This window comes from Paraburkholderia franconis, from assembly GCF_009362735.1.
Classification (GTDB): domain Bacteria; phylum Pseudomonadota; class Gammaproteobacteria; order Burkholderiales; family Burkholderiaceae; genus Paraburkholderia; species Paraburkholderia franconis.
Genome location: NZ_WHNP01000014.1, coordinates 55,943 through 113,613, shown reverse-complemented (window position 1 = coordinate 113,613; position 57,671 = coordinate 55,943). Strand labels below are relative to the sequence as shown.

The 57,671-nt window shown below is 63.9% G+C and carries 56 protein-coding genes (2 of these 56 running past the window's edge); 40 read left to right on the top strand and 16 right to left on the bottom strand.

Annotation, left to right across the window (positions count from 1 at the left end; translation table 11 throughout):
* Positions 1–226 carry the start of a glycosyltransferase family protein gene (locus tag GCT13_RS17310; RefSeq protein ID WP_227746881.1) on the bottom strand. 563 nt of this gene lie to the left of the window's left edge, so the window shows 226 of its 789 coding nt (coding positions 1–226); its start codon is at positions 224–226; its stop codon lies off the left edge, out of view.
* A 33-nt stretch (positions 227–259) separates the two neighbouring features.
* On the opposite strand from GCT13_RS17310, the gene GCT13_RS17305 reads away from it, so the two are divergent.
* From GCT13_RS17305 to GCT13_RS17290, 4 genes are all read left to right on the top strand, one after another.
* Complete coding sequence (locus GCT13_RS17305; protein ID WP_152760147.1) at positions 260–1,078, top strand: class I SAM-dependent methyltransferase; 819 nt, start codon at positions 260–262, stop codon at positions 1,076–1,078.
* A 73-nt stretch (positions 1,079–1,151) separates the two neighbouring features.
* A complete protein-coding gene (locus tag GCT13_RS17300; RefSeq protein ID WP_152760145.1) occupies positions 1,152–1,970 on the top strand; it encodes a hypothetical protein in 819 nt (272 codons plus the stop codon).
* 206 nt (positions 1,971–2,176) lie between these two features.
* Positions 2,177–3,997, top strand: coding sequence for an O-linked N-acetylglucosamine transferase, SPINDLY family protein (locus GCT13_RS17295; protein ID WP_152760143.1), 1,821 nt, complete (start codon positions 2,177–2,179; stop codon positions 3,995–3,997).
* A gap of 2 nt (positions 3,998–3,999) precedes the next feature.
* On the top strand, positions 4,000–6,495 hold the full coding sequence (locus tag GCT13_RS17290; protein ID WP_152760141.1) for a tetratricopeptide repeat protein: 2,496 nt from the start codon (positions 4,000–4,002) through the stop codon (positions 6,493–6,495).
* Between the two features lie 91 nt (positions 6,496–6,586).
* Here GCT13_RS17290 and fliD read toward each other — a convergent pair whose 3' ends face one another.
* The 3 genes from fliD to GCT13_RS17275 all read right to left on the bottom strand — a co-directional run bounded on the left by fliD (position 6,587) and on the right by GCT13_RS17275 (position 9,980).
* Positions 6,587–8,020, bottom strand: coding sequence for a flagellar filament capping protein FliD (gene fliD / locus GCT13_RS17285; protein ID WP_152760138.1), 1,434 nt, complete (start codon positions 8,018–8,020; stop codon positions 6,587–6,589).
* A gap of 136 nt (positions 8,021–8,156) precedes the next feature.
* Complete coding sequence (locus GCT13_RS17280; protein ID WP_152760136.1) at positions 8,157–8,975, bottom strand: flagellin domain-containing protein; 819 nt, start codon at positions 8,973–8,975, stop codon at positions 8,157–8,159.
* A gap of 708 nt (positions 8,976–9,683) precedes the next feature.
* Positions 9,684–9,980: a flagellar protein FliT gene (locus GCT13_RS17275; RefSeq protein WP_152760135.1), complete on the bottom strand. Its 297-nt coding sequence runs from the start codon at positions 9,978–9,980 to the stop codon at positions 9,684–9,686.
* Positions 9,981–10,640: 660 nt separating this feature from the next.
* Between GCT13_RS17275 and rpsU the strand changes: the two genes are divergently transcribed.
* Positions 10,641–10,853 carry a 30S ribosomal protein S21 gene (gene rpsU, locus GCT13_RS17270; protein WP_006050883.1) on the top strand — a complete coding sequence of 71 codons (213 nt, stop codon included), beginning with the start codon at positions 10,641–10,643 and terminating at the stop codon, positions 10,851–10,853.
* A 222-nt stretch (positions 10,854–11,075) separates the two neighbouring features.
* On the opposite strand, the gene GCT13_RS17265 is transcribed toward rpsU, so the two are convergent.
* Positions 11,076–11,675: a DNA-3-methyladenine glycosylase I gene (locus GCT13_RS17265; RefSeq protein WP_321574419.1), complete on the bottom strand. Its 600-nt coding sequence runs from the start codon at positions 11,673–11,675 to the stop codon at positions 11,076–11,078.
* A gap of 163 nt (positions 11,676–11,838) precedes the next feature.
* On the opposite strand from GCT13_RS17265, the gene GCT13_RS17260 reads away from it, so the two are divergent.
* Complete coding sequence (locus tag GCT13_RS17260) at positions 11,839–12,723, top strand: BadF/BadG/BcrA/BcrD ATPase family protein (RefSeq protein ID WP_152760131.1); 885 nt, start codon at positions 11,839–11,841, stop codon at positions 12,721–12,723.
* A gap of 107 nt (positions 12,724–12,830) precedes the next feature.
* Positions 12,831–13,652, top strand: a complete 822-nt coding sequence (locus tag GCT13_RS17255) for a Cof-type HAD-IIB family hydrolase (protein ID WP_152760129.1) — start codon at positions 12,831–12,833, stop codon at positions 13,650–13,652.
* A gap of 169 nt (positions 13,653–13,821) precedes the next feature.
* Here GCT13_RS17255 and GCT13_RS17250 read toward each other — a convergent pair whose 3' ends face one another.
* Positions 13,822–14,142 (bottom strand): hypothetical protein, encoded by a 321-nt coding sequence (locus GCT13_RS17250; RefSeq protein ID WP_152760127.1) that lies wholly within the window; start codon positions 14,140–14,142, stop codon positions 13,822–13,824.
* Positions 14,143–14,498: 356 nt separating this feature from the next.
* Positions 14,499–15,248, bottom strand: a complete 750-nt coding sequence (gene aqpZ / locus GCT13_RS17245) for an aquaporin Z (RefSeq protein WP_152760125.1) — start codon at positions 15,246–15,248, stop codon at positions 14,499–14,501.
* Positions 15,249–15,535: 287 nt separating this feature from the next.
* Here aqpZ and GCT13_RS17240 point away from each other — a divergent pair, with 287 nt between their 5' ends.
* A complete protein-coding gene (locus tag GCT13_RS17240; protein WP_090870554.1) occupies positions 15,536–15,838 on the top strand; it encodes an H-NS histone family protein in 303 nt (100 codons plus the stop codon).
* On the opposite strand, the gene GCT13_RS17235 is transcribed toward GCT13_RS17240, so the two are convergent.
* Together GCT13_RS17235 and GCT13_RS17230 are read right to left on the bottom strand one after the other, a co-directional pair.
* A complete protein-coding gene (locus GCT13_RS17235; RefSeq protein WP_152760123.1) occupies positions 15,839–16,072 on the bottom strand; it encodes a hypothetical protein in 234 nt (77 codons plus the stop codon).
* 61 nt (positions 16,073–16,133) lie between these two features.
* A complete protein-coding gene (locus GCT13_RS17230) occupies positions 16,134–17,198 on the bottom strand; it encodes a glycosyltransferase family 4 protein (RefSeq protein ID WP_152760120.1) in 1,065 nt (354 codons plus the stop codon).
* Positions 17,199–17,864: 666 nt separating this feature from the next.
* Between GCT13_RS17230 and flhD the strand changes: the two genes are divergently transcribed.
* From flhD to flhA, 17 genes are all read left to right on the top strand, one after another.
* Positions 17,865–18,185 carry a flagellar transcriptional regulator FlhD gene (flhD, locus tag GCT13_RS17225; RefSeq protein ID WP_152760118.1) on the top strand — a complete coding sequence of 107 codons (321 nt, stop codon included), beginning with the start codon at positions 17,865–17,867 and terminating at the stop codon, positions 18,183–18,185.
* A 148-nt stretch (positions 18,186–18,333) separates the two neighbouring features.
* The gene (gene flhC, locus GCT13_RS17220) at positions 18,334–18,945 is read left to right on the top strand and encodes a flagellar transcriptional regulator FlhC (protein ID WP_152760116.1); all 612 of its coding nucleotides are present in this window, start codon (positions 18,334–18,336) and stop codon (positions 18,943–18,945) included.
* Positions 18,946–19,113: 168 nt separating this feature from the next.
* Entirely contained in the window at positions 19,114–19,974 is an 861-nt protein-coding gene (gene motA, locus GCT13_RS17215) for a flagellar motor stator protein MotA (RefSeq protein WP_321574418.1), read from the top strand.
* 27 nt (positions 19,975–20,001) lie between these two features.
* Positions 20,002–21,171, top strand: coding sequence for a flagellar motor protein MotB (motB, locus tag GCT13_RS17210; protein ID WP_227746880.1), 1,170 nt, complete (start codon positions 20,002–20,004; stop codon positions 21,169–21,171).
* 69 nt (positions 21,172–21,240) lie between these two features.
* Positions 21,241–21,603, top strand: a complete 363-nt coding sequence (locus GCT13_RS17205) for a response regulator (protein ID WP_090870542.1) — start codon at positions 21,241–21,243, stop codon at positions 21,601–21,603.
* Between the two features lie 78 nt (positions 21,604–21,681).
* A complete protein-coding gene (cheA, locus tag GCT13_RS17200; protein WP_152760114.1) occupies positions 21,682–23,994 on the top strand; it encodes a chemotaxis protein CheA in 2,313 nt (770 codons plus the stop codon).
* A gap of 34 nt (positions 23,995–24,028) precedes the next feature.
* Positions 24,029–24,553, top strand: a complete 525-nt coding sequence (locus GCT13_RS17195; RefSeq protein WP_321574417.1) for a chemotaxis protein CheW — start codon at positions 24,029–24,031, stop codon at positions 24,551–24,553.
* Between the two features lie 151 nt (positions 24,554–24,704).
* Positions 24,705–26,501, top strand: a complete 1,797-nt coding sequence (locus GCT13_RS17190) for a methyl-accepting chemotaxis protein (protein ID WP_152760110.1) — start codon at positions 24,705–24,707, stop codon at positions 26,499–26,501.
* Between the two features lie 136 nt (positions 26,502–26,637).
* Entirely contained in the window at positions 26,638–27,579 is a 942-nt protein-coding gene (locus tag GCT13_RS17185) for a CheR family methyltransferase (protein WP_152760108.1), read from the top strand.
* The gene (cheD, locus tag GCT13_RS17180; protein ID WP_152760106.1) at positions 27,576–28,400 is read left to right on the top strand and encodes a chemoreceptor glutamine deamidase CheD; all 825 of its coding nucleotides are present in this window, start codon (positions 27,576–27,578) and stop codon (positions 28,398–28,400) included. Before GCT13_RS17185 ends, cheD begins: the two co-directional genes overlap by 4 nt.
* A 5-nt stretch (positions 28,401–28,405) precedes the next feature.
* Positions 28,406–29,500, top strand: a complete 1,095-nt coding sequence (locus tag GCT13_RS17175; protein ID WP_321574428.1) for a protein-glutamate methylesterase/protein-glutamine glutaminase — start codon at positions 28,406–28,408, stop codon at positions 29,498–29,500.
* A 69-nt stretch (positions 29,501–29,569) separates the two neighbouring features.
* Entirely contained in the window at positions 29,570–29,965 is a 396-nt protein-coding gene (gene cheY / locus GCT13_RS17170) for a chemotaxis response regulator CheY (RefSeq protein WP_087736316.1), read from the top strand.
* A gap of 1 nt (position 29,966) precedes the next feature.
* Positions 29,967–30,686 (top strand): protein phosphatase CheZ, encoded by a 720-nt coding sequence (cheZ, locus tag GCT13_RS17165; protein ID WP_321574416.1) that lies wholly within the window; start codon positions 29,967–29,969, stop codon positions 30,684–30,686.
* A 481-nt stretch (positions 30,687–31,167) separates the two neighbouring features.
* Complete coding sequence (locus tag GCT13_RS17160) at positions 31,168–31,725, top strand: DUF2844 domain-containing protein (protein WP_152760104.1); 558 nt, start codon at positions 31,168–31,170, stop codon at positions 31,723–31,725.
* A 16-nt stretch (positions 31,726–31,741) separates the two neighbouring features.
* Positions 31,742–33,019 (top strand): DUF3443 domain-containing protein, encoded by a 1,278-nt coding sequence (locus GCT13_RS17155; protein WP_152760102.1) that lies wholly within the window; start codon positions 31,742–31,744, stop codon positions 33,017–33,019.
* A 213-nt stretch (positions 33,020–33,232) separates the two neighbouring features.
* Positions 33,233–34,441, top strand: coding sequence for a flagellar biosynthesis protein FlhB (gene flhB / locus GCT13_RS17150; RefSeq protein WP_152760100.1), 1,209 nt, complete (start codon positions 33,233–33,235; stop codon positions 34,439–34,441).
* A complete protein-coding gene (gene flhA / locus GCT13_RS17145) occupies positions 34,438–36,540 on the top strand; it encodes a flagellar biosynthesis protein FlhA (protein ID WP_152760098.1) in 2,103 nt (700 codons plus the stop codon). The genes flhB and flhA overlap by 4 nt, the downstream gene beginning before the upstream one ends.
* A gap of 17 nt (positions 36,541–36,557) precedes the next feature.
* On the opposite strand, the gene GCT13_RS17140 is transcribed toward flhA, so the two are convergent.
* Positions 36,558–36,788 (bottom strand): hypothetical protein, encoded by a 231-nt coding sequence (locus tag GCT13_RS17140; protein WP_152760095.1) that lies wholly within the window; start codon positions 36,786–36,788, stop codon positions 36,558–36,560.
* Between the two features lie 139 nt (positions 36,789–36,927).
* On the opposite strand from GCT13_RS17140, the gene flhF reads away from it, so the two are divergent.
* Genes flhF through GCT13_RS17125 form a run of 3 tightly spaced genes read left to right on the top strand, consistent with a single transcriptional unit; the run spans position 36,928 to position 40,475 of the window.
* Positions 36,928–38,853, top strand: a complete 1,926-nt coding sequence (gene flhF / locus GCT13_RS17135; protein WP_152760093.1) for a flagellar biosynthesis protein FlhF — start codon at positions 36,928–36,930, stop codon at positions 38,851–38,853.
* Positions 38,846–39,715 (top strand): MinD/ParA family ATP-binding protein, encoded by an 870-nt coding sequence (locus GCT13_RS17130; RefSeq protein WP_152760091.1) that lies wholly within the window; start codon positions 38,846–38,848, stop codon positions 39,713–39,715. Before flhF ends, GCT13_RS17130 begins: the two co-directional genes overlap by 8 nt.
* A 25-nt stretch (positions 39,716–39,740) precedes the next feature.
* Positions 39,741–40,475 carry an RNA polymerase sigma factor FliA gene (locus GCT13_RS17125; RefSeq protein ID WP_090870519.1) on the top strand — a complete coding sequence of 245 codons (735 nt, stop codon included), beginning with the start codon at positions 39,741–39,743 and terminating at the stop codon, positions 40,473–40,475.
* 551 nt (positions 40,476–41,026) lie between these two features.
* On the opposite strand, the gene GCT13_RS17120 is transcribed toward GCT13_RS17125, so the two are convergent.
* The 4 genes from GCT13_RS17120 to flgA form a co-directional block, all read right to left on the bottom strand.
* A complete protein-coding gene (locus tag GCT13_RS17120; protein WP_152760089.1) occupies positions 41,027–41,347 on the bottom strand; it encodes a hypothetical protein in 321 nt (106 codons plus the stop codon).
* 67 nt (positions 41,348–41,414) lie between these two features.
* On the bottom strand, positions 41,415–41,864 hold the full coding sequence (locus GCT13_RS17115) for a flagella synthesis protein FlgN (RefSeq protein WP_152760087.1): 450 nt from the start codon (positions 41,862–41,864) through the stop codon (positions 41,415–41,417).
* A gap of 96 nt (positions 41,865–41,960) precedes the next feature.
* Positions 41,961–42,311: a flagellar biosynthesis anti-sigma factor FlgM gene (gene flgM, locus GCT13_RS17110; RefSeq protein WP_321574415.1), complete on the bottom strand. Its 351-nt coding sequence runs from the start codon at positions 42,309–42,311 to the stop codon at positions 41,961–41,963.
* A 107-nt stretch (positions 42,312–42,418) separates the two neighbouring features.
* Positions 42,419–43,750 carry a flagellar basal body P-ring formation chaperone FlgA gene (gene flgA, locus GCT13_RS17105; RefSeq protein ID WP_152760085.1) on the bottom strand — a complete coding sequence of 444 codons (1,332 nt, stop codon included), beginning with the start codon at positions 43,748–43,750 and terminating at the stop codon, positions 42,419–42,421.
* 239 nt (positions 43,751–43,989) lie between these two features.
* On the opposite strand from flgA, the gene GCT13_RS17100 reads away from it, so the two are divergent.
* The 12 genes from GCT13_RS17100 to flgL all read left to right on the top strand — a co-directional run bounded on the left by GCT13_RS17100 (position 43,990) and on the right by flgL (position 56,571).
* Positions 43,990–44,481, top strand: coding sequence for a flagellar basal body rod protein FlgB (locus tag GCT13_RS17100; protein WP_152760083.1), 492 nt, complete (start codon positions 43,990–43,992; stop codon positions 44,479–44,481).
* A gap of 108 nt (positions 44,482–44,589) precedes the next feature.
* Complete coding sequence (gene flgC / locus GCT13_RS17095) at positions 44,590–45,015, top strand: flagellar basal body rod protein FlgC (protein ID WP_152760081.1); 426 nt, start codon at positions 44,590–44,592, stop codon at positions 45,013–45,015.
* 11 nt (positions 45,016–45,026) lie between these two features.
* The gene (locus GCT13_RS17090; protein WP_152760079.1) at positions 45,027–45,740 is read left to right on the top strand and encodes a flagellar hook assembly protein FlgD; all 714 of its coding nucleotides are present in this window, start codon (positions 45,027–45,029) and stop codon (positions 45,738–45,740) included.
* Between the two features lie 33 nt (positions 45,741–45,773).
* The gene (locus GCT13_RS17085) at positions 45,774–47,273 is read left to right on the top strand and encodes a flagellar hook protein FlgE (protein ID WP_152760077.1); all 1,500 of its coding nucleotides are present in this window, start codon (positions 45,774–45,776) and stop codon (positions 47,271–47,273) included.
* Between the two features lie 21 nt (positions 47,274–47,294).
* Positions 47,295–48,053 (top strand): flagellar basal-body rod protein FlgF, encoded by a 759-nt coding sequence (gene flgF / locus GCT13_RS17080; RefSeq protein ID WP_152760075.1) that lies wholly within the window; start codon positions 47,295–47,297, stop codon positions 48,051–48,053.
* Between the two features lie 261 nt (positions 48,054–48,314).
* Positions 48,315–49,103 (top strand): flagellar basal-body rod protein FlgG, encoded by a 789-nt coding sequence (flgG, locus tag GCT13_RS17075; protein ID WP_321574414.1) that lies wholly within the window; start codon positions 48,315–48,317, stop codon positions 49,101–49,103.
* Between the two features lie 46 nt (positions 49,104–49,149).
* Positions 49,150–49,860, top strand: coding sequence for a flagellar basal body L-ring protein FlgH (flgH, locus tag GCT13_RS17070; RefSeq protein WP_152760073.1), 711 nt, complete (start codon positions 49,150–49,152; stop codon positions 49,858–49,860).
* Positions 49,861–49,862: 2 nt separating this feature from the next.
* Positions 49,863–51,047 (top strand): flagellar basal body P-ring protein FlgI, encoded by a 1,185-nt coding sequence (locus GCT13_RS17065; RefSeq protein ID WP_152760072.1) that lies wholly within the window; start codon positions 49,863–49,865, stop codon positions 51,045–51,047.
* A gap of 12 nt (positions 51,048–51,059) precedes the next feature.
* Positions 51,060–51,992 (top strand): flagellar assembly peptidoglycan hydrolase FlgJ, encoded by a 933-nt coding sequence (gene flgJ / locus GCT13_RS17060; RefSeq protein ID WP_152760070.1) that lies wholly within the window; start codon positions 51,060–51,062, stop codon positions 51,990–51,992.
* A gap of 294 nt (positions 51,993–52,286) precedes the next feature.
* Complete coding sequence (locus tag GCT13_RS17055; RefSeq protein ID WP_152760068.1) at positions 52,287–53,036, top strand: flagellar brake protein; 750 nt, start codon at positions 52,287–52,289, stop codon at positions 53,034–53,036.
* Between the two features lie 296 nt (positions 53,037–53,332).
* On the top strand, positions 53,333–55,339 hold the full coding sequence (gene flgK, locus GCT13_RS17050) for a flagellar hook-associated protein FlgK (protein WP_152760066.1): 2,007 nt from the start codon (positions 53,333–53,335) through the stop codon (positions 55,337–55,339).
* A gap of 14 nt (positions 55,340–55,353) precedes the next feature.
* Entirely contained in the window at positions 55,354–56,571 is a 1,218-nt protein-coding gene (flgL, locus tag GCT13_RS17045) for a flagellar hook-associated protein FlgL (protein WP_152760064.1), read from the top strand.
* A 179-nt stretch (positions 56,572–56,750) separates the two neighbouring features.
* Here flgL and fliR read toward each other — a convergent pair whose 3' ends face one another.
* Positions 56,751–57,533 (bottom strand): flagellar biosynthetic protein FliR, encoded by a 783-nt coding sequence (gene fliR / locus GCT13_RS17040; protein ID WP_152760062.1) that lies wholly within the window; start codon positions 57,531–57,533, stop codon positions 56,751–56,753.
* A 31-nt stretch (positions 57,534–57,564) separates the two neighbouring features.
* Positions 57,565–57,671, bottom strand: the 3' portion of a protein-coding gene (fliQ, locus tag GCT13_RS17035) for a flagellar biosynthesis protein FliQ (protein WP_152760060.1). The gene runs 163 nt beyond the window's last position; the window shows 107 of its 270 coding nt (coding positions 164–270); its start codon lies beyond the right edge, outside the window — the gene reads right to left on this strand; the stop codon is at positions 57,565–57,567.

Below are 57,671 nucleotides of genomic sequence, written 5' to 3'. Positions count from 1 at the left end.
CAACCGGTAGTCCACGAGTATTGTTATCGAACAGCAGCACCTCGGGAGCTTGAGGAAAGCGATACAGACTGAGCGAGAGTCCGAGCGCGGTGTGCGTCAAAAACGTTTCTCGTGGCGATCGGGTCGCACAGACAAGCCTGATGGGTTTCACTGTTGTTGTTTCCGCCTCAGTCGGACTAGCGCATATCAATCCGGCGATGATGCGATACCTCGCCGGCCACGGCAAGGGGTGTGGACGGGCGAAAGACTGGACGAAACAATGAAGCGCGCGGATGGGCGGGGCGCAAGCCGTCCGTCAGGAGAAAAAGGTGCAATAGTCCGCTTTGATTGGCGGATTGAACGCGACGGTGGCTGCCTATACTCCGGGCCACCCGTCTCCACATTCTCTTTCTTCGCCATGAAACAGACTCCGGTTCATCACATTCACAACGACGAACTGCTGAAACTAATGCCGACCCATGTCCGCAGGGTTGTCGAGGTGGGATGCAGCTCCGGGGCGCTGGCGAGGGAATACCGGAAGCTGAACCCCGACGTGCATTACGTCGGCATCGAGGTGGTGCCCGAATATGCGGAACTGGCCCGCGCGCATTGCGACGAGGTGACCGTTCTGGACATCGAGACGGTCGACGAGGCGCGTTTCCGGTCCGATCTCGCAGCGGATTGCTACGTGTTTGCCGACGTGCTGGAGCATCTGCGCGATCCGTGGGACGTCCTGCGAAAGATCCACGCCGCGCTGACCGCGAACAACGGCGGCTACGTGGTGGCCTGCATACCGAACATGCAGCACTGGAGCATTCAGGCGCGCCTGAGCTATGGTGATCTGCGCTACGCGGATATGGGACTCCTCGATCGCACGCATCTGCGCTGGTTCACGCTGCAAACGATGATCGAGATGTTCGCGCAGACCGGCTACCGGGTCGAGGACGGTGCGCGCCGCATCTTCCACGAGCCGCAGCGCGAAACGTTCCTCCCCGTCATCAAGGCGATGGCGGCGGCGGCGGGCGGCGATGGCGAGGCGGCTGTGCGCGATGCACTGCCGCTGCAATACGTGATCAAGGCGGTGCCGGCGCAGGCGTGATGCGCGGATGAGTGCAGGTGCCTGAACCCGGCCTCGCCGGGCAGCTAGTCGCGGCCCGTAGATGAGTGATCGAATGAAAGCGAACGTCTATCAGATTTTCTATTCCAGTGAGACGCGCGCGTCTCTCGATGCCGGATTCATTCCGCTCGATAACACAGGCGGGCGCCCGGACTGGTACGAATACTGGCCCATCCGCCAGTTCCTGCTGAATAACCTGCTGAACCCGAACGAGGGGTACGGGTTCCTTTCGCCGAAGTTCGGCAAGAAGATCGGGCTGCATTCCGATGCAGTGTTCCGGTTTCTGGCCGAAACGCCGGACGATGTCGATGTCGTCACGTTTCCGATGTTCTACGACGTGGCCGCGTTTTTCCTGAATGTGTTCGAGCACGCCTGCGTCGCGCACTCGGGTATTGCGCCGACGCTGATGGCGGCGTTGAAGCAGATCATGCCGTCGGTCGACATCGACACGCTGGTGATGACGTCGAAGGAGACAGTGTTCTGCAATTACCTGATCGCCAAGCCGGCTTTCTGGGCCGAATGGATCGGGTTGTGCGACCAACTGTTCGCCATTGCGGAATCCGGTGTGGGCGAACTGGCCGAGGGGCTGAATGCCTCCGTGAGCTACGAGCAGGACTCCGCACCGGCGAAGGTTTTCCTGATCGAGCGGATCGCGTCGCTGGTCTTGTGCACCCAGCCGCAGTGGCGGGTAAGAAGCTATAACCCGCTGACCATGCCGACCTCGGCGAGCCCGATTCGACTTCTCGGGGCCGAATTGCTCATGCTCGATGGCCTGAAGTTCGCGTCTCGTCAGACAGGCTTGCCCGAGTATCTTGCCGTGTTCCGTCAACGCCAGGGCGAGCTGTTTCAGCGGGCCATGGGCGGCGCGCAGTGAGCGGGCGCCGGCTGCACGCGTCGTCATAACCCGGCGAATTGCGGTCATTTGCCGGGTTTAATCCGGGGATCGCAGTCGGTCGACTGTTGCCAGAATCGAAGTATGGCGTGCTGTGTGCACGATCTGGCAGCAGGGTTTTGCAGTTCGGTCATTTTCCGGCGAAGCCCGCTGTTTCCCGCATTGCTTTTCGACGGAAACATCTATTCATGAGCGAATTCAAGTTTGCCGACCTGGGTGGCGAGACGACGGACGAGTTGCTGTCGCGCGCCGATGCGCTGTGCCGTAGCGACCGGCTCGACGAAGCGGACGAGCTGTGCCGCGAGGTGCTCGCCATCGATCCGGCGCACGCCGGCGCGCTGCATCTGCGCGGCATGGTCGCGTATCGCAGCGGCGAGCATGCGCGGGCGGCGGATCTGATCATGGAGGCGATCAGCCGGGACCCCAAGCCGGACTACTACTTCGCGCTCGGCAACGTGATGGCGGCGCATCGCCGGGTGGCTGCCGCTGCCGAATGTTTCCGGCTGGTCACGCAGATGCAGCCGGAGCATGCCGACGCCTACAACAACCTCGGCATCGCGCAGCGTGGGCTGAAGCGGTATCACGATGCGGTGCAGTCGTTCTGCAAGGTACTGGAGCTGCAGCCCGGCAATGGCCGCGCGTACAACAACCTTGCCAATGTGCTGCTCTCGCTGGACGAGCTGCCGGCGGCGCTTGAGGCATGGCAGATCGCGATGGAGTTGGCACCGGCCGAACTGGAGCCGCGCAGCAACCGGCTGACTGCGCTGAACTACGCCGCGGGCACGACGCCCGAGCAATATCTGGATGAGGCGCGCAAGTTTGCCCAGGTCGTGGAAGAGGCGGCCCAGCCGTTCCGGAGCTGGCTGGTGGGCATGGCGCCGCGCACCGAACGGCCGTTGCGGGTCGGCGTCGTGTCGGGCGATCTGCGGCGTCATCCCGTCGCGTATTTTCTCGAGAACGTGGTGAAAAGTCTCGATACGGCCCGCGTTGAACTGGTGGCTTACCAGACCTCCCGGGACGAAGACGAATTGACTGTCCGCCTCAAGCCGTATTTCCACAGCTGGCAGTCGATAGCCGGCATCCGCGACTTCGCCGCCGCCCAGCAGATCCGTAACGACAAGATCGATGTACTAATCGATGCGTCCGGGCATACGACGTACAACCGTCTGGCGCTGTTCGCATGGAAGCCTGCGCCGGTTCAGGTCTGCTGGCCGGGTTATTTCGCAAGCACGGGACTCAAGGCGATTGACTACCTGCTCGGCGACCGTCACGTGCTGCCGCAGGGCGAAGAACATCACTTCGTCGAAAAGCCGTGGCGGCTGCCGGACAGCTACCTGTGCTTCACGCCGCCGGACGTCGCGCCGGCAGTCGGCCCGCTGCCCGTGCTGAAAAACGGCTTCGTCACGTTCGGCTATTTCGGCCGGCTGACCAAAATGACCGATGTCGTCGTTGCGACGTGGGCGGCGATCCTGCGTCGCGTGCCGGGCTCCCGCCTGTTGCTGAAGGCCGCGCAGCTCGACTTCGACGACATCCGCGTGACGACGCTCAAGCGCTTCTTGATGCATGGGATCGGCGCGGAGCAACTGCTGCTCGAAGGGTTCTCGGCGCGCGGCGACTATCTGGATGCGTACAACCGTGTCGATATCGCGCTGAGCCCGTTCCCGTACTCGTCCGGCACGACGGCGGCCGAGAGCCTGTGGATGGGCGTACCCGTGTTCGGCATGCAGGGCGATCGCTTCGTCTCGCACATCGTCGAGAGCATCGTGCATGCGGCGGGGCTCGGCGACACGTGGATCGCGCGGTCCCGCGACGACTACATCGAGCGAGCCGTTGCGTTCGCCGCCAATCCCCAGGCATTGGGCGAATTGCGCGCCGGGCTGCGCGCGCATGTGCTCGCGTCGCCGCTGTGCGATGCGCCGCGCTTCGCGCGCCATCTGGAGGACGCCCTGCATGCGATGTGGGATGAAAACCTCGCGCAGCGGCTGCAGACGAAACACGAGGCGTCGTGAGCATGAGCGAGGTTGAACGCATTGCCGATATCCCGGCGTCGATCGAGCAGGCGCTCGGCCATCACCGCGCTGGCCGGTTCGACGCCGCGCGCTCGCTGTACGAGGACGTGCTCCGGGCAGACCCGCAGCAGCCGGATGCGCTGCATTTTCTCGGACTGCTCGCGTGCCAGCTGCGCAGGACCGACGTCGGCGTGAAGCTGATCGAGCAGTCGCTCGCGGTACAGCCCGACGCGATCTACTACAACAATTTCGGCAACGTGCTGGCGGATCTTGGCCGCTTCGACGAGGCAATCGTCAGCTACAAGAATGCGCTGGGTCTGAGATTCAACTATCCGGAAGCGCACAACAATCTCGGTAACGCGCTGCGTCAGGCGAAGCAGCCGGATGCGTCGATGCGCGCCTGCGCGGAAGCCATTCGCCTGCAACCGGGGTATGCGCAGGCGTACAACAACCTCGGCAACGCGCTGCATGACATGGGCGAACTGGACGAAGCGGTGGCCAGCTATTGCAAGGCGATCGAGCTGAATCCGGAGTATGCGGTTGCGTACAACAACCTCGGCAACGTATTGCGCGAGCAGGACAAGCCGGAACTGGCGATCGAGCTTTTCCGCAAGGCCGTGGCGTTGCAGCCGAACCTGTGGGCCGCGCATCACAGCCTCTGTTTGCTGCTGCGCGAGCGCGGCGAATTGGCCGACGCGCTCGCGAGTCTTCGGCAGGCGCTCAGCCCAGGGGATGTCGAGGCGCGCAACACGCTCGCCAGTGTGCTGCGCGACACCGGCGACCTGGAGGGGGCAGAGAGCGAGTGCCGCGAAGTGCTCCGGATCAATCCGGAATTCGCGGATGCACACTGCACATTGGCCGGCGTGCTGTGCGGTCTTGGACGCTACGAGGATGCGCTGAAGTCCTGCCAGCGGGCGATCGAACTCGATCCGGAGCATCAGCCGTCCTACCGCGGGCTGGGCCTGATCTATTACCACCTCGAGAGGGCGCCGGCCGCGATTCTCAGTCTTCGTCACGCGCTCGAACTGACACCCCGGGACGATCACGCGTGGCTGATGCTCGCGAATGCGCTGCGCGAGGACCGTCAGCTCGACGAAGCGCTGGAGGCGGTCAACAAGTCGCTGTCGATCGGTGAGAAAAGCGCCGCGAAGTATCTGTCGCTCGGTGACATCCTGCAGGCTCGCGGGGCGATCGAAGAAGGCCTCGAGATGCACGTGAAGGCGCTGGAACTCGGATGCGATCCGATCGAGACATATGCGCGCCTGCTGTTTACGATGCCGGGTTCGCCGCGTTATTCCGCGCTCGACATGCGCGAGCACGCAGTACGTTACGGCCAGCTGGCGGCCGCCGGGGCTAAACCGTTCGCGCACGCGCCTTCTTCGTACGACGGCAAGCGGCCGCTGCGGATCGGTTTCGTGTCGGGCGACTTGCGCGGCCATCCCGTCGGCATCTTCCTCGAAAGCATCATGGGGCATCTGGACCGCACGCGTATCGATCCGATCGCGTATGTGACGTTCAACAAGAAGAACGACGCGATCACGGAGCGCCTGAAGCCGCATTTCTCCGCGTGGCATTCGATCGAAAAGCTGTCGACACAGGAGGCTGCCGAGAAGATTCGCGACGACAACCTCGATATTCTGGTCGATCTGTCCGGCCATACGGCGTTCACCGCGCTGCCGGTTTTCGCGTGGCGTCCAGCGCCGCTGCAGGCCAGCTGGCTGGGCTTTTTCGCGACGACCGGCTGCGAGTTCATCGATTACTTTATCGGCGATCCGCATACTTTGCCGCAAAGCGAAGAACATCACTTCGTCGAGAAGGCGTGGCGGTTGCCGGACAGCTATCTGTGCTTCACCCCGCCCGACAATGCGCCGGATGTCGGGCCGCTGCCGATGGAACAGAACGGCTTTGTCACCTTCGGGTACTTCGGCAAGCTCGTCAAAGTGACGGACGATGTCGTGGCGCTGTGGTCTCGCGTGCTGCATCGGGTGCCGGGCTCGAAGCTGTTCCTGAAGGCGATCGGCCTTTGGAGCGACTATCTGCAGATCAAGACGATCGAGCGTTTCGCGCGCCACGGCATCGATGCGAGCCGGCTGATTCTCGAAGGCGAGTCGTCGCGCGTCGAATATCTGGGTGCATACAATCGCGTCGATATCACGCTGAGCCCGTTCCCCTATCCGGGCGGCACGACGACGGCCGAGGGGCTATGGATGGGCTCGCCCGTGTTGGGCTTGAAGGGCGATCGCTTTCTCACGCATATCTGCGAAAGCCTGCTTCATGCGGCCGGGCTTGCCGAATGGGTGGCGGCGGACAAGGACGTGTATGTCGAGAAGGCGGTTGCGTTTGCGTCCGACCCAGGCCGGCTGACAACCTTGCGTGCAGGGCTGCGCGAACAGACGAGGCAATCGCCGATGTGCGATGCGCCGCGCTTTGCGAACAACCTCGTTGACGCGTTTCATCGGATGTGGGAACTGCATCTGAACGCTCAGTCCGCTGTCTGAGCGGTGACGGCGAATACTGCGGCCAGCCGGTTTGACCGGCTGGCCGCAGCTTTTTGCAGCGTCATGCCTGCGCTGCTGCGCGGCCGCCCGATTACTTGTTGGTCGCGAGCGAGCCGGCGCTGTTCTTGCCACCGAACAGCTGCGTCAGGTAATTCGTGTTGTTCTGCATCTGCGCCATTAGCGTGTTCAGTGCGCTGAACTGCGCGGTGTATTGCGCGGTCAGCTCGTTCGAATAATTGGTCAGCTGCGTCGCCTGGTCCTGCAGGTTGCTCAGGTCCTGGTTCAGCGCCTGCGTGCGCTGATCGATGATGCCGCTCGTCTGTATGTACGACGACATGAACGTGTCCAGCTTCGCACCGATCCCGGTGGCGCTGTTGAAGATCGCGTTCACGGCAGTGGGGTTCGACGTCAGCGCGGTTTGCAGCGCGGTGCTGTCCACCTGCAGCGTTCCGTCCGGTTGCAGATTCAGGCCGATCGACGCCAGGCTGTAGGTGGTGGAGCCGCTCTTGACACCCGCGCTGATCAGCGAGGCCAGACCGTTCGTGATGCCGTTCGTCATCGAGTCGCCGAGCAGCGGACCGGCGGTCGAGGTGCTCGAGTCGTACGACGAGAGTTTCCCGGCGGTCGTCACATAGTTGTTGTACGCGGTGACGAAGCTCTGGATTGCGCTGGCCGATGCCGATGTGTCGGCCGACACGGTGAGCGTTTGCGTGCTATTCGCCGCTGCGCCCGAAATATCCAGCGTGACGCCGGTCAGCACATTGGTCAGGGTGTTGCTGGCGCTGGTCGTCGCAATGCCGTTGATGCTGACGTTCGCGTCCACGCCCGTCGTGCTCGACTGGACGGACGCAAGTGCGGCATTGGCGCCGCCCGAATCGGAAATGGAAATCGCGGTGTTCGAGCCGGTCTGCGTCGAGGTGAGCGTGAGGTACTGATTGACGTTGCCTGACGCGTCGGTGGCCGTGATGACGGCTGCGGACACGCCGGCGTTGGCTTTGTTGATCGCGCTGGCCACGTCGGTCAGCGACGCGCCGGCCTTGATCGTGACGCTGGTTGCCGCGCCCGAGCCGACCTGAATGCTGAGCGTGTCGGCGTTGAACGTGGTCCCCGTTGCGATCGGGTTCAGGCGCGCGGTGCTGGACGTCGCCACGTTCGTGACGGCGACCGAATAGGTGCCCGCGACTGCGCCCGTGCTGGTGGTCGCCGTCACGCCGGTGCCGGTGACGGCCGCTTGCATCTGCGCGAGCGCGCTGCCGTTCAGGAAACCCGCCAGCGCCGTGTCGAGAGAAGACAGTGCCGACTTGATCTGACCGACTGCCGAAAGCTCGGTGTTGTCCGAGGTCTGCTTGTTGGTGATGATCGTGCTTTGACCGACCGTCTTGGCTGCCACGAGGGTTTGGACGAGCGAGTTGACGTCCATCGTCGAATTCGTCGCGCCGCTGATGATCGACTGCGCCGCTGCCGCCAGTTGGGAAGACAGATCGGTTGTCGTCGTGGAACTCGTACTCGTGGTGGTGGTGGTCATGTAGGTAGCTCCGCTCGGCTGTGTCGGGCAGGACGGTATCGGCTGAAACACCGACAGGAAGGCGAGCCTTCCTGTCGGTGTCGATGCGTTGAATCAGGCTGCGCGGTGCGATGCTGCACGCGCGCAGCTAACGCGATTACTGCAGGAGCTTCAGGATCTGCTGCGGCATCGAGTTCGCTTGCGACAGCACCGAGATACCAGCTTGCTGCAGCACTTGCGCCTTGCTCAGGTTCGCCGTTTCCTGCGCGAAGTCAGCGTCGGTGATCTGCGAGCGTGCGGCGCTCATGTTGGTCGATTCCGTTTGCGTGCTCGTCACCGTAGCCGACAGCGTGTTCTGCTGTGCGCCGAGTGCTGCCTGATAGGTGTTGATCGCTGCGAGTGCCGCGTCGATCTGCGACAGTGCCGATTGCGCGCCGGCGCTCGTGCTGATGTTGACGCCGCTGACGCTCAGGCCCGAGCTGTCGAACACCGAAGCGCCGAAGTTGATGCCAACGGTCTGGCCCGAGAACGCGCCGACCTGGAAGTTGACCGTGCCGGCGCTCGACAGGATGTGCAGGCCGTTGAACGTCGTCTGGCCGGCGATACGGTTGATTTCCTGCAGACGCGTCGTGACTTCGGCCTGCAGGTCGCTCATCGAGTTCGAGTCGAGCGAGCCGTCGCCTGCTTCCACTGCCAGCTGGCGGATACGTTGCAGGTTGTCGATCGTCGAGCCCAGCGCGCCGTTGGCGGTCTGCACCATCGAGATCGCGTCGTTCGCGTTCGCAACGCCCTGGTTCAGCGCGTTGATCGATGCCGTTTGCGACGTAGCGATTGCGTTGCCTGCTGCATCGTCAGCTGCCGTGTTGATGCGCTTGCCCGACGACAGGCGGTTGATGGCTTGCGACAGCGCGCTTTGCGAACCCGACAGGTTCTGCTGCGCGGTCAGCGACATGATGTTGGTGTTGATATTCAGCATTTTTGCGTCCTCGTATGCTAAGCGCCAGGAGATGACTGGTTTTGGCTACCGGCGTCGCGCTGCTTTTTGCGAATGGCGCCGCCTGTCCTGGTTGACGGCGGGGCAGAAAAAAACTTTAGGGAGCCATCGACGCGTATGCGTGAACAAGCGCTGGTCGAATGGCCGCTCAGACTGACCGGGGGCGCTGTGGCGGCCGTGAAAAGGTCGGCGCTGGGAGTGAGCGATCTGTGCCGCCTTCCTCGAGGGCTGCGGAGAAAGATGCAAGGCGAACTGTGCTGGCCGGTGAGTCTGCGACCGGTCGTTTCGCGATTGCTGTCGCGTGGCTTTGGGTGCCTTTTGCGGAGCGGATTGCGCACTGCGGATTTCGGGTGTCGGACAGCTGCCTCAGCTTCATACGCCGCAGGGCGCCAAACATCGGGCCGCTGCCGATGTCGGAGAACGGTTTCGTCACGTTGGCTATTTTCGCCAGCGCGTGAAGCAGGAATGATCAGATTGCTGCGCCACGGTGCAGGCGGCTGCGACAGGTGGTGGGCTCGACGCTCTTCCGAGGGGCGGGCGATGCGCGGACTATTCGCATTCCATGCGATTCCGCAATTCGTCGCGCACGATATTGATGTCGTGCCGGCTAATTCCTTACGACGGCCGACGTCCTGTTGACGAGCGCATCCGCACTGCGTCTCAAGGCGATCGCTTCTCGCGAATGTGCGCCTATAGCATGCCGACGGTGTGATATTGGCGCACCGACTGAATACGTTGCCGCGCCTTCGCGTTTTCCTGCGTCAGCGTATCGAGGCCGACGCGAGCAGCTTCGCTGATCTGCTCGTCCAGAGTCTGGATCTCGCGAATCAGCACGAGCGCGTGCGGTGGCTGTTCCGGCTTCAGCGACATCAGTAGGGGTGAACGTTCCGAGACGAGCATCTCTGCGCGCAGCCAGTCGCGCTGGCGAGCTGCATCGTGAATTTCGTGTGTCAACTGCAAGGCACGGGTGAGCGCTTCGATCGTCATGTCGGTTCCGGTTGGAGGCTGGACTCCTTCAGCCTCACGCTGTCGCGAGGGTTCGCGCCGCATTCGGGCCGCGTCGACCGCCTTCCCTTGGTTGACGGCGCGACGCTGGCAAACTTTAGGCTACGTCGTCGTAGATCTGCTGCACGGTTGTAGGGCCTCAACTTTGCGATAATCGGTTTCATTGTCGGCTCGACTTGCGGCGCGGACGAATGCGGAATGGGCAGCCGGACGGCGAGGTCCTCTGTGCGACGCTCGACTCAGTGGAACAGCCGTCAGACCTGTGGTCTGCCCCACTTTTTCTTAAGCGCGATCAATCAACGGACGTCACGGGCCGCTCCAGTCGTCCGGGTGCGCCAAGTGCCTGACCGGGATCAAGAAACGCTGGCCGGCAGGATCATTTCCTGATATCATCGAGAGTGAATTGAGATCTTTGCTCGTTTCGTCATGGGTTACTGGTGGCGAAACGTCAGCTAGGCGCGGCGCCGCAACGTGCGCTGCCCGCGTTTCGCGGTGAACTCCCACCTCTCTTTTCCGGCCTCCGTGGCCGCTTTGCCTCTCGTTTCAGTTGTGCTTCGCCAGAGTCTGGAACGACCGGAGGGCCGGCGCGTGAGTGGGCTAACCGCCACGCCATTAACCGTATCAAGCGTATTTAGGAATTACATGACGACGATTCTTCTGAAGGAAAATGAGCCGTTCGAAGTGGCAATCCGCCGCTTCCGCCGCGCAATCGAAAAAAATGGCCTGATCGCAGAACTGCGTGAGCGCCAGTCGTACGAAAAGCCGACGACGGCACGTAAGCGCAAGAAGGCAGCTGCAGTGAAGCGCCTGCACAAGCGCCTGCGCAGCCAGATGCTGCCGAAGAAGCTGCACTGAGCACGCTTCCCGCACGCGAAAGCACGCCAAACGGCGGTGCGAGCTTCGAAAGAAGCCACACCGCCGTTTTTTATTTGGGTGCCATTGTTCGAGTTGTCGGAAAAGACAGCGGGGAGGGCGGGTGGTCTGCGCGCGATGCACACCGACCTCGAAGGCGCCCTGTGTTGCAGTAGCGCGACATGAAAGCGCCTTACAGTCTTCTTGAGATCGGCGCCGAACGCATCACTTCGAATTTTTCTTGCGCCCTTTCTTGCCGAGCGTCGCGCAACGCATATGGCAGGCGCAGTCCGTCTGATGGTCGTTGACCATGCCCACCGCCTGCATGAACGCATAGCAGATGGTTGTGCCGACAAATTTGCAGCCGTATCGTTTCAGCGCCTTGCTGAGCGCATCCGACACTTCCGTCGACGCCGGCGCGTGCTTGTATGTCGTCCACGTATTCTGGATCGGCGTGTTGTCGACGAACGACCACACGAAATCTGCGAATGAACCATGCTCCGCCTGGATCTGCTTGACGGCCTTTGCATTCGTCACCACCGACTCGATCTTGCCGCGATGTCGCACGATGCTTTCATCCAGCGCGAGCGCGTCCAGTTTTTGCTGCGAGAAGCGGGCGACCTTGTCGATGTCGAAGTTTGAGAACGCACGCCGGTATCCGTCGCGCTTGTTCAGTATGGTCGACCACGATAGCCCGGCCTGCGCGCCTTCGAGCACCAGCATTTCGAACAGATGCTGGTCATCCCGCGACGGGACGCCCCACTCGGTGTCGTGATAGTGTGCGAGCGCTTCGCTCGTCGCCCAGTTGCATCGCTGCTCAGCCACGTTCAGGCTCCTGCATGGTTGGTTGATCGTCCGTCGATCAGGCTACGCCAGCATAGCGGAACGGAATGCCGCCGCAACCTGGCCATTCGGCTAATTGTCGCGAGCGGGCGGACCTGCCACGCTATGCCATGACACATTACTGGGCACATCACTGAGCAAATCGATGAACCAAAACCTCTATCTGATCGGCACCGACGGTGGCGGTACCGGCACGCGCGTCGTGCTGGCGAACGCCGCGGGCCACGAACTCGCGCAAGGCACGGCCGGGCCGTCGGGACTCGGTTTGGGCGTCGAGCGCGCCTGGGAAGCCATCCTTGCCGCGACCGCGCAGGCGTTCGAGCGCGCCCGTCTTGCCCCAGAGTGGTCGCGCTGCGTGCTCGGCTGCGGCCTTGCGGGCGTCAACAACCGGGACTGGCTGGCTGCGTTTCGCGCGAAGGCGCCCGCGCTGGCCGGACTCGCGATCGAAAGCGATGCCTACACGACGCTGCTCGGCGCGCACGGTGGCGAGCCGGGCGTGATCGTCGCGTTGGGGACGGGCAGTGTGGCCGCCGTGCTCGATCGCAGCGGCACAAGCCGCATGGTCAGCGGCTACGGCTATCCATCCGCCGACGAAGCTAGTGGCGCATGGCTCGGCCTGCGCGCGATCGTGCATGCGCAGCAGGCGCTCGACGGCCGCGTTCCTGCCGACGAGTTCTCGAAAGCGTTGATCGAGCATGTCGGCGCAACCGATCGCGACGGGCTCGTCGTGTGGTTGTGCGACGCGAATCAGACGGCATATGCGAGCCTTGCGCCTGTCGTCGTCGCGCATCGCGAGCACCCGTTTGCGGCGCGTCTGCTCCGGCAAGCCGGCGAGGAAATCGGCAAGATGATTGCCGCGCTTGACCCGTCGGGAGAGTTGCCCGTCGCGCTGTGCGGCGGGCTTGGGAAGCCATTGAGTGAGTATGTGCCAGCGCCGTTTCGCGAGCGTCTGCGCGCGCCGATTTCGGACTCGGCGCACGGCGCGCTGCAACTCGCGCAGCGCGAGGCCGCGCAAATCGGCGCCGGGTAGGCGCTTCAAAGCCGGACGAGCGCGTCGATTGCGAAGCCGTGAACGGAAGTGCGCGCGCCTGGAGGCGATAAAATAGATGCTTTCAGACGCCGCCTGCCCGCCTCCCCATGTACAAAGCCATCGCCAGTGATCTCGATGGAACGCTGCTGAACAGCAACCATCAGGTCGATCCATTTACGATCAGCACAATGCGTGCGCTCGAGTCGCAGGGCGTGTCCATTGTGATCGCTACCGGGCGCCACTATTGCGACGTCGCTGGCATTCGTGACGTGCTGGGCATCCGGCCGTATCTGATCACATCGAACGGCGCGCGCGTTCATGCGCCCGACGATGAAATGATCTTCGCCGACGATCTTCATCCGAACGTCGTTCAGCAACTGGTCAAGCCGGACATCGCGGGTGAGCATGGGCGCGTGATCGTGAACCTGTTCGCCGACCGCGAATGGCTGATCGACCGCGATGCGCCGCACCTGTTGCGCTACCACCAGGACTCGGGCTTCACTTATAACGTGATCGACCTTCAGCAGCACGACGGTGCCGACATCGCGAAAGCGCTCTACATCGGCGACCCGAACGATCTCGCCGTGGTGGCGGCCAATCTTCATCGTGCATTCGGCGAGGCGCTGTACGTCACTTATTCGCTGCCGGATTGTCTCGAGGTGATGACGGCGAATGTGTCGAAGGGGCGCGCGTTGCAGTTCGTGCTCGACCGGCTGAATGTGCCGGCGGCGAAGTGTGTCGCGTTCGGCGACAACATGAACGACATCGACATGCTCGAAACGGCTGGCCATCCGTTCATGATGAACAACGCGAATCCCGATCTGATCGCGCGGCTGCCGAACGTGCCGCGCATCGGCAATAACTTCGAAGCGGGCGTCGCGCATCACCTTCGCAAGCTCTTCGAACTCGATGACGAACTGACTGCGTAAATCCCGCAACGCATCCGATTCACACGGCGCGCGGCCCATAGCGAGACGCGCGCCATGCAAGGCGTCTAGGAATCGGCGTTTGAGTGCGCCCGAGGTATCGTCGCGGGATGCTACTCGACGACGGCTTCCTCAATTGCCCCGATCCCTTGATCGCGGCCTCGCCGAGGCCTTAGTCGTGATACCCCCGACCGCGGCCGTTCTCGTTCCAGTGGTTGCCATGGTTGTCATTCCAACGGTTGTCGTGATCCCAGCCGCGGCCGCGGTTCCAGTCGCGGTCGTGTCGATAGCCGTCGTAGCGGCGGTCGCCCCAGTACCGGTCGCCGTAATAGACGGGCTGTGGAGCCGCGTACACCGGCGCCGGTGCGACGTACGCCGGAGCGGGCGCGCCGAGCGACAAGCCGATGCTCAGATTCGTATGCGCCTGTGCGACACCGCATGCGCCAGCGGCGAGTCCAGCTGCGACGAGCATGTGAGTGACGATGCGCTTCATGTTGCTTCTCCTGTGAATGCGGCGTGTTTGCCGTACAGGTTCAATCTACGCGTCGTCGGTGGGCGGGACTGCGACAGGTTGTTACGAAGTGAAAGCGTGCAATGTGCACCGCGAAAGCTTTTTCAACGCCGGATTCGCCGATGCGGACGTGCGAGCGGCAGCGCCATGCGCCGGCCCAATCCTCGCGAGCCGACGCAGGTTTGATCTTCCCTCAGCCGAATCGCTCATACCCATGCAGTAAATGCGACCGTAAACCTGCCTTACATCTGAACCATCTATTAATGCAGAGCGCCTCGCCCGCAAACAAAAACGGGGCGCCGCAGCGCCCCGTTTTCTATTAGACGGATCAACGGACCTCAGGCAGTGGCCCGCGTACCTTGCGCGTCTACGGATTGCCGGGTGTCGCCCGCGACGAGCGGATACACGATGCCCGCGATCACGGCGCCGACAATGGGCGCGACCCAGAAAAGCCACAACTGGTCGACGGCAGCGCCACCGACGAAGAGCGCCGGACCCGTCGAGCGCGCCGGATTCACCGACGTATTGGTGACGGGAATCGAGACAAGGTGAATCAACGTCAGGCATAAGCCGATCGCGATAGGTGCGAAGCCGGCGGGTGCGCGCTTGTCGGTGGCGCCGAGAATGACGAAAAGGAAAAATGCCGTCATCACCGTTTCGCAGACGAATGCCGCCGGCATCGCATAGTGGCCCGGCGAGCGCTCGCCGTAACCGTTGCTCGCGAAACCACTGGCAACCAGATGGAAGTCCGCGTTGCCCGAAGCGATGACTGACAGCACGTAGGCGCCGAGTACGGCGCCGATCACCTGCGCGACGACGTACGGCAGGAGGTCGCGTGCCGGGAAGCGGCCGGCGACGGTCAGCCCGACGCTCACCGCGGGATTCAGATGACAACCGGAAATATGGCCAATGGCATAAGCCATTGTGAGAACGGTCAGGCCGAATGCGAGCGACACCCCCACGAAACCGATTCCGAGGCCGTGAACAGGACCTGCGAAGTTTGCCGCAAGGACGGCGCTGCCGCAGCCACCGAGAACGAGCCAAAAGGTGCCGAACAGTTCCGCCGCAAGGCGCTTGAAGAGATTCATCGTATGTAATCCTAATAAGTGTGTGGGAATTCAAGGATGGGAAGCGCGCGCTGCGGCGCTTGCAAGCGGAAATTTTAAGCACCGTTGCGGAAATGGAGTGTCAAGAATTGTCATTCACGAACGCGGAATTATTTCGTGATAAAACACCGGCTCTTTGAACGATTCAACCGGATTTAATAAATTACTCAGACGAAAACTTTTGATAGACGCATTCATCTCCATTGCGAATTTCGTTTGCACGGGCTAATCTCCGTGCTAACCACTTTAGAAAAAAGAGGGGAGCCCAAATGTCGCAATACGCAGATCTCAAGGCGCAAATCGCTCGCTTGCAGGCAGAAGCGGACGAAGCGCGCCGTCATGAAGTCGGCAATGTGATTGCCGAAATCCGCCAGAAGATCGCGGAATACGGACTGAGCGCCAATGACCTCGGTTTTGTGGAGGCGGCCCGCCGCGGACGCCCGCCCAAGAAGGCGCCGTTGCCCGCCAAATATCAGGACCCGAAGTCGGGGAGCACCTGGAGCGGTCGGGGAAAGCCGCCCAAATGGATTGCCGGCAAAAATCGCGAGCGCTTTCTGATCGGCGAGGCGTAATCACCCGGACGATGAAAGCCACTTGAAGGTGATCAGGCTGTATGTGCCGCGTGCGGATTCTTTAATTTCGCGCAAAGGCGTTTCAGGTACGAGGAAACACCGATTGCGTTGAAGTGCATTTAAGAAAGCGTTTCCACTACCGGTCCAGTTTGGATCGATCGGAATAAAAAAGCCGCCCGGGGAGGCGGCTTTTTTCTGGAAGCGATTCGAATGGAAGGCTGAACGGTCGCGCAAACGATTGACGTGAATAATTTACGTGTCCATTACGCCTTTCGGCAGAGTTGACCGGTAACGATCAGCCCACCGCCACGCGACGCAGCATCGGGCGGCGCGTTGCTTCGAGGAGCGCCGTGTAGCTGTCGACGTAGTTCTGCGCCATGATCTTCGAGCTGAAGCGGCGTTCGAACTGTGAGCGGATCTCAGTGCGCGACAGTTCGTCGATCCGCTGCAGCGCTGCCACGGCACCCTGCACGTCCTCGCAGATGAAGCCCGTCACGCCGTGGTCGATCACTTCGGGCACCGAGCCGCGGTTGAACGCGATCACGGGCGTGCCGCACGCCATCGACTCGATCATCACGAGGCCGAACGGCTCCGACCAGTCGATCGGGAACAGCAGTGCCTTCGCGCCCGACAGGAACTCCGGCTTCTGCGCCTCGTTGATTTCGCCGATGAATTCGACATGCGCCTGCGACAGCAGCGGCTCGATCTCCGTCTTGAAGTATTCCTGGTCGACCTTGTCCACCTTGGCGGCGATCTTCAGCGGCAAACCGCTTTGTGCAGCGATCTTGATGGCTGTATCGACGCGTTTTTCCGGACAGATGCGGCCAAGGAACGCCAGGTATTCCGGCTTCTTGTGGCTCTGCGGCGTGAGCAATTGGTCCGGCAGGCCATGGTAAATCGTGTTGAGCCAGTTTGCCTGCTGCAGCGGCAGACGCTGCGAATCCGAAATCGAGACCACGGGCGCGTCCGTGAACGTGTCGAACACCGGCTGCAGTTCCGGCAAATCCAGACGGCCGTGCAACGTCGTCACGAACGGCGTGTCCAGCGTCGAAAAGAGCGGGAACGGCAGATAGTCGAGGTGAAAGTGCAGCACGTCGAACTCGTGCGCGATCTTGCGCACCCGCTCGAGCAGCAGCATGTGCGGAGCGAGCGCGTCGCGGATCGTCGGATCCAGACGCAGCGCGCGCGGCCACGCGGCTTCGAGCTTGGCGGACGTCACCGAATCGCCGCTCGCGAAAAGTGTCACATCGTGACCCAGATCGACCAGCGCTTCGGTCAGATACGACACGACGCGTTCTGTGCCGCCATAGAGTTTCGGTGGGACAGCTTCATACAACGGCGCGATTTGTGCGATTCGCATGCGTGATCTCCTTTTGCAAAGGGCTTCGCGCTGCGCTGCCTGGCGTGTGGCAAAACGCGGAAGCCTGTCGGACGGTTGGGCGCGGTGTGCCGCCGCCCGTGGCAGGAAACCCAATCGGGTTATCCCTAGTGCCATTATCGGGATCGGGCGCGCCAATTCGAGCTATTTTTCAAACACTTAACGTTGTTACAGCGCGAAACATGATGCGTAATAAGTGCACGGATGCTACCGGAATGCCCGCCGTGAACGGCATCCGGACAATATCCCCCGCACTTTGCGCCAGATGGCGCAGCATGTTGCGCCATGCTTTCGTCCGACCTTATTGTGCATTGCCGAATGTATCGGCGCGAAATTGCTTGGTCGGCTTTCAGATATGAGCGCATAATCCGCTTCCCAATCCTTTTGCACGCACTCGCGTGCAGGCGGCTCGCGCTTTCAATGCGCTTTTATGCCGTTTCAGATCCCGCATCAAAAATTTGTAGGAAAAAGACCTACAGAAATCCTGGATTTTTCCGTCAACCAATTGGGGCGGATGTCCGATTCCCGTTGGCTAGCCCTTTCGAGAAAATGCATGCTGACCATAAGCGTGCCGTTCGCTGTTTTTTTTAACGCGAGCGAGCAAACGTTTTACATAGGCCTGACCAGCCAGATCGAACCGGGGGATTCATGAGCGCTCAAAGCGACATGCTCAATGAAATTAGGGAAGTGAATTTGTCGTATCTGCTGCTTGCCCAGCGCCTGCTGCGCGAAGACAAGCCAATGGGCATGTTCCGCATGGGCATCTCAGAGCAGCTTGCCGACGTGCTCGCCAATCTGTCGCTCGCGCAGACCGTCAAACTGGCTGGGTCGAACCAGCTGCTGTGCCGCTTCCGCTTCGACGATCACCAGATCCTCTCGTCGCTTGCCGACAAGGGCAAAGCGAGCGTCGTCGCCCAGGCGCATTCCGCAATCCTGATGGCTGGACAGCCTGTCGAGCAGATCGGCTGATGCCGGCCGGCGCGCACGCGCCGCAGACACGCAGACAGACGCAATCCTACGCGCGCCGGCGACGGCGCTCTTTCACCGTTCCTGCCGGAGCGCGCCGCATCGCGCGCCGAAAAGGCGAAACGGGCCACGGACGCGGGAAGCGAGGCGGATGGCACAAAAAAGCGTGATGCTCGAAGTCAGGGAGATCACCCTGGCGATTGAACTGATCGAACTCGGCGCGCGCCTGCAGTTGCTCGAAGCGGAAACGACGCTGTCGCGCGACCGGCTCACCAGGCTGTACAAGGAAGTAAAGGGCGAGTCGCCGCCCAAGGGCATGCTGCCGTTCTCGACGGACTGGTTCACGACGTGGCAGCCGAACATTCACGCCTCGCTGTTCTACAACATCTACCGGTTCATGTCGCAGCGTGGCGGTTGCGAGACGATCCACTCGATCGTCAAGGCGTACCGGCTGTATCTCGAGCACGTGCGGCTGCACCTCGACGAGCCGGTGCTCAGTCTCACCCGTGCGTGGACGCTGGTGCGCTTCTTCGACTCCGGCATGCTGCAGGCGACGCCCTGCACCCGCTGCCGCGGGCATTTTGTCGCGCATGCGCATGACCCACATCAAGGCTTCGTATGCGGGCTGTGCGCGCCGCCGTCGCGGGCCGGCAAGACCCGCAAAGCCGCTGACGCCCACGGCGGCGGAACGCAAGCGGCCGTCGGCAAGCTGTCCGGCGCGGCCGCAGAAGCGCTGCCGGGCGGCGCCGAGGCGTCCGCGTGAGCGCGCGCCGCGCGGCTGATCCGCACGCGCGGCGGCTGATTTGCATGCGCTCGCGCGTCCTCTGGTTAACACCGCCCCGCCCCAGAATCCGATCCGCCAAAGTTTTCCAATCGTTTGCCGTAAACCTGAATAACGACGGTCTCCGTCGACTTTCGTGAGGGCTCGGCAGTGCTGATTTTCGTGGGAACACTCGTTACGCTGATGTCCGTCTTCGGCGGGTACGCGCTGGAGGGCGGCCACCTGGGCGCGCTCTTGCAGCCCGTCGAAGTGCTGATGATCGCTGGAGCGGGTCTCGGCGCGTTCATCCTCGGCAACGGGATGAAGACGATCAAGGCTACGCTGCGCGTGATTCCGACGCTGTTCAAGGGCGCCAAGTACAACAAGGACGTCTACATGGAGCTGATGGCGCTCCTCTACGTCCTGCTGGCGAAGGCGCGCAAGGAGGGCACGCTTACGCTCGAAGCGGATATCGACGATCCGCAGAAGAGCCCGATTTTCACGCAGTACCCGAAGATCCTGGCGGACCATCACATCGTCGAATTCCTGACGGACTATCTGCGCCTGATGGTCGGCGGCAACATGAACGCGTTCGAGATCGAAAGCCTGATGGACGAAGAGATCGAAACGCATCACGCCGAAGGCGAAGGACCCGCTCACGCGCTGATGAAGGTCGGCGACGCGATGCCCGCGTTCGGTATCGTCGCGGCCGTGATGGGCGTCGTGCACACGATGGCCTCCGCCGACAAGCCGCCCGCCGTGCTCGGCGAGATGATCGCGCAGGCGCTGGTCGGCACGTTCCTGGGCATTCTGCTTTCGTATGGCCTCATCAGTCCGCTCGCGAGCGTGGCCGAGCAGCGCGTCAAGGAGTCGACCAAGATGTTTCAGTGCATCAAGGTCACGATCCTCGCGAGCTTGAACGGTTACGCGCCTGCCATCGCCGTCGAATTTGGCCGCAAGGTGCTGTTCTCGACCGAACGTCCGTCGTTCGCCGAGCTGGAAGAGCATGTGCGCCGCGTGAAGGCGAAGTAACGGCGGACACGGGCGAGGAATCGGGCGATGAGCAAGGACAAGGACCGCGCAATCGTTGTTAAACGCGGTGCGCCGAAGAGAAGCGGCCATCACGGCGGCGCGTGGAAGCTCGCGTATGCGGACTTCATGACCGCAATGATGGCGTTCTTCCTGTTGATGTGGCTGCTCAGCTCGGCATCGACGGTGCAGTTGAAGGGCATTGCCGACTACTTCAATCAGCCGCTGAAGATCACGCTGTGGGGTGGCGACCGCAGCGCCGTCGATTCGAGCATGATGAAAGCCAGCGGCCGCGATATTTCGACCGACAAGGAAGGCATCACTCGCCAGAGCGACGGCTCGACGAACCGCGCCGAGCACACGGCAATGCGCGCCGACGACCAGGCGATGCAGCAGTTGCAGGGCGCCGTCGAGCGCCACGAGCAGGTGCGTCTGCACGACCTGCAGGTGAAGCTGATGGCTGCAATCGAAGCGAATCCGCTGCTGCGCCAGTTCAAGCAGCAGATTCGCATCGACTCGACGCTGCAAGGGCTGCGCATCGAAATCGTCGATACGCAGAAGCGCCCGATGTTCGCGACCGCGCAGGCCGTCGTGCAGCCGTACATGCGCGACATTCTGCGGGCGATCGGCAACACGCTGAACGATGTGCCGAACCGCATCGTCGTGCAGGGCCACACCGACGCCGTGCCGTATGCAGGCGGCGACAAGGGCTATAGCAACTGGGAACTGTCCGCGGACCGCGCGAACGCATCGCGCCGCGAGCTGATCGCGGGCGGCATGGACGAGACCAAGGTGTTGCGCGTGCTGGGCCTCGCGTCGACGCAGAACCTGAACAAGGCCGATCCGCTCGATCCGGAGAACCGGCGCATCAGCATCATCGTGCTGAACAAGCGGTCGGAAGAAGCAATGATGCACGACGACACGTCGTCGACCACCCTGTCGAACGACGCAGCCGGCGCCGGCAAGCCGCTGCTGCAAAAGATCACGCAGCCCGCTCCGCAACAAGGGCAACAACCCGGACCGCAACCGGCCTTGCGATCCGGTGTGAACGGAGTGAAGTCCGGCTCGCAATCCGCTTCGCCGCTGGCGTCGCCGCAGGCCGCAGCGCCTGACGCGAAGGAGAACGGCGCGGCCGAAGCGGCCGTGGTCGAGCAAAGCGTGGCTGGCAAGGGCGCGGCGCCTGCGACGGCGACGCAATGACAGACAGCGGATCGCGGATGCGCCACGGAAGGCGCAGCCGCGATCCATCGTGAGCGCAGTGAGGATGGAATGATCAGGCACATTCTGGCAATCGACGATTCGGCGGCGATGCGGCAAATCCTTGCCGCGACGCTGACGGGTGCCGGCTATCAGGTGACGCTCGCGGCCGACGGCGACGAAGGGCTCGAAAACGCGCTGGCGATGCCGTTCGATCTCGTGCTGACCGATCAGCACATGCCGGGCAGAACCGGCCTTGATCTGATCGCCGCGCTGCGCGGCAATCCGGCATATCGCACGACGCCGATCCTCGTCCTGACGACGGAATCCGGCGAGCCGTTCAAGGCGGCGGCACGCGACGCGGGCGCGACGGGCTGGATCGAAAAGCCGCTCGACCCCGACATGCTGACCGAGCTGGTCGCGGCGCTCGCGTGAGCGCGGCGGCGGGCAGGCGGCAAACGACAAATGGAAGTGGCATAGCAAGCCAGACAGGACTTTCGCGGTGACACAGGCATGACACTCGACATCACTCAGTTCTATCAGACGTTCTTCGACGAAGCGGACGAACTGCTCGCGCAGATGGAGCAGCTGCTCCTGAATCTGAACGTCGGCCAGCCCGATCCCGAGGATCTGGCGGCCATCTTTCGCGCGGCCCACTCGATCAAGGGCGGCGCGGCGACGTTCGGCTTCACCGCGCTGACCGAGACGACGCACATTCTCGAATCGCTGCTGGACCGCGCGCGCAACAACGAACTCGTGCTGCGCAAGGACATGATCGACACGTTCCTCGAAACGAAGGACGTGCTCTCGGGCCAGCTCGCCGATTACCGCGCGAGCGCCGAGCCGGATGCGGCCGTCGCGGCCGCGATCTGCGCGAAGCTCGAACGGCTGAACGCTGAAAACAATGGCGCGGCGCCCGCGCAAGCCGCTGCGCCGGCATCGGCGGCAGCGCCGGCCGTGCCGCAACCGGCCGCGAACGGACATGCGCCGGAACACGTCGTCGAACAGGCAGTAGAAGCCGCAGGCGATTGGGCAGGCAACGAACCGGCAAAGACCGGCGCTGCGCCATCCGATGCGGCCGCAGGACCCCATCTGAAAATTACGCTACGGGGCGTTGGGGAAAAGGACCAGGCACTCCTGACCGAAGAGTTGGGCAACCTGGGCCGAATCGTCGGGCAGGTGAAGACAGGCGGCGACATCACGCTGTGGCTGGAATCCGATGTGTCGTCCGACGACATTGTCGCCGTGTGCTGTTTCGTGATCGACGAAAGTCAGATCGAGATCGGCCGCGGCGCGGCGCCGGCCAACGACGCGGAACAGGACGCGCCTCACGCGCCTGAAGCCGCGCCGGTTGCGCAGGCATCAGCGGGGGGCATGGCGAGCGGCGGCGCGGGGGCGCCTGCCGCAGTCGTGCAGCCGGTCGTCGCGGCAGCGGCTGTTGCAGCAGCGGCGGCGCCTGCCGTGGCTGCGCAGCCCGTCGCTCAACTGGCTGTGGAGAAGGCCGTTCAGCCTGCCGCAGCCGCAATCGTTACACCCGCTGCGGAGGCACCGCAGCCGGCAGCGGCCGCGTCGAAGGCAGCGCACGCATCCGCCGAAGGCGATCGCAAGGCGCGTCCTGCGGCCGCCGCGAATGCGGAAGGCAGCTCGATCCGCGTCGGCGTCGAGAAGGTCGACCAGTTGATCAACCTCGTCGGCGAACTGGTGATCACGCAGGCGATGCTCGCGGAAACGACCAGCACGTTCGACCCGGCGCTGCACGACCGCCTGTTCAACGGCATGGCGCAACTGGAGCGCAACGCGCGCGATCTCCAGGAGGCCGTGATGTCGATTCGCATGATGCCGATGGATTACGTCTTCAGCCGCTTCCCGCGTCTCGTGCGCGATCTGGCGGCGAAGCTCGGCAAGCAGGTCGAACTCGTCACCTTCGGTCAGGCGACCGAACTCGACAAGAGCCTCATCGAGCGCATCATCGATCCGCTCACGCACCTCGTGCGCAACAGCCTCGATCACGGCATCGAAACGGTCGAAGCGCGCAAGGCGGCAGGCAAGGATTCGACGGGCCAGCTCGTGCTGTCGGCGGCGCATCACGGCGGCAACATCGTGATCGAAGTGAGCGACGACGGCGCGGGCCTGCGCCGCGACAAGATTCTCGCGAAGGCCGTCAAGCAGGGCATGGCCGTCAGCGACACGATGACCGACGAAGAAGTCTGGAACCTGATCTTCCTGCCGGGCTTCTCGACGGCCGAGCAGGTGACGGACGTGTCGGGCCGCGGTGTCGGCATGGACGTGGTGAAGCGCAACATCCAGGCGATGGGCGGCCACGTCGAAATCACGTCGCACGCGGGCAAGGGCAGCACGACGCGCATCGTGTTGCCGCTCACGCTGGCGATTCTCGACGGCATGTCGGTGAAGGTGGGCAGCGAGATTTTCATCCTGCCGCTGAACTTCGTGATGGAGTCGCTGCAGCCGCGCGCCGACGACATCTACACCGTGGCGAACGGCGAGCGCGTCGTGCGCGTGCGCGGCGAATATCTGCCGCTCGTCGCGTTGCACGAAGTGTTCTCGGTCGACGACGCGCGCACCGATCCGACGCAGGGCATCGTCACCATCATGCAGACGGAAGGACGCCGGTTCGCGATGCTGATCGACGAACTGGTCGGCCAGCAGCAGGTGGTGGTGAAGAATCTCGAAACGAATTACCGCAAGGTACACGGCATTTCCGCCGCGACGATTCTCGGCGACGGCAGCGTCGCGCTGATCGTGGACGTGGCGGCACTCAATCGCGAATCGCGGGCGTCGCACGGCGCGTCGCTCGCGTTCGCCTGACATTCAACTCATCCCGACTGTTTTGGGGGCTAACGTGGCAGAAGTCCAATCCATCAATTCGAGCGGCGTGGCCGGCTCGAACGGCCGCCGCGACGCGCAGGCCGACGCGAGCGGTCAGGAGTTCCTGATCTTCACGCTCGGCGCCGAAGAGTACGGCATCGACATCCTGAAGGTGCAGGAAATTCGCGGCTACGAGAGCGTGACGCGCATCGCGAACGCGCCGGATTTCATCAAAGGCGTGATCAATCTGCGCGGCATCATCGTGCCGATCGTCGACATGCGCATCAAGTTTCACCTCGGCCGCGTCGAGTACGACCATCAGACCGTCGTGATCATTCTGAACGTCGCGGGCCGCGTGGTCGGCATGGTCGTGGACGGCGTCTCCGACGTGCTGACGCTCGCCAACGACCAGATCATGCCCGCGCCGGAATTCGGCGCGACGCTGACGGCGGAATATCTGACGGGCCTCGGCACCGTCGACGGCCGCATGCTGATCCTGATGGACATCGAAAAGCTGATGACCAGCCGGGAAATGGCATTGATCGAAACGCTCGGCTAGTCACGCGGGCCGCAGGAACGCTGCAAGAACGACAGCTATGCATGGGGAGCAGAGCAAGCGCTAAAGCGCTGACTCTGGTCGACAGCTGTGCATGGGACCGGAGCAAGCGTTAAAGCGCTACCTCCGGTACAGCAAAATCAGGGAGCAGAAAATGCTGAGCAGATGGTCGATCCGGACGACGCTGACGGTCATGGGGATCATTCTCGTTGCACTGACAGTGATCGTCGGGGCGCTTGGGCTTACAGCGCTGAGCCACTCGGGCGACGCGCTGGACGGCATGGCGCACGGCGACATCGTGGCGATCCGTACGCTGAACGACTCGTCGTCGTACATGCTGCGCGCGCGCGTCACGTTCGACCGTGTCAACGCGCTGACGGCGGCGGGCGAGATCGAGCAAACGAAGCAGGTGCTCGAACGTGCGGCCACACTGCTCGGCAAATCGAACGAAAACTGGCAGGCGTTCCTGAATACCCCGAAGAAGGGTATCGATCAATCGCTGGTCGATGCGGTGGTTGCGAAGCGCGCGTCGCTGATGAGCGACGGCGTGAATCCCGAATTCGCGGCGCTGCGCGCAAGCGACCTGTCCGGCTATCACGCGATCGCCGACACGAAGATCAGCCCGATGTTCGTCGCGTATGACGACGCCGTCAGCCCGATGATCAAGGCATTGCAGGCGCACGCCGAGCAGCAGCAGGCGAGCGCCGCCGAGCAGATGGCAACGATGCGCGCGCTGATCATCGGCGTCGTGGTGCTCGCTGTGGTGCTGGTGATCGGCATCCGCTTCGCGCTGCGCGGCATGATCGTGCAGCCGCTGAACGACGCGATCGCGTGCTTCGAGCGCATCTCGAAGGGCGATCTCACGCAGCAGGTGAACACGTCGGGCACGAATGAAATCGGCCGCCTCTTCCGGGCAGTCGGCCAGATGCAGCAAAGCCTGTCGGCGATGCTCAAGTCGATGCACGCGAGCGTCGAGTCGATCGACACGGGCGCGCGCGAAATCTCGATGGGCAACACCGATCTGTCGCAGCGCACGGAACAGCAGGCGGCCTCGCTGCAGGAAACGGCATCGAGCATGGAGCAGCTGACGGGCACCGTGCGCCAGAACGCCGAGAACGCGCGCCAGGCGAGCCAGCTTGCCGTGAACGCGTCGGATATCGCGACGCGCGGCGGCGAAGTGGTGAGCCAGGTCGTCAGCACGATGCAGGACATCGCGACCAGCTCGAACAAGGTCGTCGACATCATCAGCGTGATCGAAGGCATCGCGTTCCAGACGAACATTCTCGCGCTGAACGCGGCCGTCGAAGCGGCGCGCGCGGGTGAGCAGGGCCGCGGTTTCGCGGTCGTCGCGGGCGAAGTGCGCAGCCTCGCGCAACGCAGCGCGAGCGCGGCGAAGGAAATCAAGGAGCTGATCGGCGACTCGGCCGACAAGGTGCAGAGCGGCTCGGCGCTCGTCGGCCGCGCGGGCACGACGATGGACGAAATCGTGCAGGCCGTGCGCCGCGTGACGGACATCATGGGCGAGATCAGCGCGGCATCGGAAGAGCAATCGGGCGGCATCGAGCAGGTCAACCGCGCCGTCGTGCAGATGGACGCAGTGACGCAGCAGAACGCGGCGCTCGTCGAGCAGGCGGCGGCAGCGGCGGCGTCGCTCGAAGAGCAGACGCGCTCGTTGCAGACGGCCATCGGGCACTGGCACGTGAATGGCGCGCAATCGGCGCGCGCGGTGGCCACGCCGTCCGCGAACGCAGCGAAGAGCCGTGTGAAGGCAGCCGTCGCGCAGGCGGCGAAGCCCGCGCAGGCTGCCGTCGCGAAGACGGAAGCGGCAGCGCCCGCGCCGTCACGCGTCGAACCGGCCGTCAGAAAGACACCCTTGACGTCGGCGGAACCCACCGCGCGTCAGACGGCGAAAGCAGCCTCCACGTCCGATGCCGATTGGGAAACGTTCTGACGAAAGACACATGGATAGATCAGATTGCCGGCACATCACGCAGTGCCGGCGACAACGCAGGCAACATTGAACGCAACAGCGGCAAGAGCAGAATCGACGGGCAGTGCGGCGCTCGCTGTGGCAGACGGAAAACATCATGATGGCAACGCGCGCGCAAGCACGCCCTGAACGGGCAGAGCCGGCGAAACCCGGCGAACAGGCTCGCGATTTCGAATTCACATCGGCGGATTTCGCCCGCATTCGTGAGCTGATTCACCGCAGCGCGGGCATTTCGCTGTCGGATCACAAGCGCGACATGGCGTATAGCCGGCTCGCGCGGCGTCTGCGCGCGCGCGGGATCGATTCGTTTCGCCAGTATCTCGATCTCCTCGAATCGGACAACGATCCCGCCGAGTGGGAAGCGTTCACGAACGCGCTCACGACGAACCTCACCGCGTTCTTTCGCGAAGCCCATCACTTTCCGATTCTCGCCGACTTCGTCGCGCGCCGGCCGGGGCCCGTGTCGGTCTGGTGCTCGGCGGCATCGACGGGCGAAGAGCCGTATTCGATCGCGATGACGCTGATCGAAGCGCTCGGCGATCACGCCGCGCGCCAGGCAAGCGTGCTCGCAACCGACATCGACACGCAGGTGCTCGCCAAAGGCGAGGCGGGCATGTACCAGTTCGACCAGGTCAAGCATCTGTCGCAGGAACGGCTCAAGCGCTTCTTCCTGAAGGGCACGGGCGCGCATGCGGGCATGGTGAAGGTGCGTCCCGAACTGCGCGCGATGATCCGCTTCGAGCAACTGAATCTGACCGAGCGCGACTACAGGCTGAACACGCAGTTCGACGCGATCTTCTGCCGCAACGTGATGATCTATTTCGACAAGCCGACACAAGGGCAGGTGCTCTCGCGCTTCGAGCCGCTCGTGAAGCCGGGCGGCCTGCTGTTCGCCGGCCACTCGGAGAACTTCACGTATGTCACGCAGGCGTTCCGTCTGCGCGGGCAAACCGTCTACGAACTGACCCGCGATGCAGGCGCGGCGCGCACGGCTCATCGTGCGGCGAGCCACGGCGCGACGAGCGGGGTGCCCGCATGAGCAGCACCCTGCCGATCGCAACGAATCTCTATTTCGACAATCACTTCAAGCGCCCGGGCGTCAAGCTGCTGCCGAACGAGTTCTACACGACGAACGAAGACATGGTGCTCGTCACGGTGCTCGGCTCGTGCGTGGCCGCTTGCATCCAGGATCGCACGGCGGGGATCGGCGGGATGAATCACTTCATGCTGCCCGACGACGGCGCCGACGTCGCGCAGGCCGCTTCCGACTCGATGCGCTACGGCGCCTACGCGATGGAAGTGCTGATCAACGAGCTGATCAAGGCGGGCGGCCGTCGCGAGCGTTTCGAGGCGAAGGTGTTCGGCGGCGCGGCCGTGCTCGCGGGCATGACGACGATGAACATCGGCGACCGCAACTCCGCATTCGTGCGCCGCTATCTCGCGCTCGAAAAGATTCGCATCGTCGCCGAAGACCTGGAAGGCAACCATCCGCGCAAGGTCGCGTTCATGCCGCGCACGGGCCAGGTGATGGTCAAGAAGCTGCGTCTGCAACAGGAAGCCGGTGTCGCGGAACGCGAGCAGGCGCTCGCGCGGCAGACGGCCGAAGCGCGCGCCGAGCGGCTCGCAAAGGCGCGCGCGCGTGTCGAGCTGTTCGCGGCGCCCGCTGCGGGCAAGCCGCGCATCGAGTTGTTCGGCGCGGACGCATCGGCTGCCGCAAACCCGGGGGCAAATCCGGCGACAAGCCCGAATGCGGGCACGGGCGCGGCGCGTCCCGCCGGCGCGAAGCCGCGTATCGAATTATTCGGCGCGTCCGCGCGCCCGACTCAATCAAACAACGCCAGGACCGTAGAGGAGGCGTGAGCGCTGTGCAAAAGATCAAGGTATTGTGCGTCGACGATTCGGCGCTGATTCGCAGTCTGATGACGGAAATCATCAACAGCCAGCCCGACATGACGGTCGTCGCCACCGCGCCCGATCCGCTCGTCGCGCGCGAGCTCATCAAGCAGCACAACCCCGACGTGCTGACGCTCGACGTCGAAATGCCGCGCATGGACGGCCTCGATTTCCTCGAAAAGCTGATGCGTCTGCGTCCGATGCCTGTCGTGATGGTGTCGTCGCTGACGGAGCGCGGCTCGGAAATCACGCTGCGCGCGCTCGAACTGGGTGCCGTCGATTTCGTCACGAAGCCGCGCGTCGGCATTCGCGACGGCATGCTCGAATACGCGGAAAAGCTCGCCGACAAGGTGCGCGCCGCTGCCCGCGCGCGCGTGCGCCAGGCGGCGCCCGCGCATCACGCGCCCGCAGCCGGTCATGCCGCAGCGTCGGCCGCGCCGCACGCGCCGCTCTTCAACAACCCGCTCGTGTCGACGGAAAAGCTGATCATCGTCGGCGCATCGACGGGCGGCACGGAAGCGATCCGCGAAGTGCTGATGCCGCTGCCCCCCGATGCGCCCGCCGTGCTGATCGCGCAGCACATGCCGCCCGGATTTACAAAATCTTTTGCGCAACGCCTTAATGGTTTGTGCCGGATTACCGTTAAAGAGGCTGAGCACGGTGAACGCGTGCTGCCGGGACATGCGTACATCGCGCCCGGCCACGCTCACCTGCTGCTGGCCCGCAGCGGCGCGAACTATATCGCGCATCTGTCAGACGACCCGCCCGTCAACCGGCATCGTCCGTCTGTCGATGTGCTGTTCCGCTCGGCCGCGCTGCATGCCGGGAAGAACGCCGTCGGCGTGATTCTCACGGGCATGGGGCGCGACGGCGCGGCGGGCTTGCTCGACATGCGCAAGGCGGGCGCGTACACGCTCGCGCAGGACGAAGCGAGCTGCATCGTGTTCGGCATGCCGCGCGAGGCGATCGCGATGGGCGCCGCGGACGAGATCGCGCCGCTTTCGGAAATGAGCCGGCGCGTGATGGCGCGTCTTGCTGCAATGGGTGATCGCGTTCAGCGCGTATGATGCGGCCTCGGCCAAATGTTTGAGATGGGCCAGTGACCGCACCATCTGGATTGGAAAAAGGAACAGGACATGGATAAGGGAATGAAGATTCTGGTTGTGGACGACTTTCCGACGATGCGCCGGATCGTCCGCAATCTGTTGAAGGAACTGGGCTACTCGAACGTCGACGAAGCGGAAGACGGCGCAGCGGGCCTCGCGCGTCTGCGCGGCGGCAGCTACGAATTCGTGATTTCCGACTGGAACATGCCGAACCTCGACGGCCTCGCGATGCTCAAGGAAATCCGCGCCGATGCGTCGCTCGCGCATCTGCCCGTGCTGATGGTCACGGCCGAATCGAAGAAGGAAAACATCATCGCCGCCGCGCAGGCGGGCGCGAGCGGCTATGTCGTGAAGCCGTTCACGGCCGCGACGCTCGACGAGAAGCTCAACAAGATCCTCGAGAAGATGGCGAAAGCCGGGAGCTGATGTGAACCCATCGATCAACGAGCAAGGCGCCAGGGAAGACGGCTCCGAGCTCGCGACCGACCGCATCCTTGCACGCATCGGACAGCTCACGCGCACGCTGCGCGATTCGATGCGCGAGCTGGGGATCGACAAGCACGTCGAGCGCGCGGCTGAAGCGGTGCCGGACGCTCGCGACCGTCTGAAATACATCGCGACGATGACCGAGCAGGCAGCCGAGCGCGTGTTGTCGTCGATCGAGGTCGCGAAGCCTATGCAGGAGCAGTTGCAGCAGGACGCGGCCGCTCTCGACGCGCGCTGGGAGCAGTGGTACTCGGCGCCCATCGAGCGCGAGGAAGTGCGCGCGCTGATGAACGACACGCGCGCGTTCCTGCGCGGCGTGCCAGAAATCACGTCCGCGACCAACGCCCAGCTGCTCGAGATCATGCTGGCGCAGGACTTCCAGGATCTGACGGGCCAGGTCATCAAGAAGATCACCGACGTCGTGTACCTGATCGAGCAACAGCTTCTCGGCGTGCTGATCGACAACATCGCGGCCGAGCGGCGCGAGCAGTTCGCGGCGACAGCGGCGCAGCTCGTGGCGGAAGCCCAGCACGACCCGATCTCGCCGACAGGCAGCCCGCAGAGCCTGTTGAACGGTCCGCAGATCAACCCGGAAGGCAAGGCCGACGTGTTGCAGGATCAGAGCCAGGTCGACGATCTGCTTGCCAGCCTCGGCTTCTGAGGCGACTGGCTTTTTCTGAGGCGTTCTGCTTCTTCCAGGTCGCCCGGCTTCTCCTGAGGCCGGCCGGAAATGGCCGGCCTGCCCGCTGCGACGGCGCGCGCGTCTCGCCGCGCCGCTCCGCTCGAAGCGTTTCTCAGTGTCCTTTGCGGCCCAATACAAGCCCAGTCTTTTCCTTCGATCTTGTCCGCGAACGCCCACCCGGGCGTTCGCTTCAGGCCTCGCGCGACACTGTGAGCGCCGTTTCGATACCTTCCGCACCGATGCTCACCGCATCGGCGCACGCCCGTTCGTGCGGTCGCACACCGCTCCGCTTCATCAACCGCTGGCATACTACGGCCGGGGGAGGATGGTGCGTGACCGCGCTCGACGCCGTCCGGCACGGTGCACGCGTGCGCAGCCGCGCCGGTTCCTCCTGAATGAACAGACCGGGTCCGTGAACTGCTGGCACTGTCCGGTGTCGATTGGGGGGAGGAATAGAACCATGTCGATTAGCTTTAGCCGTGCCGCTGTCTTTTCAGCGTTTGGATTGTGTTGTGCGCTTCCGGGCCTGCTCGTCTCGCAGCCTGCCAGCGCCGCCTTGGGCGGCAGCCCGATGACGCCGCCCGCCGGGTCGAGCGCGACGACCCAGACGGTGCCCGCGCCGTCAGGCGTCGCCGTGATGCGCAGCGCGTCGGCCGGCTCCGCCGCATCTGCTTCGTCTTCTTCCGCCAGCACCTCCGCGTCGTACACGGTGCGCGAGACCACGCTCGGCAACGGCACCGTCGTGCGCGAGTACATCTCGACGGCCGGCAGCGTCTTCGGTCTCGCATGGAGCGGGCCGCAAATGCCCGACCTTTCCGACCTGCTCGGCAGCTATTTCCCGCAGTACGTGGCGGGCGTGACGAATGCACGCCAGTTGCGCGGCGGCGGACACGGCCCCGGCATCGTGCAGGACAACGGGCTCGTCGTGCATTCGGGCGGCCATATGGGCGCTTTCTCCGGCCAGGCTTACCTGCCGCAGGCACTGCCGGCTGGCGTAAGCGGCACCGATATCAAGTGACGACGGGAGACGAACCATGCGATTCGCGAAGATCGAGAAGTCCATCCACGTCGTAAAGGCCGTGCTCGCCATCTGCGTCGTCTCGATGACGGCATTCGTCGCGGGATGCGGCGGCGGTGGAGGCGGAAGTTCGTCGTCCTCGTCGGGCGACAACAACGGACCCAGCCAGCAGCCGATTGCCGCCAACGCGCCGAACACGGTGGCCGTGACGGTCGGCCGCGGCGTCGCGAACCTGATCAACATACCGACGGTCAGCGTGACTATCTGCCAGCCGGGCACCACCAACTGCACGGTCGTCAACAATGTTCTGCTCGACACGGGCTCGTTTGGCGTGCGCATCGTCAATTCCGCGCTCGGCTCGCTCGCGAGCGCGCTGCCCGTCCAGCAGGCGACGGCAGGCGGCCAGCTTGCCGAATGCACGCACTTCGCCGACGGCTTCACGTGGGGTACGACGCGCACGGCGACGGTGCAGATCAGCGGCGAGGTGGCGAGCAACATCCCGATTCAGGTGATCGGCGACCTGCCCGATGCGTCGATACCGTCGGGCGGCTGCGTCAACGGCGCGGCCGAGAACACCGCGCAGACGCTGGGCGCGAACGGCATCATCGGCATCGGCGTGGCGCCCATCGATTGCGGAGCGGCCTGCTCGGTCCAGGCGAACGTCGCGCAGTTCAGCAACTACTACGCGTGCAACGGCACGAACTGCGTGCGCACGCTCGCAGAGCGTGAGAAGCAAGTGGCCAACCCCGTGCCGAACTTCCCCGCCGACAACAATGGCGTGATCGTGCAGATGGCGCCCATCTCGGCGAGCGGCCAGGCATCGGCGACAGGGACGGTCGTGTTCGGCATCGGTACGCAGTCGAACAATGGCCAGGAACAGGGGATAACGATCTATACGACCGATGCGTCCGGCGACCTCGTCAACAGCAAGTTCAACGGCGCGACGACCAACACGTTCATGGACAGCGGCTCGAACGGCTACTTCTTCCAAGATGGTTCGATGCCGTTGTGCACGGGCAATCTGGCATCGTTCTACTGTCCGGGCACGACGCAGCAACGCACGGTCACGCTCGTCGGCGCAAACGGCGTGACGGGCGACGTGCCGCTCAACGTCGCGAATACGCAGAACCTGTTGAGCGCCGGGAGCAACTTCGCGTTCAACGACCTCGGCGGGCAGATCGGCTCGTTGAGCGCGTTCGATCTCGGGCTGCCGTTCTTCTTCGGCCGCCATGTCTACTACGGGATGGACAAGCGCCCGTCGGGGCAAGCGCCGTTCGTCGCGTTCTCGTTGTGATCGCGTGCCGGCCCGCAACCGCGCGGGCCGGCGCGTCGAACGGAAGCGGGCGTTCTTCCGCTTCCGGGTGTCTGGGCGGCGCATGTTCATACCGCCCCATCGTTTGAAATACCCCCCTTTCCCCGCCTTTATCCGCCAATCGCCGCTCGACTTCTGCGGGAATAATCGCTCTGACTGAAAAAGGGCATGGTGCCCTCGCAGCCGGAGAGCACGTTGGCAGAGGATAGCGACCTCGAAAAAACCGAATCAGCCACCCCCCGGCGCCTCGACAAGGCGCGGGAGGAAGGGCAGGTCGCGCGTTCGCGGGAGCTGGCGACGTTCGCGCTCGTCGCGGCCGGCTTTCTCGGCGCGTGGGCCATGTCCGGCATGATCGGCGACCACGTGCAGACGATGCTGCGCGCGGCCTTCACGTTCAATCACGAAACCGTCTTCGATACGAAGCGCACGCTTTCCGACGCGGGCGCCGTCGCGCGCGAAGGCTTTTACGTGCTGCTGCCGATGCTCGTGCTGACGGGCCTCGCCGCGCTGCTCGCGCCCATGGCGCTCGGCGGCTGGCTGCTGTCGACCAAATCGCTGTCGCCGAATTTCGAGCGTCTGAACCCCGTGACGGGCCTTGGCCGCATCTTTTCGATCAACGGGTCGATCCAGCTCGGCATGTCCCTCGCGAAGATCATCGTCGTCGGGCTGATCGGCGGACTGGCGATCTGGCACAAGCGCGACGACATGCTTGCGCTCGCGACGCAGCCGCTGCACATCGCGCTGTCGAACGCGGGCCATCTGGTCGCCGTGTGCTGCGCGATGACGGTCGCGGGCATGTTCGTGATCGCCGCGCTAGACGTGCCGTATCAGCTGTGGAACTTCCACAAGAAGATGCGCATGACGAAGGAAGAAGTGAAGCGCGAGCATCGCGAGAGCGAAGGCGATCCGCACGTGAAGGCGCGCATCCGTTCGCAGCAGCGCGCGATGGCTCGCCGCCGGATGATGGCCAACGTGCCGAAGGCCGACGTCGTCGTGACGAACCCGACGCACTTCGCCGTCGCGCTGCAATACACGGACGGCGAGATGGGCGCGCCGAAGGTCGTCGCGAAGGGCGTGAACCTCGTGGCCGCGCGCATCCGCGAACTGGCGACGGAGCACAACATTCCGCTGCTCGAAGCGCCGCCGCTCGCGCGCGCGCTCTATCACAACGTCGAACTGAATCGCGAGATTCCGGGCGCGCTGTATGGCGCCGTCGCGGAAGTGCTCGCATGGGTCTATCAACTGCGCCGCTTCAAGGAAGACGGCGGCGTCGCGCCTGTCGCGCCGACGGAGCTCGACGTTCCGCCGGAACTGGACAAGGGCGGCGTGCCGGACGACGAAGCGGACCAGGAAGCCGCCGACGCGCTCGGCGGCGACAATCAAGGTAACGGAGCATCAGCATGAACGCCCGCGCGGGTTTCCTTTCACGACGGCCGGAAGCGCTGAACGGCACCAACCTGCGGGCACTGGCGGGCCCGCTGTTGATCTGCATGATCCTCGGCATGATGATCCTGCCGCTGCCGCCGTTCCTGCTGGATCTGCTGTTCACGTTCAACATCGCGCTTTCCGTGATGGTGCTGCTCGTCAGCATGTACACGATGAAGCCGCTCGACTTCGCCGCGTTCCCGAGCGTGCTGCTGTTCTCGACGCTGCTGCGGCTGTCGCTCAACGTCGCGTCGACGCGTATCGTGCTGCTTGAAGGCCACACGGGACCGGGCGCGGCGGGCGCCGTGATCGAGGCGTTCGGCCACTTCCTCGTCGGTGGCAATTTCGCAGTCGGCATCGTCGTGTTCGTCATCCTGATGGTCATCAACTTCATGGTGATCACGAAGGGCGCGGGGCGTATCGCGGAAGTGTCCGCGCGCTTCACGCTCGACGCGATGCCCGGCAAGCAGATGTCGATCGACGCCGACCTGAACGCCGGCATGATCAACGAGGAACAGGCGCGCAAGCGCCGGATGGAAGTCGCGCAGGAAGCCGAGTTCTACGGCTCGATGGACGGCGCGAGCAAGTTCGTGCGCGGCGATGCGATCGCCGGCCTGCTGATCATGGTGATCAACATCATCGGCGGGTTGATCGTCGGCATCGTCCAGCACGGCATGGACTTCGGCGACGCGGGCAAGACCTACACGCTGCTCACGATCGGCGACGGCCTCGTCGCGCAGATTCCGTCGCTCGTCATTTCGACGGCGGCGGGCGTGATCGTGTCGCGCGTCGCCACCGATGAAGACATCGGCACCCAGCTCACGGGCCAGCTCTTCACGAACCCGCGCGTGCTGACGATCACGGGCTCGATCCTTGTGCTGATGGGCCTGATCCCCAACATGCCGCACTTCGCGTTTCTGCTGCTGGGCGGCGGCGCGATCCAGCTCGGCCGCACGATGAAGAAGCGCGCCGCGCGGAGCAAGTCGGCTGCCGCGCTCGTCGACGCCGTGCCGCAGGCGCTCGCGCCGACAGAAGCGGCGGAAGCCAGCTGGGACGACGTGACGATGATCGACGCGCTCGGCCTCGAGGTCGGCTATCGGCTGATCCCGCTCGTCGACAAGAACTCCGACGGCGAACTGCTCAAGCGCATCAAGAACATCCGCAAGAAGTTTGCGCAGGAAATTGGCTTCCTGCCGCCCGTCATCCATATCCGCGACAACCTGGAGCTGCGCCCGAACGGCTACCGGATCGCGCTCAAGGGCGTCGAAGTGGGTGTCGGCGAGGCGTATCCGGGCCAGTGGCTCGCGATCAATCCCGGCCAGGTCACGGCCGCGCTGCCCGGCACGCCGACCCAGGACCCGGCGTTCGGCCTGCCCGCGATCTGGATCGACACGAACCTGCGCGAACAGGCACAGGTGTACGGCTATACGGTGGTCGATTCGAGCACGGTCGTCGCGACTCACCTGAACCATCTCGTCGTCACGCACGCGGCGGAACTGCTCGGCCGCCAGGAAGTGCAGGCGCTGATCGAGCGGATGCAGAAGGACGCGGCGCCCCTCGTCGACGATGTCGTGCCGAAGGTGATCCCCGTCGCGACGCTGCAAAAGGTGCTGCAGAACCTGCTGGAAGAAGGCGTGCCGATCCGCGATATGCGCACAATCCTCGAAGCGCTGTCGGAGCACGCGCCGAAGTTCACCGATCCGCACGATCTCACGGCGGCCGTGCGTCTCGCGCTGGGCCGCGCGATCACGCAGCAGTGGTTCCCCGGCAATGGCGACATCCAGGTGATGGGACTCGACGCGCATCTGGAGCGGCTCCTGAGCCAGGCGCTCAACACGGGCGCGAACCCGGGCCTCGAACCGGGTCTCGCGAACACGCTGCTGATGGAGACGCAAAAGGCGATGACGCGTCAGCAGAACATCGGTCTTGCGCCCGTGATGCTCGTCCAGCATTCGCTGCGCGCGATGCTCGCGCGCTTCCTGCGCCGCAGCCTGCCGCAACTGAAGGTGCTGTCGTACGCAGAAGTGCCCGATACGCGGCACGTGCGGGTCGTCAACGTGATCGGCACGCAAGGGTGAGCGCGTTCGCGTGGGGTTCATACGGCCCGTTCGCGGCGCTTCGCCACCATCACCACCATCGCCACGGCGATCTCCGCCGCTGTCTCGCGGACAGGGTGTCCGGTTCGAAGGCCGGTCCGCTTCGCGCGGCCGGCCTTTTTGGCTGGCCCGCGCGGGGCCTTGATGCGCAAGGCTTCGCGCCCGTTGGAGCGGGTTAGCGGTGCGCGTTGCCGATCGGATCGGCCGGGTTCGACGATGGTTCCCGGCATCCGGAGCGGGCGCCGAATGCGTGAATTGCCAGCGTTTCACCGTCTTTATTGCCCGATGGGCGGTGGACGTCTTTCGCAATAATTCATCTCATCGGGAAACGGTATATCGCCGGTCCGCGCTGCTCATCGGAGAACCAGCTTGAACATTCGTAAATTTGTCGGTGCAACGAGTCGCGACGCGCTGCGTCTCGTCCGCGAGGCATTGGGCTCCGATGCAGTCGTATTGTCGAATCGCACGAATGAGGATGGGACCGTCGAGATCGTCGCGGTCGCCGACCGGGATCTGAACGCAATTGCGCCGCGCGCCCAGGAAAGCGCCGCGATGACCACGACGGGCGCAAGCGCGTCGGCAGGCACGGCGCTGATCGCCGGTCCCGCGATGAACGCAGGCGCCGCCACGCGCGCGCCGATGCCGTCGATGCCCGTCAATCCGTACGCGAGCGGGATGCCCGATGTGTTCTCGTCGGTGTTCGGCGCGAGCCCGGAAGCGGGCACCGAGCGCATGCCCGCCGCGAGCGAAGAGAAGGCCGGACCGCAAGGCACGATGATCGCCGCTGGCGAAAGCCCGGCAAGCGACTGCAAGCCGATGGGCGCATCGAACGCTGTGCGCGCAACCGATGACGTGCGCGTCGAACTGCGCCAGGAATCGCGCGGCGAGCTGCGCGCGGATGCATCGGCTGCACCTTCCGTGGCAAGCAAGCCTCCGATGCCGGAAGTGCCCGTCCGTTCGCGCACGATGGCCGAAACGAATCCGTGGCTGATCGATCACGCGCGCCGCATCGCGGCCAAGGACGTGGTCCCCGCCGCCAATCCGACGATGACGCCCGCCGCCGCGATCGCGCGCGGCCTGGGCACGCCCGTCGATCCGCGCGAGCCGGCCGTCAACGATGCAGCCACGCCCGACTGGGCGCGCGAAGCCGCGCAACTGGCCGCGCGCCGCACATCGCAGAAGAACACGCCCGCCGCGTACGACGTCGCAGGCGACATCGCTCACTCGGCCGACGCACGCCGGAACGCAGCCGCCGAGATGACGCCGAAGTCGGCCGCCGAGCTGATGGAATCGGTGAAATCGCGTATCGAGCAGATGGTCAACGAGACCGTGATGAACGAGCTCACGTCGATGCGCGGCATGATGGAAGAGCAGTTCGCAGGTCTGCAGTGGGCCGATCGCCAGCGCCGCAGCCCGACGCATGCGGCGTTGACGAAGCATCTGTTCGCGGCCGGCTTCTCCGCGCAGCTCGTGAAGATGGTGATCGACAATCTGCCCGACGTCGAAAGCATGGCCGAGGGCCTCGATTGGGTGAAGACGGTGCTCGAATCGAACGTGCCCGTGATGGAGAACGAAGACGCGCTGATGGAGCGCGGCGGCGTGTTCGCACTGATGGGCCCGACGGGCGTCGGCAAGACCACGACGACGGCGAAGCTCGCGGCGCGCTGTGTGATGCGCTTCGGCGCAAGCAAGGTCGCGCTGCTCACGACGGACAGCTACCGGATCGGCGGCCACGAGCAGCTGCGCATCTTCGGCAGGATCCTGGGCGTGTCGGTGCATGCGGTGAAGGACAGCGCCGACCTTCAGCTCGCGCTCTCAGAGCTGCGCAACAAACACATCGTGCTGATCGACACGATCGGCATGAGCCAGCGCGACCGGCTCGTCTCCGACCAGATCGCGATGCTGTGCCGCGCCGGCCAGCCCGTGCAGCGCCTGCTGCTGCTGAACGCGACGAGCCACGGCGACACGCTGAACGAAGTCGTGCAGGCCTATCAGAACGCGCCGGACCAGCAGCCGCTCGCCGGCTGCATCCTGACCAAGCTCGACGAAGCGACAAATCTCGGCGCGGTGCTCGATACGGTGATCCGTTACAAGCTGTCCGTGCACTACGTGTCGACGGGACAGAAGGTGCCCGAGAACCTGTACGTCGCGACGAAGAAATTCCTCATCAAGAGTGCTTTCTGCATTCCGCGTGACAACTCGCCGTTCGTCCCGCAGGACGAGGACGTGCCGGCGCTGCTGTCGGCGCTGTCGGCCCGTTCGACCGCCGATCTGCATGAGGTTCGCTTTGGATAAGTTTGTGCAGGATCAGGCAGAAGGACTGCGGCGGCTGCTCTCGCGGGCCGGCTCGCGCGTCGTTGCGGTAGCGGGCGGCACGCGCGGCGTCGGCGCGACGACGACGGTGGTGAATCTCGCGGCGGCGCTCGCGGAGCAGGGCAAGGACGTGCTGGTGATCGACGAATGTCTGGGCGATCGCTCGGTGAGCGCGACGCTCGGCGGCGTGCGCGGCGCGGGGAATTTCTCCGCGGTGATGCGCGGCGAGATGACGCTAGAAGAAGCGGCAGGACGGCATCCGCTCGGCTTTGCGGTGCTGGCCGCGTCGCGCGGCAATTGCGAGAGTTGCACGAAGGAGCAGCTGGGCGTGGTGCTGAGCGGATCGGCCGATGTCGTGCTGATCGATGCGCAGGTGGACCGCGAGGGCGCGTTGTCGGCGCTCGCGAGGCAGTCGCATGACGTGATGGTCGTTACGCGCGTCGCGGCGCAGGCGATCACCGATGCGTACGCGTGCATGAAGCGTCTGCACTTCTCGCATGCGATCGCGCAGTTTCGCGTGCTGATGAATCACGTGCAGAGCATCGCCGATGCGCATGTCGCGTTTGAAAACCTGGCGGGCGTGGCGGGGCGCTACCTCGCCGTATCGCTGGAGGAGGCGGGCTGCGTCTCATCCGAGCCTTTGATGGCGAGAGCCATCGAGTTGTCACGCTGCGTCGTCGATGCGTTCCCATCGGCACCTGCTGCGCGCGACTTTCGACATATCGCAGCCGAACTGCAGTACTGGCCGATGCGGCCAGCGATTTCGTCACGGGCGCACGGTGTGCCGCCGGCGGCGGTGACGGCGGCGCAATTCGCCGACCAACCGTCCGCGCAGCACGCCTGAAGGCGGCAAGAACAAGGGGAGCACGATGTACAACGCTCAAGGAAAGATTTCGCAGGCCGATGTTTTGACGAAATACGCGCCGCTGGTGCGCCGTCTCGGCTTGCAGCTCGTCGCGAAGATGCCGGCGAGCGTGGATCTCGACGATCTGATCCAGGCGGGCATGATTGGCCTGCTGGATGCGGCGAGCCGCTACAAGGAAGACCAGGGCGCGCAGTTCGAGACGTATGCGAGCCAGCGGATTCGCGGCGCGATGCTCGACGAGTTGCGCAGCAACGACTGGCTGCCGCGCAGCTTGCGCCGCACGTCGCGCGAGGTCGAGACGGCCGTGCACAAGGTCGAGCAGTCGCTGGGCCGGTCGGCGAGCGAGGCGGAGATTGCCGAGCATCTGAAGATGCCGCTCGAAGAGTATCAGTCGATGCTGCAGGATCTGCACGGCAGCCAGCTGATCTATTACGAGGACTTCGATCGTTCCGCGGACGATGAGCCGTTTCTGGACCGCTATTGCGTCGATCACTCCGATCCGCTGTCGGCGCTGCTCGACGAGAGCCTGCGCGGCGCGCTGGTCGAGGCGATCGACAGGTTGCCGGAGCGCGAGAAGCTGCTGATGTCGCTTTACTATGAGCGTGGGTTGAATCTGCGCGAGATTGGGGCGGTGATGGAAGTCAGCGAGTCGCGGGTGTGTCAGTTGCACTCGCAGGCGGTTGCGCGGTTGCGGACTCGCTTGCGTGAGCAGGCTTGGGCTTCGGCGGAGACGAACTGATTTTTTTTGCCCGTGCGGGCGGCTTGTTTTTTCTTTTTGTGAGAGCCGATCTTTTTTTAAGGTCGGCTTTTGTTTTTGGCTGTTTGTTTTTTTTAGCTATTTGTTTTTGTCTGCGAGGGCTTGTTGGTGTCGGCTTTTTAGCGTGCCGCTGGCATCCGCGATTGCGCCTCGCGGCGCGGGCGTTGCCCCTATGCGGGGCGGCACTCACTTTCTTTGCCGCCGCAAAGAAAGTAAGCAAAGAAAGCGGGCTCACACCGCCAATCCTTGACGTTTACCCACGGGCTCTCAACGGCCCCGTGTTTCGTGCGGCAGGGTGCTCGCTGATGTTCGTTGCCAGCGCACGACTTAAGCGCCTCACCCGCTTCATGCTCCCGCATTACGGCCCGCGACATCGAAGATTCCCCCGCCCCTTTGCGGCAAACTGTGTGTAGGCATTCGCGCCGCACAGGACACCCTCGCTACGCGATACGGCCACAAGTGCGGGCGTTGCCCTCTACGGCACAGCAAGCTTCATTCACTACCGACATGCGGCGCTGAAGCGTTCGATGCCCTTAGCCTCGCCACGGGTGCATGAAGCGGGTCGGGCGTTTAGCCAGGACGTTGGCAACGAACATCAGCCAGCACCCTGCCGCGTGAAGCGCGGGGACGTTGAGAGCCCGTGGGTAAAGGTCAAGCACTGGCGGTGTGAGCCCGCTTTCTTTGCTTACTTTCTTTGCGGCGGCAAAGAAAGTGAGTGCCGCCCCGCACAGGGGCAACGCCCGCGCCGCGAGGCGCAATCGCGGATGCCAGCGAAAGGCAAAGTGAACCACAAAAAAGCGGTCGCAGACAAAAGCAAAGAACAAAAAGCAAAGAACAAAAAGCAAAACCGGCACGCAAAGGCACCGGTCCATTAGAAAAGCAGAGAGGGGATAAGAAGGGGGACAACCCCTTAAAACCAGATCAAATGCCGGCAAACGCCGGAACCCGTCCATCCGGCCCATAAAGCACGCCGCGCTCCGGCCCAACGGCCACGTTCAAAGCGGCAAGCGCCCGCCGGTTATATTCCATGCGAGTCCGGATCAGCGCGCCATTCGTGGTGTTGAACCGCTTGGCGCGTTCAACAGCCTTCTGCAGCAAAGACCACTGCGTAGCAAGCCGCGAATCGTTGGCGACAGCCATCTCCATGCCCTTCCATCCCATCGGATAGCCAAGCTGCACGAGCTGCGAATCGCGGACCTTCTCGAGAGTCGAGAGCCTCTCCACCAGCTCCATCTTCTTTTCGACGATGGGCGGCAGCGTCTCGATGGGATGCACCGTGGTCAGCGCCTTTTCCTCGGCTGCGAGGACGGAGGCAAACAGCTCCACAGCGGAATATTCGTCGATGACGGTGGCAAGCAGGGCGTCTTTCATCACTAACAACTCGCTAGGCAGCGGCTCGCGCCGCGCGCAAAACCGGATTGGTCACACATGCCGCCCGGCTCCCGACGCACCGCATCGGTACGCCGGTCAGCTGCCGGCCGACTGGCTCTTCTGTTGCAGCAGTTCGCGCGCCGTCGCCAGCACGCCATCGGCGATCTTGCCGGAGTCGATCGTCAACGTGCCGTCCTTGATCGCCTGCTTGATCGATTCGACATGCGCCGTATCGATGTCCGATGTGTCCGCGCTCGCAAGGCTCTGCAGATGCGACGACAGTCCCGACAGGCTCACATTGGCGTCGCCCGACGCGCCCGTGGCCGTCGATGCACTCGACATCGCCGTGCCCGCACCGCCCGTCGCGGCGGTATCGCCTTGCTGCGTGCGCTGCAGCCCGTCTTTCAACGTCTGCAAGCCAGATTGGGTAGTGGAATCAACTTTCACGATTGGCTTCCTGAACGATTTGAATGTGATATCGGCAATCACACCGTCGAACTTTAGCGCAATCGATCAGACACGTATTTCAAGTTGTAACCGGGCGCGGCACGCCTTCAGAGCTGAATTTCGACGGTTCCACCGTCTTTCACGATGCCCTGCACGATCTGTCCGCTCGCCATCTTCACCTTCACCGGCTGGCCGGGCGACGCATTGTTCATCACGCTGCCTTCCGCCGAAATCGAAAAGCCCTGGCCCTGCGCGACCACTTTGACCGACTGGCCGATCGTCACCGACTCGGCGCTCTTTAGCATGTCCCGGCGCAACGGCAGGCCCGCCGACACGCGCATCAGCGCGACCGAGCCGACTGCCTGCGCGGGATCGGTGATCACGGCTTGCGGCAGGAGCGTCAGATCGCCGTCGCGGGCGACGAGGTCGGCGGCTGTCAGCAGTTCGCCCGGACCGATCGCGCGCGACGCCAGGAAGTAAGTCGCGTGCACCGACACCTTCGCCTGCAGATAAAGCGTCCACGGACGCTCGCTAGCACAGCGCACGCCGACCGTCGTACGACCCCACAGGCGCGCGCCCGTCGGCATGAACGGTTCGAGCGTCGTGCATGCCGCGAGACCGCGCGGAAACACCGTCGCCACGCTGATTTCGACCTTGCCCGGCAATCCCGCCGATTGCTGTTGAAGATAGGCGAGCGCGGCCCGGCGGATCGATTCGCCGTCCTGCTGTCCAGCGGGCACGGGCGCGGCGGGTTGCGCAGCCGCTTGAGCCTGCGCCTGAACCTGAACTTGCGTCGGCGCAGCAATGGCCGGCGCGGACGCAGCCGCGTTATTGCGCGCGATGCCGCGAGGCTGCGCCGTCGCTGCATTCGGGAATGCATTGCCAGCGGGAGGATTCACGGCGATCGGTTGCACGCCCGCTGTCTGACGGGCGGCGGGCTGGGCCGGCGCGACCACGACGGGCAGCACCTGACGCGAGGCCGGTTGCAGGCTCACGCGCATCATGCCCGGCGCCTTTGCCGCGACGGTGGGTTCCCTCTGCGCGACGGCGTCGGCAGCGCCGGGAATCACGATCGCGCCATCGGCGTGCGCGGCTTGCGCGAAGCGGTCGGCATCGTTGCGAGAATTCGGGCCGAGCATGGGTGGCACAACGGCAGGCGCAGGCACGGCAGCGACACCGGGAGCAACAGCGGCAGGCGCAGCGACGGCCGGCGCAGTGCCGCGCGGCGCGGGCGCATTCATGCGCTCGGCCATCGCTTGCAGTTCGGCGGGATTCTTCTCTGCCGGTCCGGCGATCACGATGGGACCGCCGTTCTCCTGCGCCTGCGCATGCGAGACGACGGCACAAGCGCCGACCAGCACCATCGCCGACAGCGTGCGGACAGCGCGCACCCCCGCGCGGCGAGCGTGGCGCGAAGCGGTGGCGGCAGGCGAGGGCATGGTCGTTCTCCATCTGATGCATCGGTACGAATCGCATTCTAGAGATAGGCCACCTCGCAGAAACGGTGAATAGAGGCGTCCTTCCCCGGCTATTCGTCCGATTAAGTCTTGCGCCACGCTCATAAGATGCACCACATGCGAAAAGGCCATCCCGGCCCGCGTGGACGAAACGCCTGCTACGAAACAGCGCGGATCGGCGCGAGCGAACGGGGGCCTCGGACCGTTCAACGGAGAACTCAATGCTCGACAAACTCGATGCCGAATTTGCCTTTGGCCGCCAGGCGCTCGACGTGCGCGCCTGGCGGCAGGAGCTGCTGTCGTCGAACGTCGCGAATGCCGACACGCCCGGCTACAAGGCGCGCGACATCGACTTCGCGTCGGCGCTCGCTGGCTCGCTGAAGAAAAGTGGCGGCACGACGGCAGGCGCGTCGAACAACGCAACGCTCGCGATGACCAGGCCGGCGGGCGTGACCCAGGGCATGTCGATGGCGTCGACGGAAGCCGGCCACATGACGGGCAAGGCGCGTCTCATCGCGACGGGCGGCCCGACCGACGACTTCGGCAAGGTCGCCTACCGGATTCCGACGCAGCCCGCGCTCGACGGCAACACCGTCGATCTCGATGCCGAGCGCGTGCAGTTCGCCGACAACTCGCTGCACTTCGAGGCGGGCATGACGGTGCTGTCGCAACAGATCAAATCGATGCTGGCGGCGATCACGTCGAACAGCTGATGGAACTGCGCTGCGGCCGGCACAGGCGGCGGCGCGCTGGATCAACGCTAAAAACCAGAACGCTACGGGATCAGACGCCGGTGCGCCGGCAAGAGAGGTCGAAAAGCCATGCCATCCCTGATGAACATTTTCAACGTCGCCGGCTCGGCGATGTCCGCGGAGTCGCAGCGCCTGAACGTGACGGCGTCGAACCTCGCGAACGCCGACAGTACGACGGGCCCCGACGGCAAGCCGTACAAGGCGAAGCAGGTCGTGTTCGCCGTCAACCCCATCGGCGGCGCGCGCGCGGGCTCGGGCCAGCAGATCGGCGGCGTGCAGGTGAAGGGCGTCATCGACGATCCGACGCCGATGAAAACGTCGTATGACCCCGGCAATCCGGCCGCCGACGCAAACGGTTACGTGACGCTGCCCAACGTCGACCCCGTACAGGAAATGGTCAACATGATTTCGGCTTCGCGCTCCTACCAGGCCAACGTCGAAACGCTCAACACCGCGAAACAGCTGATGCTGAAGACGCTCACGATCGGAACCTGAGGAGAGCCTTCTTGACTACGCAAACCACTATCGGCAACAACGGCGCGACGGTGTCGCAGACGCTGCTCGACACGATGAACGGCACGAAGAGCGCGTCGTCGTCGAGCAGCGCTGCGGGTACGACGTCGGGCAGCGATCTGCAGAACACGTTCCTGCAACTGCTCATCGCGCAGATGAAGAACCAGGACCCGACGAATCCGATGGACAGCTCGCAGATGACCTCGCAGCTCGCCGAGATCAACACGGTGACGGGCATCCAGCAGCTGAACACGTCGCTGACGTCGCTCGCGTCGCAGCTCACGACGAACCAGCAGACACAGGCCGCGAACCTCATCAGCTCGACGGTGCTCGCGCCGGGCGACAACTTCTCGGTGGCGTCGGGCAAGGCGACGGGCTTCGGCGTCACGCTCGCGTCCGACGCGACGGACGTGCAGATCACGGTGAAGAACTCGGCGGGCCAGGTGGTCAACACGATCGATCTCGGCAAGCAGTCGGCGGGCACGATTCCCATCGGCTGGACGCCCGTCGACAAGAGCGGCAACGCGCTGCCCGACGGCACGTACACGTTCACCGCCACCAGCACGTCGGCAAGCGGCACGGGTTCGCCCGCCACGCTGTCGGCGGCCACGGTGCAAGGGGTCATCAAGCAGACGGACGGCACGCCTGGTCTCGTCCTTTCGAACGGCAAGACGGTCGGCCTGTCGACGGTCGCCGCCATCATCTAAACGCATTCGGCATCACGGGATACGGAGACCTTCATGGGTTATCAGCAAGGGTTGAGCGGACTGGGGGGCGCTTCGAGCGACCTCGACGTCATCGGCAACAACATCGCGAACGCAAACACCGTCGGCTTCAAGCAAGGCCAGGCGCAGTTCGCCGACATGTACGCGAACTCGGTCGCGACGGCCGTCAACAATCAGATCGGCATCGGCACGCGCATGTCGGAAGTCGAGCAGAACTTCTCGCAAGGCACGATTTCGAGCGATGACATCGCGCTGCACGTCGCGATCAACGGCAACGGCTTCTTCCAGATGTCGAACAACGGCTCGGTGACGTACTCGCGCAACGGCGTGTTCCAGCTCGACAAGAACGGCTACATCGTCAACGCCGACGGCCTGAAGCTGATGGGCTACGCGGCCAACAAGAACGGCATCATCAACACGGCGGGCACGGTGCCGCTGCAGGTGCCGACGACGAATATCGCGCCGACGGCCACGCAGACCATCACGGCGGGCCTGAACCTGAACGCGCAGGACGCGCTCGTGCTCGGCACGCCGAGCGTGACCGGCACGAGCGGGACTGTATCGAGCAACGGCGTGACCGTCACCGACGCGACGCAGGGCACGAACGCGGACACGTACACGATCACGTTCGACGGTGCCGGCGGCTACACGGTCACGTCGTCGGCGGCTGGCTCGTCGCCCGTGACGGGCACGTTCAGCAGCAACTCGCCGATCAAGCTCGGCAACGGCGAAACGATCACGCTGGCGGGCACGCCGACGGCGACGGATAGCATCACCGTCACGCCGACGGCCAAGAACTTCGATCCAAACGACAACACGACGTACAGCTACACGACTTCCGTGCCCGTCTACGATTCGCTCGGCGGCGAACAGCAGGTCGACATGTACTTCGTGAAGACGGCAGCCGGCTCGTGGACCGTCTATGCGGGCAAGGACGGCAACGTGCCGACGACGCCCATCGGCACGATGAGCTTCGATACGTCGGGCAACCTGGTCAGCACGAACTCGGCGATGGCGACCACGTCGAATCTCGCCTTCGCGTTCCAGATTCCGAACAACGACGGTTCGTCGACGCCGCAAACGCTGACGCTGAAGATCGGCGGCACGACGCAGTTCGGCAGCAAGGACGGCGTGAACTCGCTGACGCAGGACGGCTTTGCGGCCGGCCAGCTGACCAACTTCACAATCGGCACCGACGGCACCATCACGGGCAACTACTCGAACGGCCAGACGGCGGCGCTCGGCCAGGTCGCGCTCGCGACCTTCGCGAACCAGAACGGCCTCATCAACCTCGGCAACAACCAGTTCCAGGCGACGGCCGCTTCGGGCGTCGCGGTGGTGGCGGTGCCGGGCTCGACGAACCACGGCTCGCTGCAAGGCGGCGCGACCGAAAACTCGAACGTCGACCTGACGAGCGAGCTGGTGAACCTGATCACCGCGCAGCGCAATTACCAGGCGAACGCGCAGACGATCAAGACCCAGCAGGCCGTCGACCAGACGCTCATCAACCTGTAACGCTGACGCACCGACACCATCATGGACCGGCTCATCTACACCGCGATGTCGGGCGCGACGCAGGCGCTCGAACAGCAGGCCGTGGTCGCGAACAACCTCGCGAACACCTCGACCACGGGCTTTCGCGCGCAGCTCGCGACGTTCCGCGCCGTGCCGATGGCGTTCGGCGACGGCAGCACGATTCAGGACGACACCACGCGCACTTTCGTGCTGTCGTCGACGCCGGGCGCGGACTACACGCCCGGCCCGATCCAGCAGACGGGCAACCCGCTCGACGTCGCCGTCCAGGGACCGGGCTGGCTGTCCGTGCTGACGCCGGACGGCTCGGAGGCCTATACGCGCGCGGGCAACCTGCACGTCGACGAAAACGGTCAGCTCGTGACGGCCAGCAACATGCCCGTCGTGGGCGGCGGCGGCCCGCTGTCGGTGCCGCCCGGCTCGCAGGTGACGATCGGCCGCGACGGCACGGTGTCGGCGCTGATCCCGGGCGATCCGCCCACGTCGATCGCCATCGTCGACCAGCTGAAACTGGTGAACCCCGATCCCGCTTCGCTCACGCGCGGCGACGACGGACTTTTCCGCACCGCTGACGGCAATCCGGCGGAAGCCGATCCGAATGTCGTGGTCGCGGCGGGTGCGCTCGAGGGCAGCAACGTGAATCCGGTGGCGGCGATGGTCTCGATGATCACCAACGCTCGCCAGTTCCAGATGCAGACCAAGATGATCGAGTCCGCCGACCAGAACGAGCAGTCGGCGAACAAGCTGCTCGACTTCAGCTAAGCCGATAACGATTCAACGGAACGCACGACGACGCTGCGTTCACAACCAGGTTGCATGGGACGGGAGTAAGTGCTCTGCATGGGGCTGGAGTGAGTGCTAAAGCACTGACTCCAGCCGACAGCCAAAGCGCCAACTCCGGTCGACCGCTAGTGCATGGGACCGGAGTAAGGCACTAAAGCGCCAACTCTGGTCGACCGCGAAGCATGGGACCAGAGTAAGGCGCTAAAGCGCCAACTCTGGTCGACAAAGGAGAGAAGAACAGTGAACCGCTCACTCTATATCGCCGCCACGGGCATGAACGCGCAACAGGCGCAGATGGACGTGATCTCGAACAACCTCGCGAACGTCAGCACGAATGGCTTCAAGGGCTCGCGCGCGGTGTTCGAAGACCTGCTGTATCAGACGATCCGCCAGCCCGGCGCGAACTCGACGCAGCAGACGGAACTGCCCTCGGGCATCCAGCTCGGCACGGGCGTCCAGCAGGTCGCGACCGAGCGCCTGTACACGCAGGGCAACCTGCAGCAGACGGGCAACTCGAAGGACGTCGCGATCAACGGCCAGGGCTTCTTCCAGGTGCTGATGCCGGACGGCACGAACGCCTACACGCGCGACGGCTCGTTCCAGACCAACGCGCAAGGCCAGCTCGTCACGTCGAGCGGCTACCAGGTGCTGCCCGCGATCACGATTCCGCAGAACGCGACGTCGCTCACGATCGGCAGCGACGGCGCCGTGTCCATCACGGTCGCGGGTTCGAGCAACACCCAGCAGATCGGCGCGCTGCAACTGGCGACCTTCATCAACCCGGTCGGCCTCGACGCGAAGGGCGAAAACCTGTTCGCGGAGACGTCGTCGTCGGGTGCGCCGAACATCACGACGCCGGGCCTGAACGGCGCGGGCACGCTGAATCAGGGCTACGTCGAAGCGTCGAACGTGAACGTCGTGCAGGAGCTGGTCAACATGATCCAGACCCAGCGCGCGTATGAAATCAACAGCAAGGCCGTGACGACGTCGGACCAGATGCTGCAGACGCTCGGCCAGATGCCGGTTTGAGCAGGCTGAGCTGTTGAAAGCAGGAATCAAACAGGCGGTAATCAAGATGTCGCACCTCACCCGTACTTCGGTCCTTCTGCGCAGCGCGCGGGCAGCCTCGATGCTCGCGTGCGCCGGCGCGCTCGCAGCCGCGCTCGGCGGCTGCGGGCTCGTGCCGAAGCAGCCGATCACCCAGCAGCCGATGTCGGCGCTTCCGCCAACGCCGCCGTCGCTGCAGACGCCCGGCTCGATCTACAACCCGGGGTACGCTGGCCGGCCGCTGTTCGAAGACCAGCGTCCGCGCAACGTCGGCGACATCCTGACCATCGTCATCGCCGAAAACATCAACGCGACGAAATCGTCGGGCGCCAACGCGAACCGCGACGGCACGACGAAATTCGGCGTGCCGACGGCCGGGTTTTTGAGCGGCTTCTTCGGCAAGGTCAACCTCGACGCGAGCGGCGACAACACGTTCAAGGCAGCGGGCGGCGCGAGCGCGGCGAACACGTTCAACGGCACGATCACCGTCACGGTGACGAACGTGCTGCCGAACGGCAATCTCGTCGTGAGCGGCGAAAAGCAGATGCTGATCAATCAGGGCAACGAGTTCGTGCGTTTCTCGGGCGTCGTCAATCCGAACACGATCAACGGCCTGAACGCCGTCTACTCGACGCAGGTAGCGGACGCGAAGATCGAATACTCGGCGAAGGGCTATATCGACGAAGCCGAGAACATGGGCTGGCTGCAACGCTTCTTCCTCAACGTCGCGCCGTGGTGATCATGCGTACCGTTTCTCTCTTCGGCCCGGTTTTCAGCTTCGCGACGCGCGCACTGGCCGTGATCGCGCTCGCCTGCGCGGCGCTGCCCGTCACGACGCACGTCGCGCACGCCGAGCGCCTGAAAGACCTCGTGCAGATCCAGGGCGTGCGCGATAACCCGCTGATCGGCTATGGCCTCGTCGTCGGTCTCGACGGCACGGGCGACCAGACGATGCAGACGCCGTTCACGACGCAGACGCTCGCGAACATGCTCGCGAACCTCGGCATCTCGATCAACAACCAGCAGGCGGGCGCGAGCAACTCGGGCGCGAATGCGCTCTCCAGCATGCAGCTGAAGAACGTCGCGGCCGTGATGGTGACGGCCTCGCTGCCCGCGTTCGCGCGTCCCGGCGAAGCGATCGACGTCACGGTATCGTCGCTCGGCAACGCGAAGAGCCTGCGCGGCGGCACGCTGCTGCTCACGCCGCTCAAGGGCGCGGACGGCGCGGTGTATGCGCTCGCGCAGGGCAACATGGCCGTCGGCGGCGCGGGCGCAAGCGCGAACGGCAGCCGCGTGCAGGTGAACCAGCTTGCGGCGGGCCGCATCGCGGGCGGCGCGATCGTCGAGCGCTCGGTGCCGACGACGATCTCGCAGGCGGGCACGATGCAGCTCGAACTCAACGACATGGACTACGACACGACGCAGCGCGTGACGTCCGCGATCAACAACGCGTTCGGCTTCGGCACGGCCGTTGCGCTCGACGGCCGCACGATCCAGCTGCGCGCGCCCGCCGATCCGGCGCAGCAGGTCTCGTTCATGGCGCAGTTGCAGAACCTCGACGTGAAGCCCGCGCAGGCCGCCGCGAAGGTGATCCTGAACGCGCGCACGGGCTCCATCGTGATGAACCAGATGGTCACGCTGCAAAGCTGCGCGGTCGCGCACGGCAATCTGTCCGTGATCGTCAATACGCAGCCCGTCGTGAGCCAGCCGGGCGCGTTCTCGAACGGCCAGACGGTGGTCGCGCAGCAGTCGCAGATTTCGATGAAGCAGGACAACGGCGCGCTCAAGCTCGTCACGGCGGGCGCGAATCTCGCGGAAGTGGTGAAGGCGCTCAACGCGCTCGGCGCGACGCCCGCCGACCTGATGTCGATCCTCCAGGCCATGAAGGCAGCGGGTGCACTGCGCGCCGACCTTGAGATCATCTAAGGAACAACGAGAATGAACTCCGACACGACACGCAACGCAGCGAATGACCTGACGAACCGCTTTGCGCTCGACGTGCAGGGCTTCGACGCGATGCGCGCCCAGGCGGCCGCGAATCCGCGCGAGGCGATGAAGTCGGCGGCGAAGCAGTTCGATGCCGTCTTCACGCAGATGATGTTGAAGAGCATGCGCGACGCAACGCCGTCCGACGGCCCGTTCGATTCGCACGACACGGCGACCTTCACGTCGATGATGGACCAGCAGCTTGCGCAGCAGATGTCGTCGAAAGGTATCGGCGTGGCCGATGCGATGCTCAAGCAATTGATGCGCAACTCGGGCATGTCCGCCGACGATGCGAACGCGGGCAACAACGCCGCGCTGAACGCGCTCGCAAAAGCGTACGCGAATCCAGCGAGCAACGGCGCGCTGCGGATGGGCCGCGGCTATACGGCGAACAGCGCGCTGACGCCGCCCGTGCACGGCGACGGCTCGTCGGAAAAGGTCGATGCGTTCGTCGACAAGCTCGCTGCGCCCGCGCAGGCAGCCAGTGCGGCGACGGGCATTCCGGCACGCTTCATCATCGGCCAGGCTGCGCTCGAATCGGGCTGGGGCAAGCGCGAAATCAGGAAGGCGGACGGCACGACGAGCCACAATGTCTTCGGCATCAAGGCCACCGACGACTGGACCGGCAAGACGGTCGCGACGGTCACGACGGAATACGTGAACGGGCGGCCGAAGCGCGTGGTCGAGAAATTCCGCGCGTACGACTCGTACGAGGAAGCGATGACCGATTATGCGAGCTTCCTGAAGTCGAACCCGCGCTATGCGCAGGTCATCAATTCGTCGCGCGATGTGAACGGCTTCGCGCAGGGCATGCAGCGCGCGGGCTACGCGACCGATCCGCACTACGCGAAAAAACTCATCTCCATCATGCAGAAGATGGTGTGACGCTGTTTCCGGACGCGGCGCTCGCCGCGTTCATGCTGCCTTTCCACTTTCGGGATTCACGCGCAAAGTGGCGTATCCTTTCTTCGTTGCAGTGTCAAACGTTTGCGAAAAATATTTCGCAAAACCGGTCTAAACTTTGACATGACGCTGCCGCTAAACAGTCAGACCTGATACCGGAATGCCTATATGAGATCCGGTCCAACGCGCGTTTCGCGACTCCAGCAGGACGGCTAAGAACCGGCCGGCCGTGTTCGCGTGGCGTGCCCGCAAGAACGAAGAGAAATTGGCAAGGCCATGAATACCACTCAGTCGAATGGTGATGACCGCGAGACGGAAGGCGTCGACTTCGGCCGCCGCAATCCGCTTGAGATCGGCGTGCAATTGCGCAACCTGCTCAACCGCGGCGATTTTCTGACCGTGCAGTACAAAGGCGGTCAGCTGGTGACGAAGATTCTCGAAGTGGACGTGCGGGAGCGTACTTTTACGTTCGACTGGGGCGCGCTCGCGGACCAGAACCGGGGCCTGCTGACGTCGCCGGAAGGGCATTTTCACGCAACGCCCGACGGCGTGCGCGTGCACTTCATCACACGGACGCCGCGCGAAACGAAGTTCGAGGGCCGTCCTTCGTTCGAGGCCGATTTTCCCGACGTGCTCTATTACGTGCAGCGCCGCGAGTATTTCCGCGTCGATGCGCCGTTGCTCGATCCGTATATCTGCCGCGGCCGCCTGCCGGATGGCGACGGTTTTCGCTTCGAGGTGCAGGACCTGTCGCTGGGTGGTATCGCGATGCGCACCAGCGACGAGCGCGTGACGTCGCTCGAACACGGCGTGCGCCTGCTCGACACGGAAGTGTCGCTGGGCTCGCTCGGCACTCTGCAACTCGATCTCGAACTGATGTCGAACCGTGCCATCGCGCTGCCCAACGGGTCGCAGCGCTATACGCTCGGCTTCCGATTCCTGTCGCTGCCGGGCAATGCCGAAAACACGCTGCAACGCCTCATCACGCAACTCGAAATGAAGCGCCGCTCGCTCGTGCGCGCCTGAATTCGGAAACAACTGACCCTCACCTGATTCGATACGCATGCGCTGATGCGGCCTTGCTCGCAGCAAGCGCATGTACGTCCATACGCAGCGATCCTGAGCTGCACGGCCCGCATCGAGAAATGCCGCAAGCGCGGCAGGAAGCGCATCAAAAACGCGCATCGAAAAACGCGGCAAAAAATGATGCGGCGCCATCAATTGGCCCTCAATGTTCGCGCGCCGAGGCCGATATACAAAGTGTTCGGTCAACCTGACGGCGCCGCATGCGCCGTCTCTTACGCCGTCTTTCAGGATGACGCATGTCCAGCAACCTCTTTAGCATCGGCCTCAGCGGACTCAATGCAGCCCAGTGGGGGCTGACGACGACGGGTCAGAACATCAGCAACCAGGCGACGCCCGGCTATTCGGTCGAGCGCCCCGTCTACGCGGAATCGAGCGGACAGTACACGGGCTCCGGCTACCTCGGCAGCGGCGTATCGACGACGACCATCCAGCGCCAGTACAGCCAGTACCTGACGACCGAGCTGAACAACGCGCAGTCGCAGTCCGGTTCGCTGACCACGTACTACAACATGATCGCGCAGCTCAACAACATGGTCGGCAGTCCGACCTCGGGCATTTCGAGCGCGATCACGAGCTACTTCACGGGCCTGCAGAACGTCGCGAACGATGCGTCGAATCCCGCGATGCGCCAAAGCGCCGTCAGCAACGCGCAATCGTTGGCGGACCAGATCAACGCGGCGGGCGACCAGTACGACCAGTTGCGCGCGAGCGTCAACACGCAGATCGGCGACACCGTCAAGCAGATCAACAGCTACACCGCGCAGATCGCGCAACTGAATACGCAGATCCAGGCGCTGAGCGCGCAAGGCCAGCCGCCGAACCAGCTGCTCGACCAGCGCGACCTCGCCGTGTCGAACCTGTCGCAAATGATCGGCGTGCAGGTCGTGCAGGGCGACAGCGGCTACAGCGTGTTCATGGGCAACGGACAGCCGCTCGTCGTTGCCGACAAGAGCTTCAATCTCACGACGGTCACGTCGCCGTCGGACCCGACGGAAACGGCCGTTGCATACGCGGGCCTTGCGAGCCAGGCCGCAACGTCGACGCCGCAGATACTGCCCGACAGCACGGCGCTGGGCGGACAGCTCGGCGGGCTGATGACGTTCCGCAGTCAATCACTCGATCCCGCCGAAGCGCAACTCGGCGCGATCGCGACGAGCTTCGCGGCCCAGGTGAACGCACAGAATGCGCTCGGCATCGACCTGAACGGCAACAAGGGCGGCGCGCTTTTCACCGTCGGCAATCCGACCGTCTATGCGAACGCGAACAACACGGGCAACGGCAACCTTGGCGTCACGCTGACTGACCCGGCCCAGCCGCCGTCGAGCGACTACACGCTGTCGTACGACGGGACGAACTACACGCTCACCGATCGCGAGACGGGCCAGGTCGTCGGTCAGGCGTCGAACCTTTCCAACCCGATCGGCGGCATGCAGTTCTCGCTGGGAACGACCACGATGAACGCGGGCGATTCGTTCACGATCGAGCCGACGCGCGGCGCGCTGAACGGCTTCGCGCTGACGACGACCAGCGGCACGGCGATCGCCGCTTCGTCGCCCGTTCTGGTGACGGCGGGCAGCGCGAACACGGGCACGGCGACGGTGACGCAAGGCACGGTGACGGCGGGCTACTCGGTGCCCTCGACGGCAACGGACATCAAATACAGCGTGACGACGACCACGCCGCCGGCGGGTGTCCTGTCGGGCTTTCCGGTTGGCTCGATCGTGACGGTTCCGGGATCGGCGCCGTACACGATCAACGCGACGACGGATCAGGTACCGTACGACCCGAGCAAGGGTCTGTCGCTGACCATTACGTCGAACACGGCGGCGGCGACTCCGGGCCCGATCAACAACGTCTCGTTGCAGATCACGGGCACGCCATCCGATGGCGACACGTTCACGATCGCGGCGAATCCGTCGGGCGGCAAGGACGGCCGCAACGCGCAGCTGATGTCGAATCTCGTGACGACGAAGACGATGGGCAACGGCACGCTCACGCTGACTGACTCGTATGCGAACTACGTGAACGACATCGGCAACCAGACGAACCAGATACAGACGTCGAGCAAGGCTCAGGCATCGCTCGTGACGCAGATCACGACGGCGCAGCAGGCGGTGTCCGGCGTGAACATCAACGAGGAAGCGGCAAACCTGCTGCAATACCAGCAGCTGTATCAGGCGAACAGCAAGGTCATCCAGACGGCCTCGACGCTGTTCCAGACGATCCTCGGCATCTTCCAGTGAGGCGTTGAACGCATATGCGCATCTCTACTACGCAATATTTCGGCATGAACGTCCAGACGATGGACGATCAGCAGGCGACGCTCGCGCAGCTGTATCAGCAGCTGTCGAGCGGCGTGAGCCTCGCGACGCCGTCGGACAATCCCGTCGGCGCGGCGCAGGCGGTGCAGCTCAGCATGCAGGGCACGACGCTGTCGCAGTACTCGAGCAACCAGAATACGGCGCTGTCGTCGCTGCAGGCCGAGGACAGCTCGCTGTCCAGCATCAGCAGCGTGCTGACGTCGATCAACACGCAGATCGTGCACGCGGGCGATGGGTCGCTCAACGATGCCAACAGGTCGGCGATTGCGACCGAGCTTCAGGCCTTGCGCAACCAGCTGATGGGTCTCGCGAACGGGACCGATGCATCCGGCAACTATCTCTATGGCGGCTATCAGGCATCGACGCCGCCTTTTTCGGTCGGTACGAGCGGCGCCGTGCAATACAGCGGGGATAACGGCGTCCAGTATGTGCAGGTGACAAGCTCGCGCAGCATTGCTGTTGCCGATACGGGCAAGGCCGTATTCCTCAGCAGCTCGCAACCCGGAAGCTCGAGCGTGGCGGCGGGTGCATTGAGCAATGCGGGCACGGGCGCGATCGGCGGCGTGACGGTCAACAACTCGACCGATCCGACGAACAATCACCAGTTCACGATCAACTTCACGTCGGGGACGACATTCACGGTCACGGATGTCGCCACGAACACGACGAGCGCGCCGCAGACGTATACGGCTGGCCAGCCGATCGTGCTCGGAGGTGGCGGTCAGAGCGTCACGATTTCGGGTGCGCCGAGCGGCGGAGACAGCTTTTCGGTCACGCCTGCCGGACAGGCAAGCGATGTGTTCGCCAATCTGGACAGCGTGATCGCCGCTTTGCAGACGCCGGCGACGGGCGCGACCGGGCAGGCGAATCTGACCAACGCGCTGGGGACGGCGTTGACCCAGCTGCAAAACACATTGAACAACGTGACGACGATCCAGACGTCCGTGGGCGGGCGCGAGCAGGAGATCGAGGCGTTGCAGACCGTCACGCAATCCAATTCGCTGCAGACGCAAAGCAATCTCGCCGATCTGACGCAGACGAATCTGACCAAGGTCATCAGCCAGTACACGATGACGCAGTACTCGCTGCAGGCCGCGCAGCAGGGCTTCTCGATGATCCAGAAGCTTTCGTTGTTCGATTACATCGGGAATTGATTTGCGGGCTGTTGTTGCCCCGCGGTTTTTTTGAAGGCTGGACGCCTGGCTCAGTTAGGGGCTGGGCGTTTTTTGTTTGTGTTTGCTTGGCTTGCCGCTGGCATCCGCGTATGCGCCTCGCAACGCGGATGCCAGCGACAAAGGCAAAAAACAACAGCGTCGCAGACATCAAAAAAAACCTAGTGCATACCCGCCGCCACCCGCCCCATCTGATCGATCCCACTATCGAACAGCCGTGAAAAGAACGGCATCATATTCGGCAGCATCAACTGGATCAGCAGCAACCCGGTAATCACTGTCACCGGCAAGCCCACCTGAAACACGCCGATCTGCGGCGCCGCGCGATTGAGAATACCCAGCGCGAGATTCGTGATCAGCAGCGCCGTCACGACGGGCAGCGACAGCAGCAGCCCCGCGCTGATCACCGTGCTGCCCCAGCCGACGAGCACGCGCCAGCCGTTCGCGCCCAACACATTTGCCGCGACGGGCAGCGACTGAAACGTCTGAATCAGCGCCGACAGCATCTGCAGATGCCCGTCGAGGGCGAGGAACGTCAACAGCGCAATCATGTTCACGAAGCGCGACATCACATCCGTCGAGCCCGCCGCATGCGGATCGAAGAACGTCGCGAAGCCGAGCCCCATGCTCATGCCCATGAAGGCGCCCGCGGCTTCCACCGCCGCGAACACCATCTGCATCGTGAAGCCGAGCGCCGCGCCGATCAGGAACTGGTTGACGATGATCCAGACGCCCTGCGCCGAAAACACCGTCACCTGCGGCATCGCGCCGAGCGTCGGCGCGACGATGATCGTGACGAACGCGGCGAGGCCGATCTTCACGCGAGTCGGCAGCGACTTGTCGCCGAACGCGGGCGCCGTCGCCATCAGCGCGAGAATCCGCACGAACGGCCACAGGAACGCGGTGAGCCAGACGTTCAACTGCTCGTAAGTGACGGAAAACATCGCGCGCCGAAGTAAGGAAAGAAACGAGCGCTCAGTTGGCGAGCGTCGGAATGCTCGTGAACATGTGGCGCATGTAGTCGAGCATCTTCGCGAGCATCCACGGGCCGATCAGCACGAGCGTCACGGCGATCGCGAACA

Bases quoted from the DNA above. Each gene is read 5' to 3' on its own strand.
- GCT13_RS17305 (WP_152760147.1), top strand. From the start codon at position 260: ATGAAGCGCGCGGATGGGCGGGGCGCAAGCCGTCCGTCAGGAGAAAAA.
- GCT13_RS17300 (WP_152760145.1), top strand. From the start codon at position 1,152: ATGAAAGCGAACGTCTATCAGATTTTCTATTCCAGTGAGACGCGCGCG.
- GCT13_RS17295 (WP_152760143.1), top strand. From the start codon at position 2,177: ATGAGCGAATTCAAGTTTGCCGACCTGGGTGGCGAGACGACGGACGAG.
- GCT13_RS17290 (WP_152760141.1), top strand. From the start codon at position 4,000: ATGAGCGAGGTTGAACGCATTGCCGATATCCCGGCGTCGATCGAGCAG.
- fliD (WP_152760138.1), bottom strand. From the start codon at position 8,020: ATGACCACCACCACCACGAGTACGAGTTCCACGACGACAACCGATCTG.
- GCT13_RS17280 (WP_152760136.1), bottom strand. From the start codon at position 8,975: ATGCTGAATATCAACACCAACATCATGTCGCTGACCGCGCAGCAGAAC.
- GCT13_RS17275 (WP_152760135.1), bottom strand. From the start codon at position 9,980: ATGACGATCGAAGCGCTCACCCGTGCCTTGCAGTTGACACACGAAATT.
- rpsU (WP_006050883.1), top strand. From the start codon at position 10,641: ATGACGACGATTCTTCTGAAGGAAAATGAGCCGTTCGAAGTGGCAATC.
- GCT13_RS17260 (WP_152760131.1), top strand. From the start codon at position 11,839: ATGAACCAAAACCTCTATCTGATCGGCACCGACGGTGGCGGTACCGGC.
- GCT13_RS17255 (WP_152760129.1), top strand. From the start codon at position 12,831: ATGTACAAAGCCATCGCCAGTGATCTCGATGGAACGCTGCTGAACAGC.
- GCT13_RS17250 (WP_152760127.1), bottom strand. From the start codon at position 14,142: ATGAAGCGCATCGTCACTCACATGCTCGTCGCAGCTGGACTCGCCGCT.
- aqpZ (WP_152760125.1), bottom strand. From the start codon at position 15,248: ATGAATCTCTTCAAGCGCCTTGCGGCGGAACTGTTCGGCACCTTTTGG.
- GCT13_RS17240 (WP_090870554.1), top strand. From the start codon at position 15,536: ATGTCGCAATACGCAGATCTCAAGGCGCAAATCGCTCGCTTGCAGGCA.
- GCT13_RS17230 (WP_152760120.1), bottom strand. From the start codon at position 17,198: ATGCGAATCGCACAAATCGCGCCGTTGTATGAAGCTGTCCCACCGAAA.
- flhD (WP_152760118.1), top strand. From the start codon at position 17,865: ATGAGCGCTCAAAGCGACATGCTCAATGAAATTAGGGAAGTGAATTTG.
- flhC (WP_152760116.1), top strand. From the start codon at position 18,334: ATGGCACAAAAAAGCGTGATGCTCGAAGTCAGGGAGATCACCCTGGCG.
- motB (WP_227746880.1), top strand. From the start codon at position 20,002: ATGAGCAAGGACAAGGACCGCGCAATCGTTGTTAAACGCGGTGCGCCG.
- GCT13_RS17205 (WP_090870542.1), top strand. From the start codon at position 21,241: ATGATCAGGCACATTCTGGCAATCGACGATTCGGCGGCGATGCGGCAA.
- cheA (WP_152760114.1), top strand. From the start codon at position 21,682: ATGACACTCGACATCACTCAGTTCTATCAGACGTTCTTCGACGAAGCG.
- GCT13_RS17190 (WP_152760110.1), top strand. From the start codon at position 24,705: ATGCTGAGCAGATGGTCGATCCGGACGACGCTGACGGTCATGGGGATC.
- GCT13_RS17185 (WP_152760108.1), top strand. From the start codon at position 26,638: ATGATGGCAACGCGCGCGCAAGCACGCCCTGAACGGGCAGAGCCGGCG.
- cheD (WP_152760106.1), top strand. From the start codon at position 27,576: ATGAGCAGCACCCTGCCGATCGCAACGAATCTCTATTTCGACAATCAC.
- cheY (WP_087736316.1), top strand. From the start codon at position 29,570: ATGGATAAGGGAATGAAGATTCTGGTTGTGGACGACTTTCCGACGATG.
- GCT13_RS17160 (WP_152760104.1), top strand. From the start codon at position 31,168: ATGTCGATTAGCTTTAGCCGTGCCGCTGTCTTTTCAGCGTTTGGATTG.
- GCT13_RS17155 (WP_152760102.1), top strand. From the start codon at position 31,742: ATGCGATTCGCGAAGATCGAGAAGTCCATCCACGTCGTAAAGGCCGTG.
- flhA (WP_152760098.1), top strand. From the start codon at position 34,438: ATGAACGCCCGCGCGGGTTTCCTTTCACGACGGCCGGAAGCGCTGAAC.
- GCT13_RS17140 (WP_152760095.1), bottom strand. From the start codon at position 36,788: ATGCCGGGAACCATCGTCGAACCCGGCCGATCCGATCGGCAACGCGCA.
- GCT13_RS17125 (WP_090870519.1), top strand. From the start codon at position 39,741: ATGTACAACGCTCAAGGAAAGATTTCGCAGGCCGATGTTTTGACGAAA.
- GCT13_RS17115 (WP_152760087.1), bottom strand. From the start codon at position 41,864: ATGAAAGACGCCCTGCTTGCCACCGTCATCGACGAATATTCCGCTGTG.
- flgA (WP_152760085.1), bottom strand. From the start codon at position 43,750: ATGCCCTCGCCTGCCGCCACCGCTTCGCGCCACGCTCGCCGCGCGGGG.
- GCT13_RS17100 (WP_152760083.1), top strand. From the start codon at position 43,990: ATGCTCGACAAACTCGATGCCGAATTTGCCTTTGGCCGCCAGGCGCTC.
- flgC (WP_152760081.1), top strand. From the start codon at position 44,590: ATGCCATCCCTGATGAACATTTTCAACGTCGCCGGCTCGGCGATGTCC.
- GCT13_RS17085 (WP_152760077.1), top strand. From the start codon at position 45,774: ATGGGTTATCAGCAAGGGTTGAGCGGACTGGGGGGCGCTTCGAGCGAC.
- flgF (WP_152760075.1), top strand. From the start codon at position 47,295: ATGGACCGGCTCATCTACACCGCGATGTCGGGCGCGACGCAGGCGCTC.
- flgH (WP_152760073.1), top strand. From the start codon at position 49,150: ATGTCGCACCTCACCCGTACTTCGGTCCTTCTGCGCAGCGCGCGGGCA.
- GCT13_RS17065 (WP_152760072.1), top strand. From the start codon at position 49,863: ATGCGTACCGTTTCTCTCTTCGGCCCGGTTTTCAGCTTCGCGACGCGC.
- flgJ (WP_152760070.1), top strand. From the start codon at position 51,060: ATGAACTCCGACACGACACGCAACGCAGCGAATGACCTGACGAACCGC.
- GCT13_RS17055 (WP_152760068.1), top strand. From the start codon at position 52,287: ATGAATACCACTCAGTCGAATGGTGATGACCGCGAGACGGAAGGCGTC.
- flgK (WP_152760066.1), top strand. From the start codon at position 53,333: ATGTCCAGCAACCTCTTTAGCATCGGCCTCAGCGGACTCAATGCAGCC.
- flgL (WP_152760064.1), top strand. From the start codon at position 55,354: ATGCGCATCTCTACTACGCAATATTTCGGCATGAACGTCCAGACGATG.
- fliR (WP_152760062.1), bottom strand. From the start codon at position 57,533: ATGTTTTCCGTCACTTACGAGCAGTTGAACGTCTGGCTCACCGCGTTC.